The organism is Crenalkalicoccus roseus (assembly GCF_004761865.1).
In the GTDB taxonomy this organism is placed as follows: Bacteria; Pseudomonadota; Alphaproteobacteria; order Acetobacterales; family Acetobacteraceae; genus Crenalkalicoccus; species Crenalkalicoccus roseus.
The window spans coordinates 365,432-419,603 of sequence record NZ_SJDM01000001.1; the positions used below are offsets into that span (position 1 = coordinate 365,432).

The following is a 54,172-nucleotide window of genomic DNA, read 5'->3' on the forward strand; positions in this document are numbered from 1 at the left end:
CGCCGGTCAGCGGCGCCAGCAGCGCCATGTCGGGTCCTTCCAGCAGCAGCGCCACCTCGGCGCCGCGCAGGTTCAGCGGGTCCTGCAGCGTGCCCCGCACCGTGGCCCGCGTCGGACCGTTGGCGAGGTGCAGCTCCACCGGCCAGGGGTTGGCGGGATCGCGCAGGCCGAGCAGCCCGCCGGCGTGCAGCCGGGCGAGGATGGGCTGGCCGGCATAGCTGCCCTCGGCCTCGGCCCGGATCATCGGCTCCTGCCCCGGCTCCTCCACCGTGGCGAGGGCGAGCGCGACATCGGCGTCGAGCGGGGCGAGGGTGACCCGCGCGCCGCCCTCGCGGATGCGCAGCACCCCGATGCGCGGGCCGGGGGCGGGTGCCGCGCCCTCGCCGGCGGGCGTGAGGCGGAAGGCGTAGTTGCTGCGCCCGTCCTCCGTGGCGATGGCGCGCAAAGCCGGGCGGTCAAGCTCCACCAGCGGCAGCACGAGCCCCTCCCCCCGCAGCCAGGCCAGGGCGTCCAGATGCACAATCAGGCGCGGGATGCGGGCGAAGGGCTCCCCGGCCGGGAAATCGGGCGGGTTGGCGATGGTGACGTCACGGGCGGTCAACACCAGGGGAGAGCCGGGCCGCAGGCGCAGCCCGCCAATCGTCACCTCGCGGCCCAGGGCGGCGGCGGCCTGGCGTTCCAGGATCGGGGGCAGCCAGAGCGGCAGGGAGAGCAGCGCGAGCGCCAGCAGGGCCAGCAGCCCGGCCCCGCCCCAGAGACCCCATTGCAGCGCGCGCCGCCCTGCCATCCCTCTCCCCGTCATGCGGGGCCGCGCCCCAGGCCCGGAGCGGATCCCCTCCGGATGGGGCCACCCGGGCGGAAGAAGACGCTCCGGATCAGGGCACCGGCCGCGCGCCGGGGCGAGCGGACGATTCCCCGTGCCCCGCCAGGGGAAGCGCACGGAAGGCGGCCGGGTTCGCGGGGCGGAAGGGAGCTCCCCCGGCTGGCGCGGGCCGGCTCAGCGCCCCTCGCGCACGATGCGGCGGCAATGTTCCAGCGCCGCCTCCATGAGATTGTCGCTCGCCTCGGGCGTGCGGAAGGCGGCGTGCGGGGTGAGGGTGGTGTTGGGCAGGCGCCGCAGCCGGTGGCCCTCCGGCAGCGGCTCCTCGGCGAACACGTCGAGCGCGGCGTGGCCGAGCTGCCCCGCCTCCAGCGCCTCGATCATCGCCGCCTCGTCCACGATGGCGCCGCGCGCGGTGTTCACCAGGATGGCGCCGCGCCTCATCGCGGCGATCCGCTCGCGCGAGAGGAAGCCGCGCGTCTCGTCGTTCAGCAGGAGGTGGATGGAGAGCACGTCGCTCTCGGCCAGCAGCCGCTCCAGCGGCACGAACTCGACGCCGGGATGCGCCTTGGGCGTGCGGTTCCAGGCCAGCACCCTCATGCCGATGCCGGCGCAGAGCCGCGCCATCTCCGCCCCGATGCCGCCGAAGCCGAGCAGCCCGACCGTCTTGCCGGTGAGCTGCATGCCCACCGTCCGCGGCCACTGGCCGCGGCGCACCGCGGCGTCCATCGCCGCGGTCTGGCGCGCCGCGTCCCACATCAGGGCGAAGGCGTGCTCGGCCACCGCCGTGTCGCCATAGCCCTTGATGATGTGCACCAGGACGCCGCACTCGGCCTCCAGCTCCTCCGGGTTCATGTAGCTGTGCGCGCCGGTGCCGAGGAAGACGATGTGCTTCAGGTCCGGGCACTGCTTCACGACCGCGGTCGGGAATTGCGTGTGGTCGTCTATGGCGATGGCATAGCCCTTGAGCAGCGCCGGCAGGTCGGCGGGCCTGATGTCCGGGTCGCGGTGGATGGTGACCGGCGGGTCGTCCTTGCGGTGCAGCTTCTCCGTCACCGCCGCGAGCGACGGGTTGGCGTCCACGAAGATCGCGCGCATGGCGGCTGCTCCCCCGGTTGGATGGCGGCCCATGGTAGCGGCGGGCGGTGCCCCGTCCAGCCCGCCGCGGCCCCGGGGCGGCGCGCGGAGGGCCGGAGGCGGCGCTACACCTCGGCGGCGAAGCGGGCGAGCGCCGCCTCGTCCCATTCCAGGCCGAGGCCGGGGCGCGCCGGCACCTCCGCCATGCCGTCGCGCACGACGAGGGGCTGGCGCAGCAGCGGCCCGGCGATGTCGAGGTGCTCGAGAAGGTGGGCCGTCGGCGTGGCGGGCAGGAGCTGCGCGCTGGCCTCGACGAAGATGTGCGAGGACATCGGAACGCGCCTGGCCGCGGCGAGCGCCGCCGCCTGCATCCAGCCGGTGACGCCGCCGATCTTCATGGCGTCCGGCATGCAGAGATCCACCGCGCCGGCGTCGAGGGCCCGGGCCATCCCGCGCGGTCCCCACCAATTCTCCCCGCCCTGCACCGGCAGGGCGAGCGCGGCGCGTAGCCCGGCGAGGCCCGCATCGTCATCCGCCGGCAGCGGCTCCTCCAGCCAGCGCACGTCGAGTTCCTGCAGGGCGCGGCCGCGCCGCTCCGCTTCCGGCCGCGTCAGGCCCTGGTTGTAGTCCACCAGGATCTCCGTGTCTGCGCCCACCACCTCCCGCACGGCGCGCACCGTGGCGAGGTCGTCCTCCAGCCGCGGGTGGCCGAGCTTGAACTTCACCACCCGCGCCCCGGTGGCGGCGACCGCCCGACCTGCCTCCTCGGCCAGAATCGCGGGGCCCCAGCCGCGCAGGCTGGCATAGGCCGGCAGCGGGCGGGGCTCGGCGCCCAGCAGACGGCAGAGCGGCACCCCGGCGGCGCGCGCCAGCGCGTCCCACATCGCCATATCGAGGGCGGAGAGGGCGATCTGCACCAGCCCTTCCGTGCCGAGGATGCGGAAGGCGTTGTGCAGCTCCGGCCACAGGCTCGCCGGCGCCAGCGCCCGGCCGGCCAGCGTGGCGCCGATGTTGCGCACCAGCGCCGCGGTCGGCCCGAGCGCGGCCGGGGTGTAGGGGAAGACATAGGCGTTGCCGGCGACACCCTCCGCGGTGCGCAGCTCCGCGATCACCAGCGGCGCGCGGGAGATGGTGTTGAGGCTGTTGCGCAGCGGCGGGTCGAGGGGCGCGTCGATGGCCCGCACGGCGACGTCGCGGATCGTCAGGTTCGGCAGCGTCATGGCGCGTCCTCCTCCCTGGGCGGGGTGGCTGCGGCGTGTTCCGCTTCGATGGATCTTCCGTCCCTTGTCGGGCGGCTGCTTCACCGCTCCGGCGTGCCGCCTCCGCGGATCAGGCGCCTTCGCCGGGCGGCCGATTCACCGCTCCGGCGTGCCCGCCTCCGCGGATCGGGCGCCTTCGCCGGGCGGCCGATTCACCGCTCCGGCGTGCCGCCTCCGCGGATCGGGCGCCTTCGCCGGGCGGCCGATTCACCGCTCCGGCGTGCCGCCTCCGCGGATCGGGCGCTAGCCCGGGGGCGGCAGGAAATCCACCTCGCAGGTGGCGCTGATGCGCACCACCTCGGCCGGATCGGAAAGGCCGTGGATGCGCGTGAACAGCTCGAACAGCTTCCGCGCGGGCGAGACCCAGAACAGGGCCCGCACCGGCTTCCCCGACTTGTTGAAGATGCCGTGCGGGACGCCCCTGGGCAGGCGGACCAGGTCGCCCGCCCTGGCATAGGCCACCTGGCCGTCGAGCAGCAGCTCGTACTCGCCCTCCAGCACCCGGATGAACTCGTCCTGGGTGGGGTGGATGTGCGGGGGCACGAAGGTGCCGGGCGGGAACAGCGTGTCGAAGGCGAAGCTGCTCTCGCAGCAGGCGACGGGCTTGTAGGTCTGGCCGAGGATGTTCCAGACGATGCCATCGAGGCCCTGCCCGGCGGGCGTGACGCCGGCGGTGAAGGCGGGCGGTTCCATGCGACGTCCTCTCCCTCTCTCAGATGTGCAGGTAAGTGTCGCGCACCTCGGGCGCGCGGGCCAGCTCCTCGCTGGTGCCGGTCCACACCACGCGCCCCTTCTCGATGACGACGTGGCAGTCGGCCAGCCGCATCACCGCGGCGAGGTTCTTGTCTATCAGCAGGATGGACTGCCCCTCGGCCTTCAGCCTGGCCAGCACCGCCCAGATCTCGGCGCGGATCATCGGCGCCAGGCCCTCGGTCGCCTCGTCCAGGATCAGCAGCTTCGGGTTGGTCATCAGGGCGCGGCCGATCGCGACCATCTGCTGCTCCCCGCCCGAGAGTCTCGCGCCGGGGCTGCGCCGCCTCTCGCGCAGGCGGGGGAACAGCGCATAGACCGCCTCGAGGTCCCAGCGCGGGGCGCGCCCCGCGGCGCCGGCGCGGTTGGCCGCGGTGGCGACCAGGTTCTCCTCGACGGTGAGGGTGGGAAAGACCTGCCGTCCCTCCGGCACGAGGCCGATCCCCTGCCGCGCCACCTTGTGCGGCGGCAGGCCGGACAGCGTCATCCCCTCGAAGCTGACGCGGCCCGCCCAGGGCCGCAGCAGGCCCATCACGGCGCGCACCGTGGTGGTCTTGCCCATGCCGTTGCGGCCGAGCAGCGTCACCACCTGGCCCCTGCCCACGGCGAAATCCACCCCGAAGAGCACCTGGCTCTGCCCGTATCCGGCGGCGAGGCCCTCGACGGCCAGCATCAGGCCGCGACACCCTCTGGCAGCGCCTCATCCTCGCCGAGATAGGCGGCGCGCACCTCCGCATTGCCCCGGATCGCGTCCGGGCTGCCGGTGGCGATGACCCTGCCGTAGACCAGGACGGAGATGCGGTCGGCCAGCGCGAACACCGCCCGCATGTCGTGCTCCACGAGGACGATGGTGTAGTCCCGCCTCAGCCGCCGCAGGATGGCGATCAGCCGCTCCGTCTCCTCCGGCCCGGCGCCGGCCAGGGGCTCGTCCAGCAGCAGCAGCCGCGGCCGCGTCGCCAGGGCGATCGCGAGTTCGAGCTGGCGCTTCTCGCCATGGCTCAGCGAGCCGGCGGGCACCGCGGCGCGGGCGCCCATCCCCACCTCCTCCAGCGCCGCGCGGGCGGCGTCGTTCAGCGGCGCCTCCAGGGCCACGGGACGGAAGAAGCGGAAGGAGGAGCCCTCCCGCGCCTGCACCGCCAGGGCCACGTTCTCGAGCGCCGTGAAGCCCGGCACGATGCAGGTGATCTGGAAGCTGCGCGCAAGGCCCGCGCGCACCCGGCGGTGCAGGGGCAGGCGGGTGATGTCGCGCCCGGCGAAGAGGATCTGGCCCGCATCCGGCGCCAGGGTGCCGCTGACCTGGTGTATCAGCGACGTCTTCCCCGCCCCGTTCGGCCCGATGATGGCGTGGATCTCGCCGGCCGGCACGGAGAGCGAGACGTCGTTCGTCACCACCAGGCCGCCGAACTGCTTGCGCAGCCGGCGCAGCTCCAGGAGGGGCGGCTCAGCCATGGCGCGCCGCCTCCCTCGGCGCCAGCAGGCCGGCGAGGCCGCCGCGCAGGAACAGCACGCAGAGGATCAGCAGCGGGCCGAAGATCATCCGCCAGTGTTCGGTCAGCGCGGCGAGCTGCTCCTCCAGCAGCACGTAGGCGAGGGCGCCCAGGATCGCGCCATGCAGGCTGCCCACGCCCCCGAGGATCACCATGAACAGCAGCTCGCCGGACCGCTGCCAGGAGATGTAGGCGGGCGCCACGAACTCGGTCGCGTTGGCGAGCAGCACGCCGGCGAGGCCGCCCACCGCGCCGGCGATGACATAGGCGACGAGGCGGAAGGGATAGGGGTTGAACCCCACCGCCAGGACGCGCTGCGGGTTCTCCCTCGCCGCGCGCAGGACGCGGCCGAAGCGGCTGGCCAGCAGGACGCGGCACAGCAGCCACGCCAGCACGAGCAGGCCGAGGCAGACATAGTGGAAGGCCATGCGGTCCTGCAGCCAGTCCCGGCCGAACACCGTGTTGCGCGCATAGAGCGTGTAGCCGTCGTCTCCGCCATAGGGGGCGAGCGAGGCGGCCGTGAAGTAGGCCATCTGGCCGAAGGCGAGCGTGATCATGATGAAGTGCACGCCGCTCGTGCGGATGGCGACGGCGCCCGTGACCAGGGAGAACAGGGCCGCGGCGGCGATCGCCACCGGCACCACGATGGCCGCCTCCACGATGTTCGCGGCGTCGAGGATGACGACGGCGTAGCAGCCGAAGCCCATGCTGGCCGCGTGCCCGAGGCTGACCAGCCCCGCCCCGCCGACCAGCAGCGACAGCGAAACCGCCGCGATGCCGAGGATCATCGCCCGGGCCATGAGGGTGAGCTCATGGCTGTGGGAGAAGCCGAGCAGCGGCGCGGCGGCGAGCAGGAGGAAGACCAGGAGGGGCACGGCCTCCCGCCGCAGGAGGGCGCCCGGGGCCGTCATGCCGCGCGGACGGGAAACAGGCCGGCGGGACGGATGGCGAGGATCGCGGCCATGGCGATGTAGATCAGCATGGAGGCGAGCGCCGCCCCCGCCTGCCGCGCCGCGGAGGGATCGAGGAAAAGCCGCATCAGGTCCGGCATGAGCGACTTGCCGACCGTGTCGATCAGCCCGACCAGCAGCGCCGCGACGAAGGCGCCGCGGATTGAGCCGATGCCGCCGATGACGATGACCACGAAGGCCAGGATCAGCACCGTGTCGCCCATGCCCGGCTCGACGGAGAAGATCGGCCCCGCCATCACCCCGGCGAAGCCCGCCAGCATGGCGCCGAAGCCGAACACCACCATGAAGAGGCGGCGGATGTCCACGCCGAGGGCCGCGACCATCGGCGCGTTGGTCGCGCCCGCGCGCACCAGCATGCCCACTCTCGTCCGCTCCACGAGGACCCAGAGCAGCAGGGCGGTGGCGAGGCCGGCGGCGATGATCGCCAGGCGGAAGACGGGGTACTGCAGCCCCGGCATCACCTCGATGCCGCCGGAGAGCAGGGCGGGAATGGGCACCTGCAGCGGCGCCGTGCCCCAGATCGCCTTGACCGCCTGGTTGAGGAAGAGGATGACGCCGAAGGTGGCCAGCACCTGGCTCAGGTGGTCGCGCTCGTAGAAGTGCCGGAAGACCAGGAATTCCAGAACCAGCCCGAGCGCCAGCGCCGCGGGCAGGGCGAGCAGGAGTCCCAGCCAGAAGCTGCCGGTCGCGGCGGCGAAGGTCGCGCCGAGATAGGCGCCCAGCATGTACTGCACGCCATGGGCGAGGTTGATGAAGTCCATCACGCCGAAGACCAGCGTGAGCCCCGCCGCGACCAGGAACAGCAGGACCCCGAATTGCAGGCCGTTCAGGAACTGCACCAGGAGGAGCTGGAGCGACATCGCGCCGGCCGCGCCCTAGGCGCTGCGCATCCGGCATTCGGCCGCGTAGGGATCCACGTCGTTCTCCAGCACCTTGCGCACCGTCTCGGTCTGGAACCGCCCGTCGGGGCGCCGGACCACCTTCAGCAGCCAGTGGTCCTGGACCGGATAGTGGTTCGTCCCGAACCTGAAGCTGCCCCGCACCGAGCGGAAATCGGCGGCGCGGATGGCCTCGCGCAGCGCGTTCTTATCGCCGAGATTGCCGCCCACCCTGCTGACCGCGGAATGCAGGAGCATGGCGGCGTCGTAGGCCTGCGCGGCGTAGCTGGCGGGAACGTAGTTGTAGGTGGCCTCGAAGTCGCGCACGAAGCGGCGGTTGGCCTCGTTGTCCATGTTCGGCGCCCAGGGCGCGGCGGAGAAGAAGCCCTCGGCCGCCTCGCCCTGCGCGGGCAGCGTCGCCTCGTCCACGGTGAAGGTGGACAGGAAGGGAATGCTGGCGAGGCCCGCCTGGCGGTACTGCCGCACCAGGTTCACCCCGAGCCCGCCAGGCATGAAGGTGAACAGCGCGTCCGGCCGCGCCGCGGCGATCCGCGCCAGCTCGGCCGAGAAGTCGAGATGGGTGAGCGGCACGTAGACCTCGTCCACCACCTCGCCCCTGAAGCGGCTCTTGAAGCCGGCCATGGCGTCGCGTCCCGCCTGGTAGTTCGGGGTCATCAGGAAGACGCGGCGATAGCCCTCGTCCTGCGCCGCCTGGCCCATGACGGAGTGGACCTGGTCGTTGTTGTAGCTGGTCGTGAAGAAGAAGGGGTTGCAGCCGCGGCCGGCGAAGGTGGAGGGGCCGGCATTGGTGGAGATCAGGAAGGTGTTCGTCTCCGTCACCGGCCGCATGATGGCCTGGAGGATGTTGGAGAACACCACGCCGACGATGAAGTCGCAGCGGTCCCGCTCCAGGGCGGCGCGCACCTTGGTGACGGCGACGTCGGGCCGCAGCTCGTCGTCGATGACGATCACCTCGGCCGGCCGGTTGCCCAGCCGGTTCTCGAGGTGGCGCATCCCCAGCAGGAACCCGTCGCGCAGATGCGTGCCGAGCGCGGCCTGCGGCCCGGTCAGCACCGCCACCAGCCCGATCCGCACTGGGGCCTGCTGGGCGCGCGCCACCCGGGGGGCGCCAAGGATGCCCGCGCCGGCCGCCGCGGCCGCGCCGCCGATCAGGGTCCGCCTGTCCATCCGCATCGGTGCCTTCCCCGTACCGTCTCCCGCTGCGGTTATTTTAAGCTTCAAGTGTCAGCCGCGCGCAAGCCCGCGCGACATCTCCGCCAGCCGCCGGGAAAGGGGCGACGCCGGATCGGACAGGGGCGCCAGCACGGTGAAGTGATTGGCGCCCGGCAGCGCCTCCCATCCGCCGCCCCAGGCCTCCGCCATGTCCCGCGTCTGGCGCAGGAACTCCGCGCTCTCCGCGCCCCCCACCACCGCGTGCAGCGAGGCCGGGCCCGCATGCGCCGGCCGCGGCAGGAAGCGGGGCGAGAGGCGCCGCGCCTCCGCCACGTCGAGGCGCAGCGCGGCGCCCATCGTGGTGCCGAGGAGCGGCTCCAGCTCGAACACCCCGGAGACCGGCAGCGCCGCGGCCACCAGATCCGGCGGCAGGGCGGGATCGAGCGCCCGCCACTCGGTGGCCAGCAGCATCGCCGCCAGATGCCCCCCGGCGGAGTGCCCGGAGGCCAGCAGCCGGCGGCCGCGCCCGGCCGGATGCCGGCGCAGGAAGGCCGCGGCCGCGCGCATCTGCTCCACGATCCGCGCCAGCGGCACGGCGGGACAGAGATCGTAGGACGGCACCGCGACCGCGATGCCGAGCAGGTTCGGCCCGCGCGCGCAGTGGCTGACCCAGCTCCGGTCCAGCGCCTGCCAGTAGCCGCCATGGATGAACAGGGCGACCGGCGTGTCCGCGGCGGGATCGGCGGCGGGCCAGAACAGGTCGAGCCTTTCCCGCTCGCCGGGGCCGTAGGCCAGGCCGAGCTCCGCGCGCGGGCAGGCCTCCCGCCAGGCGGCGGAGGCGCGGGCCCATTCCTCGAGAAGGCGCGGGTGCTCCGGCACGCGCGCGCGGTTGTCGTACTCTGCCTGCAGGTCCATGGGCGCATTTGAGTGCCGGCGCATCCGGCCCGCAACACCCGGAACGCGCCCAGAGCCGGGGTCAGGTGAGGAAGGCGCCGCCATTCACATGGATGGTCTGGCCGGTGATGTAGCCGCCCTCGGGGCCGGCCAGGAGGCGCACCACCTCCGCGATCTCCTCCACCCTGCCCTTGCGCCCGAGCGGCACCGCGCCCTCGGCGCGCAGCATTCCCGGCACGGCGCCGGCGGACGCGCCGCGCGCCGTGTCTATGAGGCCCGGCGCGACGCAGTTGCAGCGTATGCCGTGCGGCGCCAGCTCCACGGCCAGCGCCCGCATCAGCCCCTCGAGCCCGGCCTTGGAGGCGGAGACATGCGCGCGGCTCGGCGTGCCGATGTGGGTGGAGATGCCCGACAGGCCGATGATGGCGCCGCCGCCGCGACGGATCATGTGCGGCACCACGGCACGCGCCAGCAGGAAGGCGCCGTCCAGCGCCACGGACAGGATCTCGCGCCATTCCTCGAAGGACATCTCGGCGAAGGGCGTCTGCCGCCGCAGCCCGGCATTGGAGACGGCGATGTCCACGCCGCCGAGCGCCGCCGCCGTGTCCTCCACCATTCGCGTCACCGCCGCGGGATCGGAGACGTCGGCGAGATGGGCGATGGCCCTGCCGCCCATGGCGCCGATCTCGGCCGCGACCGCCTCGACGGCGCCCCGGTCGGAGCGGCCGTTCACCACCACCGCCGCGCCGTCCCGCGCCAGGCGCAGCGCGATGGCGCGGCCGATGTTCCTGCCCGCGCCGGTCACCAGCGCCACCTTGCCGTCCAGAATTCCCGCCATGTCCGCCTCCCGTTGTCCGCCGCCGATGCGCCCCGTAGAAGATCGGCCAACGGGACGTTCAGGGAAAGGCCGGGCGATGGCGGATCTGGAAGGCAGGGTGGCGCTGGTGACCGGCGCGAGCCGCGGCCTCGGCGAGGGGGCGGCGCGCGCCCTGGCGGCGCGGGGCGCGGCGGTGATGCTGCTCGCCCGCGACGGCGCGGCGGCGGGCGCGGTGGCGCGCGGCATCGCGGCGGAGGGCGGGCGGGCCGAGGCGCTGGCCTGCGACGTCGCCGACCACGCCGCGGTCGCGCGCGCGGTGGCGGAGACCCGGGCGCGGCTCGGCCGGCTCGACATCCTGGTCAACAACGCCGGCGTCATCGAGCCGATCGCCGCGATCGCCGAGTCCGACCCCGCCGCCTGGGCGCGCAGCATCTCCATCAACCTGGTCGGCGCCTACAACGCCGTGCGCGCGGCGCTGCCGGGAATGCTCGAGGCGGGCGGCGGCAGGATCGTCAACGTCTCCTCCGGCGCCGCCTACCGCCCGCTCGAGGGCTGGAGCGCCTACTGCGCCGGCAAGGCCGGGCTGGCGATGCTGACGCGCGCCATCGCCCTGGAGACGGAGGGGCGGGGCATCCGCGTCTTCGGCTTCTCCCCGGGCACCATCGACACCGACATGCAGGCGAGGATCCGCGCCTCGGGGATGAACCCGATCAGCCGCATCCCGCGGGCCGAGCTCTCGCCCGTCGCGCATGCGGTGCGCGGCCTGCTGCATCTCTGCACCCCGGCCGCCGACGACCTCGCCGGCCAGGACGTGTCCATGCGCGACGAGGCCTTCCGGCGCCGCATCGGGCTCGGCTGACGCGGCCGGCGGCCCCCGGCATCGGCCAGGATGCCGGGCAGCACCACCACGCCCGCCCGCTCCAGGATGTGGTCCGCCTCCGGCGTGACCAGGCCGTTGGCCAGTTCGAGGACGATCCGCGCCCGGACCCGGAACGCGTTCTCCTCGTAGATCATGTTCTGTGGCGTGCCGCCTCGTCGAGGCGCGTGGGCGCCAGTTTGAGAATGTTGCCTCCCTTCATCAGGGTTCTCCTTTCGCCGCCCCGGCCATCGGGGCAGCGTCCAGGCGCCGGGGCGACCGGATGTTGCAGCTCCGCCGCCGCAATCCTCGCCAAGGCGCGGCCGCTGGCGCCTGATCCGCCGGGCGGCGAAGCAGCCGCCCGGCAATGGGCGCAGACGTGATCCGCCGAAGTGGATCATGCCGTGGCGGCACCGCGGGGGGCATCCTCCGCTCGCATCCGCCAGGGTTGGCTCGTCAGGCCGCGCGTCCGGCTTGGGGCGGCAGCCATCGCGGCGTCCGCCGGGGCGGCAACGTCCTCCTTTCGGCGATGCGCGGGGCCGATGCAACCCCGCCCCGGGCATGGCTGGGGGGCGGAGCGGTCACGCCAGGGCCGCCGCCCCTTCTCCGCCGCCCGCCGGCGTGCCGGGCGCCCACACCCGCAGGACGGTCAGCCGCCGGAGCCGGCCGTCCTGGGTGGGCCAGTCGATGGACTGCCCCTCCGAGAGCCCGATCAGCCCGGCGCCGACCAGCGAAAGCACGGAGATCCGCCCCTCGGCGATGTCGGCCTCCCCCGGCAGGACCACCCGCACCCGCCGCGCCTCGCCCGTCGTCGTGTCGAGGAACTCGACCTCCGAGCCGACCGCCACCACGCCCGCGGGCAGCGCCTCCGCCGGCACCACCTCGGCGCGGTCGGCCTCCTGCATCAGCAGGCGGGCGACCAGCGGGTTCCGCCGGGCCACCACCCCCGCCAGCGCGACCAGCCGCTCATGGTCGCGCGCCGACATCACCAGCGGCGGGCGCAGGCCCCCGCCTCCGTTGCCTCGCTCATGGGCTTGCTCCCTTCCGGATCCTGGGTCCCGTGCTGCGGGCCAAAGTGGCGATCGGGCGCTGCGGCGTGACCCCTTCGCCGGATCACGCTTCGGCCCTTCCCTGGGTGGCCGGTTCACCGCTCCGGCGCTCCCGCCTGCGCGGATCAGGCGCCAAGCCTTCGGGGCGGCGGCAGGTCTCGTTTTCCAGGAAGATCGTCCCCAGGCCCGGATGGGTGCGAGAGGCACCCCCGTCGGCCCGGGGCTAGGTGCCTGCGATCAGGCTACCCGCGTGGGCGAGGCGACGCCGGAAGGTCGCGCTGACCCACATAATGCCCAACTCTGCCGCTTCCGCCGGCGCGGTCAAGTCACGTCGGCGCGCCGCGGATCCCGGCCCGGAAGGTCCCGCCCCCGCGCGTTGATCCGCCCGGCATATGGGCATAGCCTCCCTGGGCGGGAACAGCCAGCGAAGCAAGAGGCCGCGGCACAGCGGCGAAGGGGAGGAGCGCCGGCCGATGCCGAACGGCACCCATTACGACGTCATCGTGGTTGGCGCGGGCAACGCCGCCCTCTGCGCCGCCCTCTCCGCCCGCGAGCAGGGCGCCCGCGTGCTCGTGCTCGAGAAGGCGAGCGAGGAGGAGCGCGGCGGCAACTCCACCTTCACCGCCGGCGGCTTCCGCTTCGTCCATGACGGGCTCGAGGATCTGCGCCGGGACGTGCTGGTGGACCTCTCGGAGGCTGAGGCGGCCCGGATCCACATCCCGCCGCTGCCGCCGGACCTCTACATGCGCGACCTGATGCGGGTGACGGAGAACCTAGCCGACGAGAGCCTCGCCGGGATCCTGATAGGCAGGTCGCGCGAGACGATCGTGTGGATGCGCGGCAAGGGCGTGCGGTTCATCCCGATGTTCGGGCGCCAGTCCTACGTGGTGAACGGCCGGCACCACTTCTACGGCGGCGTGAACGTCGAGGCTGTGGGCGGCGGCTGGGGCCTGGTGGACTTCCTGGTCAAAGCCGCGGAGCGCGAGGGCATCGAGATCCGCTACCGCACCGGCCTGCGCCGGCTGCTGCAGGCGAGGAGCGGGGAGGTGACCGGCGTGCTCGCCTTCGGCCCGCGCGGCTACGAGGAGATCACGGCCCGCGCCGTGGTGCTGGCCTGCGGCGGCTTCGAGGCGAACCCGGAAATGCGGGTGCGCTACCTCGGCCAGGGCTGGGAGCTCTGCCGCGTCCGCGGCACGCGCCACAACACCGGGGACGGAATCCGCGCCGCGCTCGACATCGGGGCGCAGGCCTATGGGGGCTGGTCCACCTGCCACGCGGTGCAGTGGGACATCAGCGCGCCTCCCTTCGGGGACCGGGTGGTGCTCGACAACTTCCAGAAGCACTCCTACCCCCTCGGCATCATCGTCAACCTCGAGGGGGAGCGCTTCGTCGACGAGGGCGCGGACTACCGGAACCACACCTACGCGAGATACGGCCGCGAGGTGATGAAGCAGCCGCAGCGCACCGCGGTGCAGATCTTCGACAGCAAGACCATCGGGATGGTCCGCGACGAGTACCGCATCAGGCAGGTGACCAAGGCGGAGAGCGACACCATCGAGGGCCTGGCGCGCGCCCTCGACATCGATGTGGAAGGGCTCAGGCGCACCGTCGCCGGGTTCAACGCCGCCTGCCAGCCGGGGGAGTTCAACCCCGCCATCCTGGACGGCAAGTGCACCAGGGGGATCACGCCGCCCAAATCCAACTGGGCGCTGCCGATCGACCAGCCGCCCTATCACGGCTTCGTCGTCACCTGCGGCATCACCTTCACCTTCGGCGGCCTCAGGATCAACGCGCAAGGCGAGGTGCAGGACACCACCGACGCCTCCATCCCCGGCCTCTATGCCGCGGGGGAGCTGGTCGGCGGCATCTTCTATCAGAACTACCTGGGTGGCGCCGGCCTGATGTCGGGGTCGGTCTTCGGCCGGCTCTCCGGCCGCTCGGCGGGGCTGCACGCCATGAAGGGCGACGGATGAGGCCATGACGGTCGCGGGCAGGACCTACCTCATTACCGGCGGGGCGAGCCTGATCGGCTCGCACCTCGCCGATGCGCTCCTCGAAGCGGGCGCGGGCGAGGTCCGCCTGCTCGACAGCTTCGTCCTCGGCGCCCCGGACACCATCGCGCACCTGCTGGAGGACCGGCGGGTGAGGCTGATCCGCGGCGACATCCTGCGGCTCGGCGAGGTGCTGGAGGCGGCGCAGGGCGCCGACGGCATCTTCGCCCTGGCCGGCTTCCTCACGATCCCGATGCACGCCAATCCCGCGCTCGGGGTTCAGGTGAACACGGTCGGGCTGCTGAACACGCTGGAGGCGGCCCGCTTCGCCGGGGTGCGGCGGGTGGTGTTCTCCTCCTCGGTCGCGGCCTATGGCGATGCGCAGGCGGAGACGCTGGCGGAGGACACGCCGCCCGTCATCGCCTCGCTGTCGCCGATCTCCGCGGTCTATGGCGTCAGCAAGCTGTTCGGCGAGTGCCTGTGCCGCCTCTACGCGCAGAAACACGGGCTGGAGTTCAACGCCCTGCGCTTCTCCTCGGTGTATGGAGAGCGCCAGCACGCACGGGCGGTGAACGCCAACTTCATCGCCGAGACCTATGAGCGCATCCGCCGCGGCGAGCGGCCCGTCATCGTCGGCGATGGCCGCGAGGTGCACGACTACATCCATGTCTCCGACGTCGCCCGTGGCTGCCTCGCCGCCATGTCCGGCGCCGAGCACGGCCATGTGCTGAACCTCGCGACCGGCGTGGACACCTCCCTCGCCGAGGTGGTGCAGGCGGTGCTGCGCGCCTGCGGCGCCACGCTGCAGCCGGAATACCGGCCGGACACCCGCCCCGTACGCTCCGCCGGCGGGAACCGGCTGTGCTTCAGCCGCGCCAGGGCCGAGGCGGTCATCGGCTGGACGCCGAGGGTGAGCCTCGAGGAAGGCATCCGCCGCTACATCGCCTGGCGGGAGGCACGGCCGCGCTGAGCGCGGCCCCTGCCACGAAGGAAAGCGCCATGACCCGTGCGACCCTGCCGTCCGAAGCCGCCGCCGCGGGGCTGGCGCGGCGCATCGCCGACTTCGCCGCGGCGCTCGACCACGGTTCGATTCCGGAGGCGGTGCGCGAGCGGGCGCGGATCCAGATGCTGGACGGAATCGGCGTCGGCCTCGCCGCCAACGCCTACCCCTTCGCGGCGCGGGCCCTGGCCGGCATCCGCGCGCTCGGGGGCGCCGGCGAGTGCGGCGTGCTCGGGCGGGCCGAGCGCCTGCCGCCCCGCGACGCCGCGCTGGCCAACGGCATCCTGATCCACGGGCTCGACTTCGACGACACGCATCTCGCCAGCATCGTGCACGCGACCGCTGCCTGCCTGCCCTGCGCCCTCGCCCTCGGCGAGCATCTGGGCGCGCACGGGCGGGAGGTCCTGGCAGCCTATGCGGGCGGCATGGAAGTGGCGATCCGCATCGGCGCGGCGGCGAAGGGCGGCTTTCACCATGCCGGCTTCCACGCCACCGGCATCGTCTCCCACTTCGCCAGCGCCGTCGTCGCCGGCAGGCTGCTCGGCCTCACGGCGGAGCAGCTCGTCGCCGCGCAGGGCATCGCCGCGAGCACGGCGGCGGGCGTGCAGGTGTTCCTGGAGGAGGGCGCCTGGACCAAGCGCCTGCATCCGGGCTGGGGCGCGGTCGGCGGCGTCACCGCGGCGCATCTCGCCCGGCACGGCTTCGTCGGGCCCAGCCGCCCCTACGAGGGCAGGTTCGGCCTGCTGGAGACGCACCTGCAGGCGCATGCCGCCGCGGCCGATCCCGCGCTGATCGCCGACGCGCTCGGCGAGCGCTGGGACCTCGCGGACACGGCGATCAAGCCCTACCCCGTCTGCCACTTCATCCATGGCGCCGCCGACGCGGCCCTGCTGCTGCGGGAGGAGGCGCCGGACCCGCGCGCGATCCGCCATCTGCGCATCCTGCTGCCCGCCCCGACCCTGCCGATCGTCGCGGAGCCGGCGGCCGAGAAGGCCCGCCCGCGGACCGACTACGCGGCGAAGTTCAGCGCGCCCTTCGTCGTCGCCACCTGCCTGCTGCGCGGCCGCTTCGGCCTCGCGGAGCTGGAGCCGGAGGCGCTGGTCGATCCGGAGGTGCTGGCGCTCTGCGGCCGCAGCACCTGCGAGGCCGATCCCGACACCGCCTTTCCCGCCTACTTCTCCGGCGGGGTGGAGCTGGACATGGCGGATGGGCGGAGGCTGCGCCGGCATGTGCGGGTGAACGGCGGCGCCGGGGAACGCGCGCTCGACGCGCGCGCCGCCTCCGGGAAGTTCCTCGCCGCGGCCGGCATGCACCTTTCGCCCGAGGCGGCGGAGCGCGCCTGCGCCGCGGTGCTGTCCATTGACAGCCGGCCGCTGCGGGAGACCATGCGCGCCCTGACCACCGGCTGAGGCGGCGCCCCGGCCAGGGCAGTCCCGCCGACTTCCCCCGCATCCGGGAGGGGCGCATGACGCAGAGTCCGATCCCCGCCGTCTTCATGCGCGGCGGCACCAGCAAGGGCCTGATGTTCCACGCGCGTGACCTGCCGGCCGATCGCGCCGCCTGGGATGCCCTCTTCGCCGCGGCGATGGGCTCGCCGGACCCCCATGGCCGCCAGCTCGACGGCATGGGCGGCGGCGTCTCCTCGCTGTCCAAGGTCTGCGTGCTGGCGCCCTCCGGGCGCGAGGACGCGGATGTGGACTACACCTTCGCCCAGGTGCTGATCCGGGAAGCCCGCGTGGACTACGGGAGCAATTGCGGCAACATGAGCGCCGCCGTCGGCCCCTTCGCCGTCGATGAGGGGCTGGTGCGCGCGAAGGGCGACACCGCCACGGTGCGCATCCACAACACCAACACGCGGAAGATCATTCACGCCACCTTTCCCGTCGCCGGTGGGCGGGCCCGCTACGACGGCGCGCTGGAGATACCCGGCGTCGGCGGCAGCGGCGCGCCGATCCGGCTCGACTTCCTGCAGCCCGGCGGCGCCACCACGGGGCGGCTGCTGCCGGGCGGCGGGGTCCGCGACCGGCTCGAGGTGCCGGGGCTTGGCGGCATCGAGGCCTCGCTCGTGGACGCCGCCAACGCCGCAGTCTTCGTCCGCGCCCGCGACATCGGCCTGGCCGGGACCGAGCTGCCCGACCGGCTCGAGGCCAGCCCCGGCATCCTGGACCTGCTCGACGCGATCCGGCGCCAGGCCTCGGTGCGCATGGGCATCGCCCCGGATCCGGAGGCGGCGCGCCGGATCAGCTCGGTGCCCTTCGTCTGCCTCGTCGGCCCGGCCGCCGCCTCGCCCACCCTCGCGGGCGGCACCATTCCCGCCGCCGGCATGGACCTGACGGTCCGCGCCCTCTCCAACGGCCAGCCGCACCGGGCCCTGCCACTCACCGTCTCGCTCTGCGCCGCGGTGGCGGCGCGGATCCCGGGCACGGTGGTGGCGGAGGCGTTGCCGCCCGGCGCTCCCGCCGGCGGGCCGCTGCGCCTCGGCATGCCCTCCGGGGTCCTGAGCGTGGCAGCGGAGGTGGCGGAGGAGGGCGGCCGGTGGGTCGCCCGGTCCGGGTCGTTCTACCGCACCGCGCGCCGCCTGTTCGACGGCCGCGTATGGGTGCCCGCCGCCGCCCTCGGGCCGGTCAGCCGCGCCGGATGAAGCCGCCGCCGAGCACGCGGTCGCCGTCGTAGAACACCGCCGCCTGGCCGGGGGCGGCGATGGCGGGCTCCTCCGGCGTGACGCGTGCGCGGGCGCCGTCCCAGGTCACGACCGCCGCGCGGGGCGCCTCGCGGGCGCGCAGCTTCACCTGGCAGCGCAGCGGCGCCGCGGGCGGCGGGACCAGCCAGTTCACCTCGCCGACCGCGATCTCCGCCTGCGGCAGCGCCTCGCGCGGGCCGACCACCACGCGCCGGCGCGGCGCATCGAGGGCGGCAACGTAGAGCGGCGCCTCGCCCTCCCGCCGCGGCAGGCCGAGGCCCTTCCCCTGCCCCACCGTGTAGCGCGCGAGGCCCTGGTGGCGGCCGAGCACGCGCCCCTCCCGGTCCACGATCTCGCCCGGCTCTGCGGCCTCGGGGCGGAGCCGCGCCACCACCTCGTGGTAGCGGCCCTGGGGCACGAAGCAGATGTCCTGGCTGTCGGGCTTCCCGGCCACCGGGAGGCCGAGCCGCGCGGCCTCCGCCCGCACCGCCGCCTTGTCCGGGAAGCCGCCGAGCGGGAAGCGGCAGAGGGCGAGCTGGTCGCGCGTGGTGGCGAAGAGGAAGTAGCTCTGGTCTCGCACCGGGTCGGCGGCGCGGCGCAGCTCCGGTCCCTCCGGCCCCTCGGCGCGGCGGGCGTAGTGGCCGGTGGCCAGGGCCTCGCAGCCGAGGTCGCGGGCGAGCGCCGTCAGATCGGCGAACTTCACGGTCTGGTTGCAGCGCACGCAGGGGATCGGCGTCTCGCCGCGCGCATAGGCATCGGCGAACTCCTCGATGACGGCGCTGCGGAAGCGCGCCTCGCGGTCCAGCACGTAGTGCGGGATGCCGAGCGCGTCGGCGACGCGGCGGGCGTCGTGGATGTCCTGCCCGGCGCAGCAGGTGCCCCTGCGGCCGGTGGCGGCGCCGTGGTCGTAGAGCTGCAGCGTGGCGCCGACCACCTCGTGGCCCTCGGCCTTCAGCAGGCCGGCGACCACCGAGCTGTCCACGCCGCCCGACATGGCGACGAGGATCCTCATGGCGGCGCGCCCGGAGGGTTGCGCCCGCGCATCACCCGTGCGCCTTCTCCTCGCGCGGCGGCGCGCCGAGCCCCTCCAGCCCCTGCTGCCAGAACCGCGCCTCCAGCCGCGCCGCCTCGGCGAAGGTGGCGGCGAGGCTGGCGAAGCGCGCCTCCCCGCCATGGCTCTCGCCGAGCGCGTCGATGCGCGCGGCGGCGGCCTGCGCCAGGGCCTGGTAGCCGGGGTCGGCGTAGGTGTCGATCCAGCTCTGATAGGGGTTGTCACCGGCGCGCCGCCGCGGATCGGCCAGGATGCGCAGCGCCACCTCCCCATAGCCCACCGTGCAGGGGGCGAGGGCCACCTCGAGGTCGAGGATGTCCCCGGCGAGGCCGCGGTCGATCACGTAGCGGGTGTAGCTCACCGTCTCGGCGGATTCCGGCGTGGCGCGCACCTCCGCCTCCGGGATGCCCCATTCGGCGCAGTAGCGCAGGTGCATCAGCGTCTCGGAGAGGATGGCGGAGATCGCCGCGGTCTTCTCCCGCATCGCCTCGACGCTCTCCGCCTTGAACACGGCGAGCGCCTTGGCGCGGGCGAAGTGGATCAGGAACAGGTAGTCCTGGATCAGGTAGCGGCGGAAGGCCTCGAGCGGCAGGGTGCCGTCGGAGAGGCCCCGCACGAAGGGGTGCCAGGTATAGGCCTGCCACTCCGCGGCGCAGGCGGCGCGCAGGCGGCGGAACAGCCCGCCCTCGGTCCCGAACGCCGTCTCCCACGCCGCCATCGGACCCTCACTCCATCGCGTTGCGGCTGCCGGCGGGCAGCCTCACCACCAGCCCGTCCAGCGCCTCGGTCATGATGATCTGGCAGCCGAGGCGGCTCGTCTCCTGCAGGTCGAAGGCGAGGTCGAGCATGTCCTCCTCGTCCTCGGTCGGCGCCGCCAGCCTGCCGAACCAGGCGGGGTCCACGATGACGTGGCAGGTGGAGCAGGCGAGCGAGCCCTCGCAGGCGCCCTCGATGTCCACGCCGTGCTTGTGCGCGATCTCGAGCACCGAGAGGCCGAGCGGCGCGTCCACCTCGCGGCGCGTCCCGTCGCGCTCGATGAAGGTCATCTTCGGCATGTGATGTCCGCTACGCTCCTGCCGCCACCGGGGCCTTCCGCGCTTCCGCGAGCGCGCGCCGCCAAGCGGCGGCAAGGCTCGCCGCCGCCCGGTCCACGTCGGCGGGGGAGGTAAAGCGGCCGATCCCGATCCGCAAGGTGGCCCGCGCCTCGGCCTCCGTCAGCCCGATCGCCCGCAGCACGTAGGAGGGTTCGACCGCCGCCGAGGAGCAGGCGGAGCCGGTGGAGACGCAGACATCGGGTGCCGCCGCCATGATCGCCTGGGCGTCCACCTTCCCCGGGAAGGTCAGGTTCAGGTTGCCCGGCACCCGGCGCTCGGCATGGCCGTTCAGCCGCACCTCCGGCACCTCGGCGCGGAGCGCGGCGAGGAAGCGGTCGCGCTGGCCGGCGATGCGGCCCGCATCCAGCGCCCCCTCGGCGGCGGCGAGCCGCGCCGCCTCGCCGAAGCCGACCGCGAGCGGTGCCGGCAGGGTGCCGGAACGCAGCCCCCGCTCCTGCCCCCCGCCCGAGAACAGCGGCGCGAGGCGCACCCGCGGCCGGCGGCGTAGGTAGAGCGCGCCGATCCCCTTCGGCCCGTAGATCTTGTGCGCCGAGAGGGAGAGCAGGTCGGCCCCGATCGCCTCCACGTCGAGCGGGATCCGCCCCGCCGCCTGGGCGGCGTCGGTGTGGAACAGCGCCCCGGCCGCCCTGGCGATGGCGGCGAGGGCGGGGAGGTCCTGGATCACCCCGATCTCGTTGTTCACCGCCATCACCGAGACCAGCAGGGTGCGGCCGTCCACCGCCCCGCGCAGGCGGTCGGGGTCGAGCAGCCCGTCGGGGCCGACCGGCAGCACCACCGGCTCGAACCCCTCTCCGGCGAGGTCGAGGACGGACTGGATGACGCATTTGTGTTCCGTTGCCGCCGTGACGATCCGGCGGCGGTCGCTTCCCCGGGCCGCGGCGAAGCGGGCGGCGCCCTTGATCGCCAGGTTGTTCGCCTCGGTGGCGCCGGAGGTCAGCACCACCTCCCGCGCCTCGGCGCCGATCAGCGCCGCGATCTCGGCGCGCGCCGCCTCCACCGCCGCCTCCGCCTCCCGGCCCAGGGCGTGCTCCACGCTGTGGGGGTTGGCGAAATTCTCCTCCCACCACGGGCGCATGGCGGCGAGCACCCGCGGGTCCGGCGGCGTGGTGGCGTGGTTGTCGAGATAGACGGGGCGGTTCGCGGGCATGGCAGGTCGCATGTGGTCGGTCAGGCGGCGGCGCGGGAGAGGCGCCGGCGCATCTCCGCCCAGGCGGCGAGGAAGCGCTCCGGCGCCTCCTCGGGCGCGTTCCAGGGGAGCGAGAGGCGGATCCCGCAGGCGGCGTCCGGGCCGAGGCCCATCGCCTCCAGCACGTGGCTGCGCGCGACCTTGCCGGAGGAGCAGGCGGCGCCGGCCGAGACCCGGATGCCGGCGAGGTCGAGGGCGATCACCTGCGTCTCCGCCGCGACGCCGGGCAGCACGACGCAGGTGGTGTTCGGCAGGCGGGGCGCGCCGGCGCCCGCGACCCGAGCGCCCGGCCCCAGCCCGGCCTCGATGCGGTCGCGCAGCCGCGCGAGCCGCCCGGCGGCGGCCGGCTCCGCGGCCTCGGCCGCCGCGGCGAGGCCGGCGATGGCCGGCAGCGGCTCGGTCCCGCCGCGCCGCCCGCGCTCCTGCCCTCCTCCCGGGATCAGCGCCGGCAGGTCGAGCCCCGGGCGCAGCAGCAGCGCCCCGGCCCCGGGCGGGCCGCCGAGCTTGTGGCCGGACAGCGCCAGGGTGTCGGCCCCGCTGGCGGCGAGGCCGAGCGGCACCCGCCCCGCCGCCTGCACCGCATCCACATGCAGCAGCGCGCCGTGGCGGCGGCAGAGCGCGGCGATCTCCGCCAGCGGGTGCAGCACCCCGGTCTCGTTGTTGGCCGCCATCAGACAGACCAAGGCGGGCGGCCCGGCGGCGAGCCGCGCCGCCAGCGCCGCGAGGTCGGCGGTGCCGTCCGCCAGCACCGGCAGGGTCTCGGCCTCCCGGGCGGCGGCGCGGACCGCGGCGTGCTCCGTGGCACCGAGGAGCACCCGCCGGCCGCGGCCGAGGCCGCGCACGGCCAGCGCATTCGCCTCCGTCCCGCCGGCGGTGAAGACCACCTCCTGCGGCCGGGCGCCGAAGCGCGCCGCCAGCCGCTCCCGGCACTCCTCCAGCAGGCGCCGTGCGGCGCGGCCGGCGGCGTGCACGGAGGAGGGGTTGCCGCCGAGGTCGAGCGCCGCCAGCACCGCCACCCGCGCCTCCGGCCGCAGCGGCTCGGTGGCGTTGGCATCGAGGTAGAGGGGCGCCATGGCACTCACTCCGCCGCCTCGGGCAGGGGCGGCTCGCGGGGCGGGGCGGCGCGGCCGAGCACCCGGCCGGCGACCACGTCGGCCAGCGTCACGCCGCCGAGGAAGAGGCGGATCTGCGCGCCGAGCTCCGCCCAGAGGTCGTGGGTGGGGCAGCGCCGGCCGGCGAGGCAGCCCGGCGTGCCCTCCTCGCAGCGGGTGGCGCGGATCGGCTCGTCCACCGCCTCCACGATCTCGGCGATGGAGATCGCGCCGGCGGCCCGGCCGAGGCGGTATCCACCCCCCGGCCCCCGCGCCGAGGCCACCAGCCCGGCCCGACGCAGCGCGCCGAAGAGTTGCTCGAGATAGGCGAGGGAGAGGGCCTGGGCCTGCGCCACCTCGGCCAGGCTGACCGGCCGGGCGGGGGCGGTCTCGTGCTCCTGCCGGGCCGCCAGCTCGACCATCGCCATCACCGCGTAGCGGCCGCGGGTGGAAAGGCGCATGGCTCACCCGCCTCCGGAGGGGCGATGCAATGTCGCAACAATGCGGGCACGAGCCAAAAACATGAGACGGGGGCCATGAATCCGTTATGAAACTTGTGTGTGAGCGCCTATATTCCCGCCACCCCGGGAACCGGGAGCCCGCCCGGGGTGCCCAAGGCGCGAGCGGAGGCATATGCCACGGCCATCCCCTCGTTGGCGGAAGGCTAGATTGCCCGACCCCAGCAGTCAACCATTCGGGGTGGGCAATTTCCCTCGTGGCTTGGGAACGGGAGCCCGGGGACGCCATGGCGCGACGCCGCGGCGGCCCTTTCGGGTGTGCCCGGGAGGACTTCCCCACCAAGCGTCCGTGCGCGCTTGGCTTGCCGGGGCGGGAGGCGCTCCTCCCCTCCGGCACGCCTGGCGCGCGCGGCACACAGGAACTGGACCCGAGGGACGATGCCTGAGGTAACGTTTGCTGGCCCGGACGGCCGGCTCGAAGGCCGCTACCACCATTCGAAGCAGCCGAACGCGCCGGTGGCGCTGCTGCTGCACCCGCACCCGCTGCACGGCGGGACGATGAACAACCGGGTCATCCACGCCCTCTACCAGCGCTTCCAGGGCATGGGCTTTTCCGTGCTGCGCTTCAACTTCCGCGGCGTCGGCAAGAGCCAGGGCCGCTACGACGGCGGCATCGGCGAGATCAGCGACGCCTGCGCGGCGCTCGACTTCCTGCAGGCGGTGAACCCGAACGCACACAGCCTCTGGGTCGCGGGCTACTCCTTCGGCGCCTATGTCGGCATGCAGGTGCTGATGCGCCGGCCGGAGATGGGCGGCTTCGTCTCCATCAGCCCGCCGGCCAGCCACTACGATTTCGGCTTCCTTGCCCCCTGTCCGTGCAACGGCCTGATCCTGCACGGCGAGGCCGACGAGCTGGTGCCCGAGGGCAGCGTGCGAAAGCTGGTGGACAAGCTGAACACCCAGAAGGGCATCAGCATCGACTACCGCACCATGCCGGGCGCCGGCCACGTCTTCACGCCCGAGGAGACCGAGAAGGTCGCCGACGCCGCGGAGGACCACGTGATGGCGCGGCTGAACAGCAGCCGCATGGCGCTGGCGGCGGACTGACCACGGCCCGGCGCGCGCCCCGCCCGTGACGGCGGGGCGCCTCCTCCGGTTGCCGGCGGCGCCGGGGCATGCTGCGATCCCGCTGCGCGGGCCCGATCCGAACAGGCGGCTCGCCGGGAGGAACGCAACCGCCATGCATCGCCGCAGCCTCGTCGCCGGCCTCGCCGCGCTTCCCGTCCTCGCCGCCCCGGCGGCACGGGCGCAGCGCGGCTTTCCCGAGCGCCCGATCACCATGATCGTCGCCTTTGCCCCGGGCGGAGGCACCGATGTCGCGGCCCGCACCCTGGCCCGCTTCATGGAGAAGGACCTCGGCCAGCCCGTGGTGGTGGTGAACCGCCCCGGCGCCGGCGGCGAGATCGGCTGGAGCGAACTCGCCCGCGCCAGGCCCGACGGCTACACCATCGGCTTCATCAACACGCCCAACCTGCTGACCGTCCCGATCGAGCGCCAGGCGCGGTTCCGATTCGAGGATTTCGCGCCCATCGCCAACATCGTGGACGATCCCGGCGGCATCTGGGTGCTGCAGGACAGCCCCATCGCCTCGCTCGCCGACATGCTGGAGGCGGCGAAGCGGCGCCCGGGCGAGATCAGCTACGGCACCACCGGCGTCGGCTCCGACGACCACCTGGCGATGCTGGCGCTGGAGCGGCTGACCGGCACGAAATTCCTGCACGTGCCCTTCAACGGCTCCTCCCAGGTGCGCACCGCGCTGCTGTCGCGCCAGCTCGCCCTGGCCGTGGTGAACATGGGCGAGGGCATGGCGGACTGGCGCCAGGGGCTGATCCGCCCGCTCGGCGCCATGGCCGAGCGACGCTGGGAGGGCGCCCCGGAAGTGCCGACCTTCCGCGAGATGGGGCTCGACCTGGTGCAGGGCTCGCAGCGTGGCGTCGGCGCCCCGGCAGGCGTGCCCCGCGAGGTGCTGGACCGCCTCGCGCTCGCCGTGCGCCGCGCCGTCGAGGACCCCGAGTTCCGCGTCGCCGCCCGGCAGCAGTCGCTGCCGCTGCGCTTTCTCGGCCCCGACGAGTGGCATGCCGAGCTCCTCGCCATGAAGGCCGGGTTCGAGCGGCTCTGGGCGCAGCACCCCTGGCGCGAATAGGCCGGCGGTGCCGGGCCGCGCCGCCCCGCGCCGGCGGCATGGCCCGCCGCCGGAGCCATGCGCCGGCGTGGGTTGCCCCCGGACGGATCCGGATGGGTAATCGCCCCCCTTTCCGGAGCCGCGCATGTCCACCACCAGCCTGCAAGACGCCCGCCCGGGGCTCGCCATCGGCGTGCTGATCGGCTCCGCGGTGCTCTGCGCCGCCCTCGCCATGGGGCTGCGGCAGAGCATGGGCCTGTTCCTCGCCCCGATGACGGCGGCGCATGCCTGGACCGCCTCCGGCTTCGCCTTCGCCATCGCGCTGCAGGTGCTGCTGAACGGCGTCTCGCAGCCGATCCTCGGCCAGGTGGCCGACCGCATCGGCGGGCGGCGCGTCGTCATCGGCGGGGCGCTGCTGCAGGCGCTGGCGGTGCTCGGCATGGCGCTGTCGGACGGGCTGCCGCTCTTCACCTTCTTCGCCGGGCTGCTGATGGGCATCGCCGTCTCGGCGGCGGGGATGCCGATCATCATCGCCTCGCTGACCCGCCTGCTGCCCGAGGAGAGGCGCGGCCGCGCGACGGGGCTCGGCACGGCGGGCTCCTCCTTCGGGCAGTTCCTGGTGGTGCCGCTGGTGCAGCTCGGCATCTCGGGCTTCGGCTGGCAGACGGCGTTGCTGCTGGTGGCCGCGGCCTCGCTGCTGATGATCCCGCTCGCCCTGCCGCTGAACGACCGTCCGGCGCCGCCCACGGCCGGCGCGCCGCGCGAGCAGACGGCGCGGAAGGCGCTCTCCCTCACCTTCCGCGACCCGACCTTCTGGTGCCTGTTCTCGGGCTTCTTCGTCTGCGGCCTGCATGTCAGCTTCCTCACCGTGCACCTGCCGGGCTTCGTGGCGAGCTGCCACCTGCCGGCGGCGGTGGGCGCCGGGGCGCTCAGCCTGATCGGGCTGTTCAACGTCGCCGGCTCGCTGATCTCGGGGGAGCTGTCCGGGCGCTGGCGGCGGCGGGAACTGCTGGTGGCGATCTATGCCGCGCGCGGGGCGGTGATGACGGCCTTCCTGCTGGCCGAGAAGACGACCGCGACGGTGCTGCTGTTCTCGGCGGCGATGGGCCTCCTGTGGCTGTCCACCGTGCCGCCCACGATCGCGCTCTGCGCGCGCAATTTCGGCACGCGCTGGCTGGCGACGATCTTCGGCGTGGTGTTCCTCGGCCACCAGATCGGCGGCTTCACCGGCGCCTGGCTCGGCGGCATCGTGTTCGACCGCACCGGCAGCTACGACATGATGTGGGTGATCGGCATCCTGGCCGCCGCCTTCGCCGCGCTGGTCCACCTGCCGGTGCGCGACGGCCCTCGCGCCGCCGCGGTGCCGGCCTGACCGCGCGCGTTCCGCAGGCACGGCCGGGCGGGAACGGCTCTAGGGTCCGGTGGCGAAGGGCGCTAGAACGGGGCCCGTGCACCATCGGGCGAGGAGAGCGTGGATGCGGCGTTGGGCCCTGCTTCTGGTATTGGGACTGCCCCTGGCCGCGGCGGATGCGGGCGCGCAGCAGCGCCAGGCGCCACCGCACGAATGGGTGCTCGGGGTCTGGACCGGCGGCCAGTTCCCTCCCGGCGAGACCGACAGCCAGGCCTGCTACGGTGCCGCCACGGTGATCTTCCTGCGCGACGTGATCATGCGCTCCACGCCCCTCGACGTCGCCTTCCGCCAGCGCCTGATCGAGACCGCGGCTTCCACGCCGAACGGCCTGGAATTCCGTCTGGTGCCAGTCGGCCCCGGCGCCAGCGCCTTCGGAGGCGTCCCGCCCGACATCGGCTTCGGCTGCGACGGCAACCCCAACCTGCTCAGGGTGGAGCGGCGCGGCCCCAACGAGATCGTCTTCCCCGGCTGCCAGGACTTCCCCTCTCCCCTCCGCCGCTGCGTGCCGCGCTGAGCCGCGGCCGGCGCAGGAGACCGCCCGATGCGCATCGCGCTGATCCACGCCCTCCGCCACTCCCCGCCGCCGATCGAGGCGGCCTTCGCCCGCGCCTGGCCGGAGCCGGTGCTGATGAACCTGCTCGACGACAGCCTCTCCGCCGACCTGGCGCGGGAGGGGGCGCTGACGCCGCGGATGACCGAGCGCTTCCTCGCCCTCGCCCGTTACGCCGCGGGCACGGGGGCGAAGGGCATCCTGTTCACCTGCTCCGCCTTCGGCCCCTGCATCGAGGCCTGCGCGCGCGACCTCGCGCCGCTGCCGGTGCTGAAGCCGAACGAGGCGATGATCGAGGAGGCCTGCGCCGCCGGCGCGCGCATCGGCCTGCTCGCCACCTTCCCGGCGACGCTCGATACCATGCCGGCGGAATTCCCCGCCCATGTCACCGTGGTGCCGAAGCTGGCGGAGGGCGCGCTCGCCGCGCTGGACGCCGGGGATGCCGCGGCGCATGACCGGCTGGCGGCGGAAGCGGCGCGGAGCCTGCGGGACTGCGACGTGATCGCGCTCGCCCAGTTCAGCCTCGCGCGCGCCGCGCCGCTGGTGGCGGAGGCCACCGGTCGCCCGGTCTTCACCACGCCCGACAGCGCGGTGCGCAAGCTGCGGCGCCTGCTGACGGGCCAGGCGGGCTAGAGACGTTTCCGTTCGCCCCGGCTCGCGGCAGATCGCCCGGCAAGGGGCGAAAGCGCGACCCGCCAAGGCGGATCGCGCCGTGGAGCGGATCCGGGAAGGTCGGACCGCCAAGCGCACGACACGGAAGGTGCGTCCCGGCTAGGCGGCCAGTCTCAGGGCCAGCCGCGCTCGCGCTCCAGCCGGATCACGCCATCCGTGGAAAGCGTGCCGAAGGGAAAGCTCCGGTCTCCGATGACGCTGTCGGGCACGCCGGAATACTCGCCCCCTGCCCGAACCAGGGGCGCACCGCCACAGCCGGCGAGGCCGAGCAGAAGGCAAGCGAGCGGGAAAAGGCGCGAAAGGGGCATGGCGGGGTCTCCGCCCATGCAGATGGGACGATCCCGCGCAATGTGATCCACCTCGGTGGATCACGCTTCCGACTTTGTTGAGCGGCCGACTCACCGCTCCGGCGCTCCCGCCTGCGCGACTAGGCGCCGAAGCAGATCCCGTTCGCCCCGGCGCCCGGCAAATGCCTTGGCCCATTGATCGTGCGGGCATCCTCACCCGTTCAGGCGAGGACACCCGAACGGCGTCTGCCCTAGCGCAGATCCACCCTCGTCAGGTCGATGAACCAGCTCTGCGGGCTGACGAAGCCCTGCACCCGGCGCGACATGGCGCGGGGATTGAGGTCGTGCACGATCCACAGCCAGGGCGGATTGTCCACCAGGCGCTCATGCGCCCGGGTCAGCAGCTCGGCGATCTTGGCGGGATCGCGCTCCACCTCGAGGGCGGCGAAGGCGGCGTCGAACTGCTCGTCCTTCCAGTGGCCGCTGTTCGAGCCGCGGGGGGTGAAATTCGCGGAGAGGAACCAGCGCGCCATCTGCGAGGGGTCGGAGGAGACCAGGCTGATGTTCAGCGCGTCCGCGTTCAGCCATTGCGGCTGGGTGGGCTCGGCGCGCAGCCCGGCGAGCAGCGTGTTCCACTCCACCACCTCGAAATTCACCCGCACGCCGCAATGCTGCTGGAGCTGCTGCTGCAGGAACTCGTTCATCGGCAGCGGCAGCATCTGCCCCGATCCGCTGGTGGAGATGCCGACGCGGATGGAGAGCGGGCGCTGCGCCGTGTAGCCCGCCTCCTGCAGCAGCGCCCGCCCCTTCGCGGGATCGAGGCGGTAGCGGTGCTGCGGCTCTCCGAAATGCGGGTCGTTCGCCTTGAAGAACCCGACCGAGGGCTCGGCGGTGCCGTTCAGCAGCTGCACCATGGCGTCGCGGTCGATGCAGTAGTTCAGCCCCTGGCGCACGCGCACGTCCTGCACCGGGCTGCCTTCCTTGCCGACGGCGAAGACCCAGGGCCAGACATGCGGGTAGCTGCCCGTCACCACCTGGAAGCCGGCCTGGCGCAGGGAGGCGAGCGCGTCGGGCGGCGGCACCTCGATCCAGTCCACCTGGCCGGAGCGCAGCGCCGCGAGGCGCGTCGTCGCCTCGGGCATCGGCATCAGCACGATGCGGTCGAGCTTCGCCCTGCCTTCCGCGTCCCAGTAATTGTCGTTGCGGGTGAGCTCGGCGAGCTGGCGCGGCACGAAGCGGCTCAGCCGGAAGGGACCGGTGCCGGCGGGCGGCAGCGTCGCCACCCTGGCCCAGTCCCGCCCGGCCTGCTCGAAGCTGTTGGGCGAGGTGAACAGGATGTAGACGACGAGATAGGGCCAGTAGCTGGCCGGGCGGGTCGTCTCCATCTCGACCGTGTGATCGTCCACCTTCCGGTAGCCGGCAAGGATGGGGATGCGGCCGCGGGTGATGGCACTGCCCGCGGGATCGAATTGCGGGCTGTCATTCCTGAAGAAGCGGTCGAGGTTCCAGATCACGGCGTCGGCGTTGAAGGGCGTGCCGTCGTGGAACTGCACGTTGCGGCGCAGGTGGAAGCGCCACTTCCTGGGGTCCTGCTCGTCCTGCTCGAACCGCTCGGCGAGACCCGGCTTGATGCCGGAGAGGCGCGACGGATCGGAATGGTCCCAGGCGACCAGGGATTCGAACACCGGATAGCCGAGGAAGCGCATCCCCTCATAGCCGTTGTTGGGCATGCCCGTGGTGGTCGGCACATCCGCCGCCGTCATGCCGATGCGCAGCACCTTCTGCTGCTGCGCGGCGGCGGGCGCGGCCAGCGCGCCCGCCAGCGCCGCGGACAGCGCCAGGGCGGCCAGCCGGCCAGGAAAGCGTGTCATTGGATGTCTCCCGTGAAGCTCCGTGCCTTGCAGCCTATCGCGACGGCACAGGGGCGCAACCACCTCGCCACGCCCCGCCCGCCCCTCACTCCGCGGCGGCGGACCGGCCGCGGTAGCGCGCCTTCAGCTCGGCCTTCCACAGCTTGCCGGTGGCGGTGTGCGGCAGGCTCTCCACGAACTCCACCGCGTCCGGGATCCACCACTTCGCCACCTTGCCCTCGTAGAAGGCGAGGATCTCCTCGGCCGTCGGCGCCTCGCCGGACTTCGGCACCACCAGCAGCAGCGGCCGCTCGTCCCATTTCGGGTGGTGCATGGGAATCACCGCCGCCTCCTGCACCTTCGGGTGGCCCATGATCAGGTTCTCCAGCGTGATGGAGGAGATCCACTCGCCGCCCGACTTGATCACGTCCTTGGCGCGGTCCACGATCTCGATGCAGCCGAGCTCGTCCACCGTCACCACGTCTCCGGTGCGGAACCAGCCGTCCGGCGTGAAGGCCGGATCGTCCTTGCGGTTGAAGTAGGCGCTGGCCACCCAGGGGCCGCGGATCTCGAGCTCGCCGAAGGCGACGCCATCGTGCGGGATCTCCTTCCCCTCCGCGTCGCGCACCCGGATCTCGGCGCCGTAGAGCGGGCGGCCCTGCTTGCGCGCATAGTCGAGGAAGCGGTCGTCGTCCCAGTCGGCGTTCTCCACCTTGGGGGCGTTGGCGGTGCCGAGCGGGCTCGTCTCCGTCATGCCCCAGGCGTGCAGGATGCGCACCCCGTACTCCTTCAGGAAGCCGGCGTTGATCGCGGTCGGCAGCGCCGTGCCCCCGACCACGAGGCGCGGCGGCTTCGAGAAGCGGCGCGCCGGGTCGGCGCGCAGCCATTGCAGCAGCGCGGTCCAGATGGTGGGCACGCCGGCGGAGAAGGTGACGCCCTCCTCCTCGAACAGCCGGTGCAGCGAGGCGGGGTCGAGCTTCGGACCGGGCAGCACCAGGCTCGACCCGGCCATGGCGGCGGAATAGGGGATGCCCCAGGCGTTGACGTGGAACATGGGCACCACCGGCATCACCACGTCGAGCGCGCCGAAGCCGAAGGCGTCGCGCTGCAGGGCGGAGAGGCCGTGGATCACCGTGGAGCGGTGGCTGTAGAGCACTCCCTTGGGCTCACCCGTGGTGCCGGAGGTGTAGCAGAGCGAGGAGGCGGTGCGCTCGTCGAGGTCCGGCCAGTCGAAGCGCACCGGCTCGCCCGCGATCAGCGCCTCATGGGCCAGGATCTCCACCCTGCCGCGCAGCCTCGTCTCGGCGGGAAGCTGCGCCGCCTCCCCCATCACGATGATGGCGCGCAGCGAGGCGGGCAGCTTGTCCGCCAGCCCCTCCACCACCGGCCAGAGGGTGGGGTCCACCATCAGGTGGGTGTCCTGCGCGTCCTCCAGGATGAAGGCGATCTGGCCGGGGAACAGGCGCGGGTTCACGGTGTGCAGCACCGCGCCCATGGAGGAGATGCCGTAATAGGCCTCGAGGTGGCGGTGGTCGTTCCAGGCGAGGGTGGCGATGCGCTCGCCCCGCTGCACCCCCCGCTTCGCCAGCGCATGGGCAAGCTGCGCGGCGCGGGCGGCGATCTCCGGCCAGCCGTGCCGGGCCAGGCTGCCGTCCGGGCGGGCGGAGACGATCTTCGATCGCGGATGGTTGCGCGCCGCGTGTTCCAGGATGGAGGAGATCAGCAGCGGTCGGTCCTGCATGAGGCCCAGCATGGCGGTCGCTCCCTGTCGGCCCGCGCGGTGGCGGGGTCGTGCGCCGAGTATCGGGGGCGCGGCCATGGGGCGGCAAGCGCGGCCCGCGCCCACGGCCTCAGGACGGTTCCGCTTCGCCCGCGCGGCACGGCCCCTCCCCCAGGGCGAGGCGCAGATGCTGCAGCAGCAGCACCGTCTTGGCATCCATGATCCCGCCCGAGGCCACCAGGGACCAGGCGTGCTCAAGGGGCAGTTCGAGAACCTCGATGTCCTCGCCCTCCTGCGGCAGACCGCCCCCGCCGCGGCGCCCCGCGGGATCGTACCGGGCGAGGAAGAGGTGCAGCTTCTCGGCGCAGGCCCCGGGGCTGGTGTAGAGCGTGAAGGCCCTCCGCAGGTCCCGCAGCCCGCAGCCGAGTTCCTGTTCCGCCTCCCTGCGGATGGCCTCCTCCGGATCCTCGCCGGGCTCGACATAGCCGGCGCAGGCCTCGATCAGGCGGGGCGGATCCCCGTTCAGCTGCGCCGGCAGCCGGTATTGCCGGATGAGCAGCACCGTGCGGCGCCCTGGATCATGGGGCAGGACGGCGGCGCCGGGACCGTTGCAGTAGACCTCGCGCTCCAGCGTCTGGAGGCGGCCGTCGCGCCGACGATAGGCGAGGCGGTACTTCCGCAGTGGCCGCCAGTTCTGCGAGAGTGTCTCCACCGCCAGGATCTCGGCGCCGTGCTGCCCGTCCATGCCCCCTCTCCTCCGGCCTGCCGGAACGGGAACGGGAAGGCGGGCGCCCCGTTGCCGGAGGGATGCCGAGGCCGCCGTGGCAGGCGGCCGGCGGCGCGGCCCGTCCCTGGGCCGCCTTCCAGGACCGTCTTTCGGAGAGGTGCGCAGCATGGAGCCGCAGCGGGACGCGGAGGATGATCCGGCCCCCCCGATCACGGTGTCGGGCCATCAGGTGGATGTCGGGGAGAGGCTGCGGGACCACGCGATACGGGAGATCCGCGATGTCGCCGCCAAGTATTTCGGCGGGGCCGAGGGTGTCGCGGTGACCTTCTCCCGCTCCGGCAAGGGCGGCTTCGGCTGCAGCATCCGCATCCATGCCGGCCGAGGCCTGCATTTCGAGGGGGAGGCGGAGAACGGCGACGCCTATCTGGCCTTCAACCAGGCGCTGGAGCGGGTGGCGAAGCAGCTTCGCCGCCGCAAGCGGGCGCTGAAGGAGGACAAGCCCGTCAACCCGGCAAAGGAGGGTCCGGCCTAGCGTCTGATGCGCGAAGGCGGGATCGCCGGAGCGGGGAATCAGCCGCTCGAGCAGGGCAGAAGCGTGATCCGTCAGAACGGATCACGCTGTGGGGCGGACCGGGAGGGCCGGAACCGGCGCCCGGAAAGCGACAACGGAACCCGCCGTGGTGGATCGGCGGTAGGAGGCCGGGCATCTGGAGCGGGTGATGGGAATCGAACCCACGACATTCAGCTTGGGAAGCTGACGTTCTACCTCTGAACTACACCCGCATTCGGTTCCAAGATAGCCGCGCGCCTTCCCGCCCTCAAGGCCCCGCGGGGGGCGGAAGCCCCCCGGACGGCCTCAGCGCGAGTAGAACTCGATGACGAGGTTCGGCTCCATCTGCACCGGGTAGGGCACGTCCCCGAGCTTGGGCGCGCGCAGGAAGCGGCCGCGCATCGCGCGGTGGTCCACCTCCATGTACTCCGGCACGTCGCGCTCCCCGCTCTGCGCCGCGTCCAGCACCTGGGCAAGCTGCTTGGACTTCTCCTTCACCTCGATCTGGTCGCCGTCCTTCACGAGGTAGGAGGGGATGTTCACCCGCCGGCCATTCACCAGCACATGGCCGTGGTTCACGAACTGGCGCGCCGCGAAGGGGGTGATGGCGAACTTCATGCGATAGACCACGCTGTCCAGCCGCCGCTCCAGCAGCTCGATCAGGTTCTCCGAGGTGTCGCCCTTGCGCCGGACCGCCTCCTGGTAGTAGCGGCGGAACTGCTTCTCCCCGATGTTGCCGTAGTAGCCCTTCAGCTTCTGCTTGGCCATGAGCTGCACGCCGAAATCGGTCGGCTTGCCCTTGCGGCGCGCGCCGTGCTGGCCGGGGATGGTGTCGCGCTTGTTGATCGGGCTCTTGGCGCGGCCCCAGAGGTTCACGCCAAGGCGACGGTTGATCTTGTACTTGCTTTCGAGGCGCTTGGTCATGCGCGGCATGCCGCCCCGCGGGGCGGTCCTCTTTCGCTCTGGTGTTGTCCCGGTAGTCCCGGGCCCGGGGGGCCCGGGCGGGCGCGGGCCAACGGCCCGTCCACGTTCCCGGAAGGAAGGCGGCCCTATAGGAGGGCGGGCGGCACGGTGTCAAACCGCAGCGGGCGCTTGCCAGGGCGGCAGGCCACCGCCTATGCCCGCCCCGTCATGGTGACCCGCGAAGAAATCCTGGTCCTCGGCCTCACCGCCGGTGTGCTGGGCAGCCTGGTGGGCGGGCTGATGCTCGGCGTGGGGCTCGGCCTCGCCGTGCAGGGGGCGCATATCGGCTGGCTGCTGGTGCTGCCGGCCGCCCCGGTCTCGGGCGGCATCGGCTATCTGCTGGCGCGCCGGCTGGCTCGCCGCCTCTAGGGCGCCCCCCGACAGCCAGGGGCAGCCGCCCGCGATCCGCTCTAGCGCCGGCGGCGCTCCACCAGCAGCGCCCCGGGCGGCAGCCCCCGCATCCGCGCCGTGGCGATCACCACGCTCCGTCGCGGCGCATCCCGCCGGTCGGTCATGCGCAGCAGCCGCGCCTGGCGGAGCGGCACCTCCTCTCCCGCCTCGCCGGGCCCGGCGGCGGCACGCGCGGCGCAGCCCTCGAACAGGACGGGCGGGAAGAGCGGCAGCGGGTGGAGCTGCCGGTCGGGGTCGCGCGCCCGCGGATCGGCCGGCCGCTCGACGATCCACGCCGCCGTGGCGGCGGCGACGCGAAGGCCGTCGCCGCGGCACAGGCCGAGCGCGCCGCCGAGATCGGGCGCCTCCGCCTCCACCCCGGTGATCCTCCCGGTGTCGAGGTTGCGCAGGATGCCGCGCACCCTCGTCGGCGAGAGGACGAGGAGGCTGCCCATCACCCTCTGCCCCGGCGCCACGGCGAGGCCGGCGAGGCGGACTGGCGGCGACCAGCGGTCGCGCACCCACCACTGGAACCAGGCCGAGGCGGCCGGCGCCCCTCCGTTCCGCGCCGGCGCGAAGGTGATGCCGATCTGCGGCAGCGAGCGGCTGGCGAGGCTCGCGCCGTCGAAGCCGATCCATGCCGAGCCCTGCGGCGGCGGCCCCTCCCCGTCCCCGGCGGGCGGCGGCGCGGCGCAGCGCGGCACCCGCCAGCGCCCCGCCACCTCGGTGAAGCGCAGCCCGCGCCGGGCCCGCAGCACCGCCCCGCACCAATTGTCGCCCTCATGCCGCGGCGGAGGCAGCAGCGGCGTGGCATGGGGGATGGCGCAGAAGGCGTGCACCAGCGTCCGCCGGAACAGCGGCGGCTCGTCCGGGACGAGATCGGGCGGCACGTATTCGGCGCCGTCCAGCATCTCCCGCCAGTGGCGGGAGAGCAGCGGTGCGTCGTCCCCGCAAGGCGGCGGCCCGGGGCGCGCCGGCCGCACGCTCTCGCGTACCCAGGCCATCCAGGCCGCGTGCGCGTCGCGGAGCGGCGGCAGGCTCCGCGGCCATTCCTCGAAGGCCAGCGCGTCACAGCGTGCCATCGGAGCGACTCCACTCCCTGCGGGCCTCCTCCAGCATCGCCTCGAAGCCGGGCATCTCCCGCAGCGCGCCGAAGATCCTGCCCGCGGCCTCGCGGCCGGCCTCCGAGTCGCTCGCATAGTGCAGGCCGGCGATCTCGCGGTTGCGGGCGATGCGGTAGGCGAGGGTCAGCAGCAGCGGCCGCCACGCCTCCCGCTCCGCCGCCGGCAGCGCCTCTGCGGCGATCAGCGCCATCAGCGTCGCCTGCGTCGCATGGCCGCTCGGGTAGGAGGCGTGGCCGGGCACCTCCACGGGCGGCTTCAGCGCCGGCATCCGATGCGAGGGGCGCGGCCGCGGCGGCACGCCCTCCGCCGGCCGCTCCTTGAGGCGCATGACGACGAGCACGCCGAGCAGCGCCGCGAGGTGCAGCAGCGTCACCATCCGCGGATGGGAGCCCGGCGAGATGCCGAGGAGGATCACGAACTCGGCCATGAAGTTGGCGTACTGCCGGTCCTGGGCCACGATCTCGTCCAGCGCGTCGGCGCGCTCGTCCTCGGCGAGGATGGCGAGGTCGGCGAGCTCGGCCGCCTCGTCGCGCGCCCGCCAGTCCGCCACGGTGATCGCCTGCAGCGCGGCAAGGGTCGCGGGCGGGATCTTCGAGAGGGCGATCCAGGCGCGCCATTCGGGGGACCAGTGCTGATCCCGCCACCTATCGCGCGGGATCAGCAGGCCGCGCACGTCGCGCCGGTCGCGGTCGGGCGTGCGCTCGGCGATGAAGGGCAGCTCCACCCGGTCCGGGGAGGCGATGCCGCCGCCCGGCCCGAGCAGGCCGGCGGTTCCCGTGTTCCCTGCATTGCCGCTGTTGCCGCTGTTGCCGGACATGGACGCTTCTCCTTCTTGCTTGTTCGGCCGCGCCCCCCGCCGATCAATCGGGCAGGCCGGCGGCGCGCAGATGGGCGAGGAAGGCGTCGAGAGCGGCTCCGCCGAGCGGCGTCCGCGCCGCGTAGCGGGCAAGGGTGAAGGCCGGGTCCACCGCCAGCAGGCGCGCCCCCATCTCCCGCGCCTCTTCCGCCATCCCCTCGGCGGCGAGGGCGGCGGCGAGGCTGCGCAGCGTCGGCGCGTGGGTCGGCCGGCGCACCAGGGAGCGGCGCCCCCACAGGATCGCCTGCCGCATGTCCCCCCGCAGGTAATGCGCCTGGGAGAGCACCTGCTCGGCGAAGAACAGCAGGTGCCCGGCCGGCGAAAGCTGCAGCGCCCGCTCCGCGTGCCGCAGCGCCGCCTCGGTGTCGCCGAGGTAGCCGCGGGTCAGGCTGCTGAGCATCCAGGCGGTGTCGAGGCTCGGGGCGAGCGCCACGGCGCGGTCGAGCGCCTCGCGCGCCTCCTCGTGCCGGCGCTGCGCGAAGGAGAGGACGTGGCCGAGGATGGCGAGCGCCCGGGCGTCCTGCGCGTCGCACTCCGTGGCCCGGGCGGCGAGCTGGGCCGCCTCGGCGAAGTCGCGCCGCAGCTCCGGCGACCAGCCCTGCGCGGCGCGGATGAGGTGCCAGTGGGCCGCGTAGGAATGGGGCACCGACCAGCCCGGGCTGGCCGCGACCGCCTGCTGCAGCAGGCCGCGCGCCTGGTCGAAGCTCTCCCGCTCGGTGCGGTAGAGCAGGTCGAGGGCGCGCAGCAGCCAGTCATAGGCGGTCATGCTGTCCGGGTGCTTGCGCATCGCCCGCGCCAGCTCGCGCCCGCGCACGGCGGGCGCGATCGAGGCCACCACCTGCGCCGCCATGCGGTCCTGGATGTCGAACAGCTCGCTCGCCAGCCCGTCGTGGCGGTCGGCGCGGATCACGCCGCCGGTGGCGGCGTCGCTGAGCTCGGTCGCGATGCGCAGGCGCAGCCCGGCGCGGTGCACGCTGCCCGAGAGCACGTAGCGCACGCCGAGCGCGCGTCCGACGGCGCGCGGATCGGGCGAGGTGCCGGCGTAGGAGAGGGTGGAGGCGCGGGAGAGCACGAACAGCGCCTCGATGCCGGAGAGGATGTGGATGATCCCCTCGATCATCCCTTCGGCGAAGTAGTCGCCCTCGCTGTCCGGCGGATGGGTGCGGAAGGGCAGCACGGCGATCGAGGGCCGGTCGTCCGGCAGGGGCGGCAGCGCCGGTGCGGGCGGGGCGGGGCGGCTGCCGCGCGGGCGGAGCGCGAAGGCGCGCGCCGGGCGGCGCATGTGCTTCAGCGTCAGCTCGCCGAGATCGGCGAGTTCAATGCCCTCGTGCCCCTCCAGCGCCCGCGCCGCCGCCTCGGACACCACCAGCCCGCCGGGCTCGGCGTTTCCCTGCAGCCGCGCCGCCAGGTTCACGCCGTCGCCGAAGATGTCGTGCGCCTCGATGATCGCCTCGGCGATGTTGAGGCCCATGCGGAACAGCAGCGACGGCGCCTCCGGCTCGGCCGCGGCGGCCTCGGCGAAGCCCCGCTGGATCGCCAGTGCGCAGTCGGCGGCGTCGGCCGCGTCGTCGAAGGCGGCGAGGAAGCCGTCGCCGGTGCTCTTGACGAGGCGGCCCCGGTGGTCGGCGATGGCGGGCTCCACCACGCCGCGCATCAGCCGCATCAGGCGGCCGTGCGTCTCCTCCTCCCGCTCCTCCATCAGCCGCGCGTAGCCCGCCACATCCGCGGCGAGCACGGCGACCAGCCGGCGCTGCAGGGCGATCATGGCGCGGCGGAGAACACGCGGTGCATGGTTCCCCCTCCCGCGGCGCAGAGGATCGCGCAAACCCGGCCGGCGCGCAGGACGTGCGGGGCGGGGACGGATCACAAATGAGGGAGCACTGGCCTCCGGCGCGCCGCGCGCCCACGACGGGGCGGCGGCAGGGGGATCACGCCTCGGGATCATCGCGCAGCCCCGCCTCGACCAGCGCCCGCAGGGCCGCCGGGCGGGGGATCAGGATGGCGCCGGCGGTCCGGGCCAGCAGCCCCTGCCGCTCGAGCTCCGCCATCTCGCGCGAGACGGCCTCGCGCCGCGCGCCGATGCGCGCCGCGATCTCGTGCTGCGGCGGCGGCGGGCTGACCACCCGCTCGCCCTCGCCCTGGCCGGCGGCGCGCCCGCGGGAGAGGCGCAGCAGCTCGGCGCAGAGGCGCAGGCGCACGCTCAGCGTCTCCCGCTCCAGGGCGCGCGCGGTCTGCAGCCGCAGCTTCGCCGCCAGGCGCCGCAGCAGGCGCAGGCAGACCGGCGGGGAGGCGCAGAGGATCTCGAGGAAGGCCGCCGCCGGCAGGGCGCAGAGGCGGGAGCGGACGAGGGCGGTGACGTTGGCGCTGCGCGGCGCGCCGTCGATCGCGGCGAGTTCCCCGATCAGGTCGCCGGCGACGAGGTCGTTCAGGATCAGCTCGCGCCCCGCGGGGCTGCGCACCAGCACGCGCACCGCGCCGCTGGCGATCAGGTGCACCTCGGTCGAGGGATCGTCGAAATCCACCACCACGTCGCCCGGCCCGTAGCTGCGCCAGGCGGCCTGCCGCTCGAAGCGCGCGAGCAGCCCCGGCTCGGCGCCCTCGAAGAAGGGCAGCGCCGCGAGCCGGTCGGGGGCGATGGTTGACATGGCCTCGGTTCCGGAAGGGGCCGCGCCGGGGCGGAGCACGGGCGGCGGGGATCGGCCAGGAGCGTGCCTCCCTTCCGCGGGGAAGGCGAGGGCCGGGCCGTCGCCGCCGGCGGGCGGAAACGGCCATCGGGCGGGAGAGGGAAGCCCGCCCCGGCGGGGCAGGGCGCGCCGCGGCGCCCCTGCCCGCCCGCGGCGCCGCGCCGGGCGGCGCTCACCGCCGCGCCGGGCCGCGCCGGGCCGCGAGGGCGGCCAGCGTGCGGGACCGTTCCTCGGGGAGGGTGTAGGTGATGGTCCGGTCCTCCTCGGAGCCGGTGTACTCGGCGAAGATGGGAGGCTGGGTCTGCAGCGGCCCGGCGTAGGTGAGCTGGTGGTCGACACCGCTGCCCGTGATGGTGGCGACGCCGCCGCCCCCGACCACGTTCCTGTTTCCGCCGTTCGCGAACACGCTGTTCACGTCCTCGGGCATGTAGGGCTGCCAGTCGTGCCCGTGCGCGAGGGGAGCGTAGGCCGTTCCGAGCAGGGCCGAAAGGGCGAGCAGGGCCCCAAGGGTGCGAGACATGGGATTGTGTCCTTTGTGCGATGGAGGAGCTTGCCTGCCCCTCGCGCACAGTCTCGCGCGGCCGGCCTCGCGGCGCTGTGCGCGGCGGCACAGGGTGGCCCGCCGGCGCCGCGCGCGGCACCGGGATCAGCCGGCGACGATCTCCTCCGCCCGGAACCCCTGGGCGAAGAGCAGCGCGCGCAGGTCGGCGTGGTCCACCCGCGCCCGCGCCGCGGCGGCGACCACCGGCTTGGCGCGGAAGGCGACGCCGAGGCCGGCCGCCCGGATCATGTCGAGGTCGTTGGCGCCGTCCCCCACCGCCAGCGCGGCGGAGAGCGGCAGGCCATGCTCCGCCGCCAGGCGCTTCAGCGTGGCGAGCTTGGCGTCGCGGTCGAGGATCGGCTGGCCGACGCGGCCGGTGAGCTTGCCCTCCTCCACGACCAGGGTGTTGGAGTAGTGCGCATGGAAGCCCGCGCGCTCCGCCACCCGCTCGGTGAAGAAGCTGAACCCGCCCGAGATCAGGGCGCAATGCGCCCCCGCCCGGCGCATGGTGCGCACCAGCTCGACCGCGCCGGGGGTGAGCGCCGTCGCCTCCCAGGTCCGCTCCAGCGCCGAGACCGGCAGGCCCGCCAGCATGCTGACGCGCTCGACCAGCGCCGCCCTGAAGTCCAGCTCCCCGTTCATGGCGCGGCGGGTGATCTCGGCGATGCGCTCCTTCAGCCCGGCATAGGCGGCGAGCTCGTCCAGCGTCTCGCCGGTGACGATGGTGCTGTCCATGTCGGCGAGCAGCAGGCGCTTGCGCCGCCCCTCCGCCTCCTGGGCGATGGCGTCCACCGGCGCGCCGGCCAGCGCGGCGCGCGCGGCGGCGTCGGCCTGGTCCGGGGAGAGGCCGGCGAAGGGCAGGTCGGCCGCCTCCCCGGGCGCCAGCCAGTCGGGGGTGCCGGCGCTGGCGCCGAGATCCTGCAGCGCGGCACGGACCTCGCCGAGCTGCGCCGGGGTGAGGCCGCCCGGAGGCGCGACCAGGGTGAGCACGTGCGACATGGGGGGCGGACCATGCCCGCGGTGGCGCGATGACGCAATCGGCGCCCCCGCGGGCGCTGCTCCTCGCCGGTCCGACCGCGAGCGGGAAGTCCGCATTGGCCCTCGCCCTCGCCCGACGCCTCGGGGGCACCATCATCAACGCGGATTCCATGCAGATCTACCGCGAGCTGCGGGTGCTGACCGCGCGGCCGACGCCGGAGGAGGAGGCGGCGGTGCCGCACCGCCTCTACGGCGTGCGCCCGGCGGCCGAGGCGGGGAGCGTCGCCTGGTGGCGGGAGGCGGCGCTGGCCGAGATGGCGGCGGCGCGGGCGGCGGGGCGGCTGCCGATCCTGGCCGGCGGGACGGGCCTCTACTTCCTCTCCCTCACCGAGGGGCTCTCCGCCATTCCCCCGGTGCCGCCGGCGGCGAGGGCGGAGGCGCGGGCGCTGCTGGCGGCGCTCGGCGCGCCGGCGCTGCACGCCCGGCTGGCGGCGGCGGACCCAGAGACGGCGGCGATGCTGCGCCCGACCGACGGCCAGCGCCTCGCCCGCGCCTTCGAGGTCTGGCGCGGCACCGGGCGCGGCCTCGCCGCCTGGCAGCGGGAGGGGGCGCGCACCGGCCCCGCCCCCTGGCGCTTCGCCGCCATCCTGCTCGACCCGCCGCGGGAGGCGCTGCGCGCCGCCATCGCCGCCCGCTTCGACGCCATGCTGGCCGCCGGCGCGGTCGAGGAGGTGCGGGCGCTGCTGGCGCTCGGGCTCGACCCCGCCCTGCCGGCGATGCGCGCCCATGGCGTGCCGGAACTCGCCGCCCACCTCGCCGGCCGGATGACGCTCGGGGAGGCGCGGCGGCGGGCGATCCTGAACACCGGCCGCTACACCAAGCGGCAGGCGACCTGGTTCCGCCACCACGTCCTGGCCGAGCCGGGCCTGACGCATATCATCCATGCGCGGATCGCGGGGGAGACGCAATTTAATGATGCGAGATGGGCGGAAATCTTTGCATTTCTTCAGGGCGGCGTTGACGCGGTGCAGCAGGGGGGGTAACGCTGCGCCCTCGCCGCCGCGGGAGGAAAAGCCCCGCGCGGCGGCGCATCGCCCGAGGAACCTGCCATGTCCGCACCGCCACAGACCGCCGGCACCCGCACCATGACGGGGGCGGAGATCGTCCTGCAGGCGCTGAAGGACAACGGCGTCGAGGTCATCTTCGGCTATCCCGGCGGGGCGGTATTGCCGCTCTACGACGCGCTGTTCCAGCAGAACGCCATCCGCCACATCCTGGTGCGGCACGAGCAGGCCGCGGTGCACGCCGCCGAGGGCTACGCCCGCAGCACGGGAAGGGTGGGGGTGGTGCTGGTCACCTCCGGCCCCGGCGCCACCAACGCCGTGACCGGCCTCGTGGACGCGCTGATGGATTCCATCCCGGTGATCTGTCTCACCGGCCAGGTGCCGACCCACCTGATCGGCAACGACGCCTTCCAGGAGGCCGACACCACCGGCATCACCCGCCCCGCGACCAAGCACAACTACCTGGTCAAGGACATCAACCGCCTCGCCGAGACGGTGCACGAGGCCTTCTACGTGGCGAAGTCCGGCCGCCCCGGCCCGGTGGTGATCGACCTGCCGAAGGACATCCTGATCGGCAAGGGGCCCTATGCCGAGGCGCCGAGCGCGCCGCACCGCTCCTACCGCCCGCAGACCGAGCCCGATCCGCAGGCGATCCGCGAGGCGGTGCGGCTGCTGAAGCGGGCGAAGCGGCCGGTGATCTACACCGGCGGCGGGGTGATCAACTCGGGGCCGGAAGCCTCGCGCCTGCTGACCGAGTTCGTGCGCCTGACCGGGATGCCCTGCACCAACACGCTGATGGGCCTCGGCGCCTTCCCGGCCTCCGACCCGCACTTCCTCGGCATGCTCGGCATGCACGGCACCTACGAGGCGAACCTCGCGATGCATGGCTGCGACGTCATGCTGGCCGTCGGCGCCCGCTTCGACGACCGGGTGACCGGGCGGCTCAACGCCTTCTCGCCGGGATCGCGCAAGATCCACGCCGACATAGACCCCTCCTCGATCAACAAGAACGTCAAGGTGGACGTCGCCATCGTCGGCGACGCCGGCCGCGTGCTCGCCGCGCTGCTGGAGTGCTGGCGCCAGGACGAGGCGCCGCAGGACAGGGCGGCGCTCGCCGCCTGGTGGCGCCAGATAGACGAGTGGCGCGCCCGCCAGTGCCTGCGCTACGAGCAGGTGGGGAAGATCATCAAGCCGCAGCACGCGGTCAGGCGGCTGTTCGAGATCACCCGCGAGACCGGGCGCGACACCTTCATCACCACCGAGGTCGGCCAGCACCAGATGTGGGCGGCGCAGTATTTCGGCTTCGAGAGGCCGAACCGCTGGATGACCTCGGGCGGGCTCGGCACCATGGGCTACGGACTGCCGGCGGCGATGGGCGTGCAGATCGCCCATCCGGAGGCGCTGGTGATCGACATCGCCGGCGAGGCCTCGATCCTGATGAACATCCAGGAGATGAGCACGCTGGCGCAGTACCGCCTGCCGGTGAAGGTGTTCATCCTCAACAACGAGTACATGGGCATGGTGCGGCAGTGGCAGGAGCTGCTGCACGGCGGCCGCTATTCCGAGAGCTACTCCGCCGCCCTGCCCGACTTCGTGAAGCTGGCCGAGAGCTTCCATGGCGTCGGCCTGCGCGCCGAGACGGCGGACGACCTCGACCGCGTGATCCGCGAGATGATCGCGGTGGACCGCCCCGTGATCGCCGACATCGTGGTGGACCAGAAGGAGAATTGCTTCCCGATGATCCCCTCCGGCGCCGCGCACAACGAGATGATCCTCGGCGTGGGGCAGGAGGGGTCGGTCGCCGGCGTCACCGACGAGGGCAAGGTCCTCGTCTAGCGCGCCCCGGCGCGCCGCCACCCGCGCGCCGGGCCGCACCCGCCCGGCGCCGCCCCTTCCCCCTGCCCGGCGATTCCCCATGCCCGACCCGACCGACACCACCCAGCGCGCCGCGACCATCGCCGTCCTCGTCGAGAACGAGGCGGGGATCCTCGCGCGCGTCGTCGGCCTGTTCTCCGGCCGCGGCTACAACATCGAGAGCCTGACCGTGGCGCCGGTGGACGAGGCGCGGCGCCTCTCGCGCATCACCATCGTCACCTCCGGGACCGACATGGTGATCGAGCAGATCAAGGCGCAGCTCGACCGGCTGGTGCCGGTACACCAGGTGAGCGACCTGACGCTGGAGGGCCCGCACCTCTCGCGCGAGCTGATGCTGATAAAGGTGGTCGGCCGCGGCGAGCAGCGGCTGGAGGCGCTGCGCCTCGCCGACGCGTTCCGCGCGCGGGTGGTGGACGCGACGACGGAGAGCTTCGTGTTCGAGATCACCGGCGCGGGGGACAAGCTCGACGCCTTCGCGGCGCTGATGCGGCCGCTCGGGCTCAGGGAAGTGGTGCGCACCGGCGTCGCCGCCATCGCCCGCGGGCCGCACGGGCTGCGGACCTGAACCGGACCATACATCCCCTTCCTGCTGAGAGGAGAGGCGCTGCCATGCGCGTGTACTACGACCGCGACGCGGACGTGAACCTGATCAAGGCGAAGAAGGTCGCCGTCATCGGCTTCGGCAGCCAGGGGCACGCGCACGCGATGAACCTGCGCGATTCCGGCGTCGCCGAGGTCGCCATCGGCCTCCGCCCGGGCGGCTCCGCGAAGAAGGCCGAGGCCGCGGGCTTCAAGGTGCTCTCGCCCGCCGAGGCGGCGAAGTGGGCCGATGTGGTCATGGTGCTGACCCCGGACGAGGGCCAGGGCGACCTCTACCGCGACCATCTCGGCCCGAACATGAAGGAGGGGGCGGCGCTTGCCTTCGCGCACGGCCTCAACGTCCACTTCAACCTGATCGAGCCGCGCCCTGACCTCGACGTGTTCATGATCGCGCCGAAGGGGCCCGGCCACACCGTCCGCTCCGAGTACCAGCGCGGCGGCGGCGTTCCCTGCCTGGTGGCGGTGGCGCAGAACCCCTCCGGCAACGCGCTGGAGATCGCGCTGTCCTACGCCTCCGCCATCGGCGGCGGTCGCGCCGGCATCATCGAGACCACCTTCAAGGAAGAGTGCGAGACCGACCTGTTCGGCGAGCAGACCGTGCTCTGCGGCGGCCTGGTCGAGCTGATCAAGGCCGGCTACGACACGCTGGTGGAGGCCGGCTACGCCCCCGAGATGGCGTATTTCGAGTGCCTGCACGAGGTGAAGCTGATCGTGGACCTGATCTACGAGGGCGGCATCGCCAACATGAACTACTCGATCAGCAACACCGCCGAGTATGGCGAGTACGTCACCGGCCCGAAGATCATCACCGCCGAGACCAGGAAGGCGATGAAGGAGGCGCTGGAGAACATCCAGTCCGGCCGCTTCGCCCGCGACTGGATGCTGGAGAACAGGGTCAACCAGGCCAATTTCAAGGCCATGCGCCGGCGCATGGCGGAGCACCCGATCGAGCAGGTGGGCGAGAAGCTGCGCGCCATGATGCCCTGGATCAAGCAGAACGCCCTGGTGGACAAGGCGAAGAACTGATGCCGGGCGGCGGCCGGGGCCTGCCGCCCGGCCGCCGCACGAGACCGTTGACCGGCGCCCGCCGCCGTCCTGCAATGCGGCGCGCCCCTTGCCTCGGGCGGGACGGAACGGGAGCGGACCCATGGCCGCAGGCGGCAGCTACCCCGTGGAGAAGCGCGAACTGGTCGCGGAGGCGCCGGGCCTGCGCATGCAGATCCTCACCCTCGCCGCCGGCCAGGAAGTGCCCTGGCACTGGCACAGCGAGGTGACCGACACCTTCTGGTGCATGGAAGGCCCGATGGTGATCGAGATGCGCGCGCCGCAGGAGGCGGTGGAACTGCAGCCCGGCCAGATGCACGCCGTGCCGCCGCGGCGCGCCCACCGCGTCAGCGGCAAGGGGGGCGGGCGCTGCCGCTTCGCCCTGCTGCAGGGGGTTGGACCCTACGATTTCCGGCCGGTCGGCGGTTAGCGCCTGATCCCTGGAAGGCGGCGCGCCGGAGCGGCGACTCAGCCGCCCAACAAGGGGCGGAAGCGCGATCCGTCACGGCGGATCACGCCGCAGGGCGGATCGCGGAGGGCCTTTCCGGCCCTCCGCGATGCGGCGCGCAAGCTCCCTTCGCGCGCCCGTCAGCCCGGGCTGCCGCGCTCGCCCCCGCGCAGGCGCAGCGGCACGAAGCGCTGGCCCTGCTGGCTCTCCACCAGGAGCAGCGCGCTCGGGCGGTTCTGGCGGCGGAGCTGCTCGAGCCGCGTCTGGAGCTGCTGCGGGGTGGTCACGCGCTCCTGCTGCACCTCCACGATCACGTCCCCGGGCCGCAGGTCGCGCTCGGCGGCGGGCGAATCGGGCAGCACCTCGGTGATGACGACGCCGCGCTGCTCGGCGCGCAGGCCGAAGCGCTCGCGCAGCTCCGGCGTGATGCCGGAGACGCGGAGGCCGAGGCCGGCGAGCTCGGTCGGCCGCTGCGCCGGGCCGGGGGTGGCGGCGGCCTGCTGCTGCTCCGCCGGCAGCTCGCCGATCGTGACGGTGAGGCGCTCCTCCCGCCCGTCGCGCCAGACCACGACGGGGACCTGGCTGCCGACCGGCGTCTCCGCGACGATGCGCGGCAGCATGCGCATCTCGCGCACCTCCTGCTCGCCGAAGCGCAGGATCACGTCGCCGCTGCGGATGCCGGCCTGCTCGGCCGGGCCGCCCTCCTGCGCGCGGGCGACGAGGGCGCCGCGCCCGTTCTGCAGGCCTAGGGATTCGGCGATCTCGTCCGTCACCTGCTGGATGTTCACGCCGAGCCAGCCGCGGCGCACCCGCCCCTCGGCGACGAGCTGCGTCACCACGTTGCGCGCGAGGTTGGCCGGGATGGCGAAGCCGATGCCGATCGAGCCGCCGGTCGGCGAGTAGATCGCGGTGTTGATGCCGATCACCCGCCCCTGCATGTCGAGCAGCGGCCCGCCGGAATTGCCGCGGTTGATGGCGGCGTCGGTCTGGATGAAGTCGTCGTAGAGACCCTGGCGGATGTCGCGGCCGCGGGCGGAGATGATGCCGGCCGTCACCGACCCGCCGAGGCCGAAGGGGTTGCCGATCGCCAGCACCCAGTCGCCCACCTCCACCTCGTCGGAGTTGCCCCAGCGCACCTCGGTCAGCGGCCGCTCGGAACGGATCCGGAGCACCGCGAGGTCGGTGCGCGGATCGGTGCCGAGCAGCTCGGCGCGGAGCGAGGTGTTGTCGTGCAGCACCACGTTGATCTCGTCCGCGCCGTCTATGACGTGGTTGTTGGTGACGACGATGCCCTGGCTCGCGTCCACGATGAAGCCCGAGCCGAGCGACTGGGCGCGGCGCGGGCGCGGCAGCCCCTCCGGCAGGCCGGGCGTGCCGGGGCGGCCGCGGAAGAACTCGCGGAAGAACTCCTCGAAGGGGCTGCCCGGCGGGGCCTGGGGGATGTCCGGCGCGTCCGGCCGGTCGCGCCGGGCGACCAGCGTCTGGGTGGTGGAGATGTTCACCACCGCCGGCAGCAGGGTGCGCACCAGCGGCGCGAAGGAGGCCGGCGCGTCGCGCATCGGCGCGGGCTGGGTGGCCTGGGGCTGCGGGTTGACGCCGCCGCTCTGCGGCGCGGTCTGGGCCAGTGCCGCGCCGAGCGGGGCTGCGGCGAGCAGCGTGGCCAGGGCCAGGGTTGGTGAGCGCATCAGGGGCACCTCGAAACGTCGTGCGGCGCGGGCCGGGGCAGCCAGGGTTAGGGCAATCCGCCGGCCCGGGAAACGGCGGAGGCGGGCCGCCGATCCCGCCCGGCAGGCGGCTTGCCGCAAGGCGATGGCGCGGCTGCGCCGCCTGCAGGTTGGCCCGCGCGGCCACGGGCGCAAGGTGGGCGCGGCGGCGCCATCCTCCCCTTACCGCCCGATCATGTCCCAGCAGGCGCGGGCGAGCCGCCCCACCGTGGCGTAGGCGGCGGCGAAGCCGGGCAGCCCGTCCGGCATGGTGTCCGGCACCCGGTCGGCATAGGCGGCGAGGATGAAGAGCGGCCTGCCGTCGCGGTAGACGATGCCGGCGTCGCTGCGCCCGCGCGCGTCCCGCCCCGTCTTGTGCGCCACCCTGGTGTCGGCGGGCAGCAGGCTCGGGATCAGGGTGCGCAGCCGCTGCCAGGAGAGGATGTCGAGGGCGAGCCGGCACAGCTCCGGCGAGCAGCCGAGGGCGGCCGCCGCCTCCGCGTCCTCGGCGCCGCGCAGCAGGCGGTCGAGCAGCAGGCCCTGGTCGGCCGCGGTGGTGGTCGCCGTGCGGTCCATCTTGTGGTCCCAGGGCAGGCCGGCGGGCGGGATGCTGGCGCGGTGCGTGGTGTTCGCCATGCCGATGCGGCGGCACCAGGCGTTCAGCGCCTCGCGGTCCAGACGCTCGAGCACGAGCTGGGTGCAGACGTTGTCGCTGGTGATGATCATGTTCACCAGCGCGTCGCGCAGCGGCAGCACCACCCCGGGCGTCATGTACTGGTAGGTGCCGGAGGTCACGTCCTTCTGCAGCCGCGCCTCCACCGTGCAGGGCTCGGCGAGGTCGAGCTTCCCGGCATGCGCCTGCGAGAGCGCGTAAACCAGGATCGAGGTCTTGCGCGTGCTGGCCGAGGGCACGATCAGATGCCCGTCGCGGTGCGCCTCCTCGCCGGTGGTGAGGTCCTTCACGTACCAGGTCGTGGTGAAGGGCTGCGCCTCACAGATTGCGTTCAACCGCCGCGCCAGCTCCTGCATAGGCGTCCTCCCGATTTGTGAAACTAGCCTAAAGCGGATCGCGAAGTGCTGGAACTGGCGCGACGGCGCCTCAGCCGAGCGCCGCGTGCACGGCCCGCGCCGCGCGCTCCCCGCTCTGCCAGGCGCCGCCGACCGTCCCGGCGTAGCGGGGATGGCAGGCCTCCCCGGCGAAGCGCAGCCGCCCGCCGAGCAAGGCCGCCTCCGCCAGCACGGCGCGCGCCCCGGCGCAGCCCGGCAGGGCGTGGCTGTAGGCGCCGCGAAACAGCGGGTCCTCGCCCCAGCGCGTCACCACCGCGCCCGGGGCGAAGATGCGTGCGACGGCGGCGGCGCCGAAGTAGCGGGCAAGCTCGGCGCGGGCCTCAGCCTCCGCCGCCGCCGGTCCCTCGCGGGAAAGCGCCCAGGCCCGCGCGCCGCCGAGGAAGCCCACCGCATAGGGCCGGCCGAAGGGCCAGAGCAGCCAGGACATCGGGCTGTCCCCCGGCGCCTCCACCTGCCGGCCGAGGCGGGCGAAGGGGCCGAGCCCCAGCCTCTCCTCCCCCGCCGCGCGCAGCACCACCTTGCTCAGCAGGCCGAGCGGCAGACCGGTAACCGCGTCCTGCAGCCCGTCCGGCAGGGGCGGGTCGAAGGCGATGGCGCCGGCGGCCAGCACGCCGGTGGAGACGGTGATGATCGCCGCCCGCGTCCGCAGGCTGCCGAAGCTCCCCTCGGCCAGGATCCCGCCCCGCCGCCAGCGCAGCCGCCCGACCGCGGCGCCGAGGACCACGGGCAGCCCCTCCGCCAGGCGCAGGAGCAGCGTGCCCACCCCCTCGGCGACCTGCGGGTTCCAGCCGTCGAGCAGGGTGGCGACGTAGTCCTGCAGGCTGATCCGCTCCGCCTCCGCGGCGCTGATCATGGCGGAGAGCCAGTGCGCGGCGGTGTCGTCCCAGGGGCCGCCCCTCGGCACCGCCTCGGAGAGCGGGATGTCCGGCCCGCCCCGGCGGGCGCGGGCGAGCGCCGCTGCGTCGAAGGCCTCCACCGCCGCCTCCCAGGCGGCGCGTTCCTCCGCCGTGGCCGGGCGCCCGCCCGCCGCCAGCAGCAGGTCGCGCCGGCGCCGCCCGGTATCGTGCAGGGTGAAGCCGAGCGCCTGGGCCAGCGGCGTCAGCGGGTTCGCCCCGGCGTCGTGCAGCCAGGAGGCGCCGAGATCGCAGGGCGCGCCGAGGCTGTGGTCGGTGAAGGCGCGGCCGCCGGCGCGCATTCCCGCCTCCAGCACCAGGCAGTCGCGGCCGAGGGCGCGCAGCCGGCGCGCGGCGGCGATGCCGGCGGCGCCGGCGCCGAGCACCAGCACCTCGGCCTCGCGCGTCATCGGGCGCGGAACAGCACCGCCTCGCCGGTTCCGGGGATCGCCTCCACCCGCCCCTGCCGCTCCAGGCGGCGCAGATGCGCCAGCGTCTCGCCGACGGCGAAGCCGATCTGGCCCGGCTCCTGCGCCGCGCGGGGGAACAGGAGCTGCGCCGCCTCGAAGGCGGTCGCCGGCTCGCGGCAGGCATCGGCCAGCGCGTCGAGGCGCATGGCGTGGTGGGAGGCGAGCGTCTCCAGCCGCGGATGCAGGGTGCGGAAGGGCTCGCCGTGCGAGGGCAGCACCAGCGTGTCCTCGGGCAGCGCCGCGAAGCGCTCGAGCGAGGCGAGGAAGTCGCCCAGCGGGTCGGCGTTCGGCTCGCCGGGGTGCAGCCCGACATAGGGAGAGATGCGCGGCAGGATCTGGTCGGCCGAGATCAGCACGCCGCGCGCGGCGCTGTGCAGGCAGGCCATGTCCGGGGCGTGGCCGCTGCCGGTCATGACGCGCCACTCCTCGCCGCCGATGGTCAGCGTGCCGCCGTCGCGGATGCAGTGGAAGGCGCGCGGCAGCTCGCCCACGGCACGCTGGTAGAGCGGCCCGCGCGCCTCGACATGGGCCAGGTAGTCGGCGGGGCAGCCGGCGCGGGCGTAGTGCGCGATCTGCTGCGCCATCATGTCCGGCCCGGAATCGTACCAGAGGGCCCGGGCCATCAGCCACTCGATCCGTGTCATCGCCGGGATGAGGCCGAAGCGTCCGCACAGCCAGCCGGTGAGGCCGATGTGGTCGGGATGGAAATGCGTGACCAGCAGCCCCGTCAGCGGCCGCCCGCCGAGCGCGGGCTGCGCCAGCACGCGGTCCCACAGCTCGCGCGTCGTGCGGCTGGCGATGGCGGTGTCCACCGCCAGCCAGCCGCCCTCGTGCTCCAGCAGCCAGATGTTCACATGGCCGGGCGGGAAGGGCAGCGGCATGCGCGCGCGGAGGAGGCCCGGCATCAGCCGGCGCACCTCGCCGGGCTCGGGAATGTCGGCGGCGGGATCGGGCGAGGCGTCGGGCATCGGAGCGGCTCTCCGCGCGCAAGCGGGCCCGTGCCACGGGCCGAAGAAAGCGGGGGCGGCAGGATAGGCCGCGAAGCCCCGGCACGCCACCGCGGGCCATGGCGCCTCACGCCGCTCCCGGATAGGATGGAGCGACGCCAACTTCCGGTTGAACATTTCCCATGGTCCCATCGTGTCATACCTCCCGTCGGGGCGGGAGCGGGCCCGGCCTGTCGGGACGGGGCGGCCCCTGATGGACCTGCCGCCGCCCGAACTCCGCGGGGTGGAGGCCGCCCGCGCGACGCCCGCGGACGTCCTCGCCGCCTACCGGCTGTTCCTCGGGCGGGACCCCGAGGGCGAGGCGGCGATCGCGCCCTGGCTGGCGCGGGCGCCGCGGGATCTCGCCGCCACCCTGGCCCGCTCCGGCGAGTTCCGCGCCGTGCTCGAACGCCTCGCCACCGACCGCCTGCCCCCCCATGCCGCGCTGGCGCCGGAGGCGGTGGCGGAGGCGGCGCGCTGGGGCGCCGCCCTCGGCCTGCTGCCCGAACCGCCGGAGCCGGGCGCGGCCGGCCTGCTGCGCGGCCTGCTCGGCGCCGAGCCGGTGCAGCCGGCGCTCGCCGCCCTGCCGGAGCGGCTGCGCGCGCGCCTCGCCGCGCTGCGGCGCGACCCGAGGCGCGGCCTGCTGCATCGCCTCGGCCTGCCGGCCACGGCGGAGGATGCGCACCGGCTCGGCCTGCTGCTGCACGGCGCCCCGCCCGCCGAGGCGCCGCGCGCGGAGGGAAGCCTGCTCCGCCTGCTCCGCGCCGCGCTCGGCGCGCCCCGCTTCCGCGATCAGGTGCTGACGCCCCTCCGCGAGGGCCGCCCGCCCCCCTTCCTCGCCCTTCCGCCCGGGGAGGCGGCGGCGTGCGCCGGATGGCTCGCGGCACGGCTCGGACTCGCCGTCCCGGACGGCGCGGCGCCGGGGGCGCCGCTCGCCGCCTTCCTCGGCCTGCCCGCCATTCGCGACCTGCTGGCCCGCCTCTGGCCGGCGGAACAGGAGGGGGCGGTGGCGGCGCTGCCCGCTCTCGCCTCCGGCGAGATCCGGCTGGGCGGGCTGCGCGCCACCGACGCCGATGTCGGCCTCGCCTATCTCGCCCTTCTCGGTCGCATGCCGGAGAGCGCGGCGACGCGGCGGGCGCAGGAGGGGACGCCGCTGCGGTCGCTGCTGGCGGGGCTGGCCACCTCGGCGGAGTTCCGCGCCCAGGTGCTCGCCCGCCTGGCCGAGGGCGACCGGCCGCCCCAGGCGGCACTGCCGGCGGCGCAGCGGCGGGCGGTGGCGGGCTGGCTGGCCGGCCGGCTCGGCCTGCCGGTGGCGGGAGGGGAAGCGGCTCCGCCCGCGGCGGCGCTGCTGCGGCGCCTGCTCTCCCTGCCGGGGCTGGCGGCGGAGGCGGCGGGGCTGCACGGCGTGCTGTGGCACGACGCGATGGCGGCGCTCGACGCCTGGCACGAGGCGGAGACGCGCGGCGCCACCGGCGGCATAGACTACGTCACCGGCGAGCTGATCGTGGGCTGGGCGCTGGACCGCGGCCGGCCCGGCGAGGCGCTGGAGGTGGAGATCCTCTGCAACGGCCTGCCCGTCGGCGCCGGCCGCGCCGACCGGCCGCGGCCGCAGGCGGCGGAGGAGGGAACGGGAGAGTGCGGCTTCCGCATCCCCTGGCAGGGCCGGGCGCGGATGGAGGCGGAGGCGGAGGCGGAGGCGTTCCGCTTCGAGATCCGCGACCGCGCCACCGGCCGGCCGCTCGGCGCGCCCTTCCGGCTCGACAGCGTCTTCGTGCGGCCGCGCACCACGCTGCAGCTCGTCGCCGCCGAGATGGCGGAGATGCGCCGGCACCTCCGCCGGCTGGAGGCGCTGCTGCCCCAGCTCGAAAGCTTCGCCGCCTTCCCGCCGGAGGGCTACGCCGCCTTCCGCCGCCAGCACCGCGTGGCACCGCCGCCCGCCCCGCCGCCCGGCCTCGGGCCGGCGCTGCGCGTGGTGGTGGAGGCGGAGGGCGTCTCGGCGCGCGGCCTGCGCCGCACCCTGGACAGCCTGTCCCGCCAGTCCTGGCCGCGCTGGACCGCCGCCTGCCTAGTGCGCGGGGCGGAGCGGCGGGCGCTGGTGGAGGCCGCGGCGGCGCGCGACCCCCGCTTCCTCTGCATCCCGCTCGACGCGGCGGAGGCGATGGGCGCGGCGGAGCGGCGCGCGGCGGCGGAGGGCGCGGAGCCGCTGGTGCTGCTGCTGCCCCCCGGCGCGCTGCTGGAGGAGGCGGCGCTCGCCTGGTTCGCCCACGCCGCCCTCGCCTGCCCCGCGGCGCGCGGCTTCTTCTGCGACGAGGATGCGGTGGCGGAGGCGTTCCGCGACCAGGACCGCCACGAGGCGCCGGTGTTCCGCACCGCGCTCGACGAGTGGGAGCTGCCGCGGCGCAACCCCTGCGGCGAGCTGCTCTGCGCGCGGCGGGAGGCGTTGGCGGCGGCGCTGGACGCCGTGGACCCGGCGGCGCCGCGCGCGGCGCGGCGCTGGCTCGCCTGGGCGGCGCTGGCGCGGCAGGGGCCGGTCGCGCACCTGCCGCGCCTGCTGCTCTCCGTGCAGCGGGAGACGGTGGAGGAGGAGGCGCCGCCCCCCTCGCCGCCCGCGGCGGCGCTGCGCCCGCTGCTGCGCCGGCCCTGGCTGCTGGACGCGGCGGAGGATGGCAGCGCCCTGGCGGAGGCGCGCATCAGCGTCATCGTGCCGACGCGCAACGGCGCGGCGCTGCTGCGCGAGGCGCTCGCCTCGCTGCTGGGGAAGGCGGCCGCGCCGCAGGCGATCGAGCCGCTGGTGGTGGACAATGGCAGCGACGCGCCGGAGACCCTCGCCTTCCTGGAGACGCTGCGCGGGCGCGAGGGGCACGCCGTGCTGCGCCTGGACGAGCCCTTCAACTGGTCGCGGCTGAACAACCTGGCGGCGCGGCAGGCGCGGGGCGAGCTGCTGCTGTTCCTCAACGACGACACGCGGATGCTGACCGCGGGCTGGGACCGCCGCCTGCGCCGCCTGCTGGCCGAGCCGGATGTCGGCGCCGTCGGCGCGCGGCTGGTCTACGAGGATTTCACGCTGCAGCACGCCGGCGTGGTGTTCGGCACCGAGGGCCTGGCCGCGCACGAGGGCGTCGGCGCGCCGATGGAGGCCGAAGGCCCGGGTGGGCGCTGGCAGCGCCTGCGGCGCGTCGGCGCCGTGACCGGCGCCTTCCTCGCCTGCCGGCGCGAGGTGTTCGAACGCCTCGGCCCCTTCGACGAGCAGGCGCTCGGCGTCACCTTCAACGACGTGGATTTCTGCCTGCGCCTGCGCGCCGCCGGCCTCGCCGTGCTCTACGCACCCGAGATCGCGCTGGTGCACTGCGAGTCGAAGAGCCGCGGCCTGGACGATCTCGACCCCGCCAAGCAGGAGCGCGCGGCCTTCGAGCGGCGGATGCTGGCGGAGCGCTGGGGCGGGGCGGTGCTGCTCGATCCCGGCTTCAATCCGCACTGGAGCCGCTGGACGCGGCCCTTCGTGGCGATCCGCGAGCCCTCGGCGGCGGAGATCGCGGCGCATCTCGCCGCCAGCGCCTCGCCCGATCCGTGGAACCCGCTGCCGCGGATGGGCGAGGGGTAGGCCCCTGCCCGCCCTCAGGCAAGCGCCGGCGCCTGGCCGGCGACATAGACGTATTCCGTGTTCTTCAGGTGGCCGATCCGGCCGACCTTCTCGCCCTTCGGGTTGTAGATGCCGATCCGGGCGCCGACGTAGCGGTCGTGGGTCAGCTCGATCACCTGCACCCGGCCGCGGCGGGAGAGCAGCCGCTCCATCTGCTCCCGGGTCAGATAGCCCTCGTTGTTGAAGGAGACGATCAGCGTCCGGCAGCGCAGCGACTCCACGATGCGCGTGAGCGCGGGGAGGATGCGGGGGCGGCTGTTGAAGGCGCTCTTGCGGGTGCGGCAGTCCACGCG

General features: G+C 74.2%; 52 protein-coding genes, 1 tRNA gene and 1 pseudogene (2 of these 54 cut by a window edge). 18 read left to right on the forward strand and 36 right to left on the reverse strand.

Going from position 1 to position 54,172, the window contains the following annotated elements:
- The 11 genes from ET526_RS01750 to ET526_RS01800 all read right to left on the reverse strand — a co-directional run.
- Positions 1 to 787 carry the start of an AsmA family protein gene (locus ET526_RS01750; RefSeq protein ID WP_135465923.1) on the reverse strand. The gene continues 1,157 nt to the left of window position 1, outside the view, so the window shows 787 of its 1,944 coding nt (coding positions 1-787); the start codon lies at positions 785 to 787; its stop codon lies off the left edge, out of view.
- A 210-nt stretch (positions 788 to 997) separates the two neighbouring features.
- The gene (locus tag ET526_RS01755; RefSeq protein WP_135465924.1) at positions 998 to 1,918 is read right to left on the reverse strand and encodes an NAD(P)-dependent oxidoreductase; all 921 of its coding nucleotides are present in this window, start codon (positions 1,916 to 1,918) and stop codon (positions 998 to 1,000) included.
- A gap of 104 nt (positions 1,919 to 2,022) precedes the next feature.
- Entirely contained in the window at positions 2,023 to 3,117 is a 1,095-nt protein-coding gene (locus ET526_RS01760; RefSeq protein WP_135465925.1) for an enolase C-terminal domain-like protein, read from the reverse strand.
- A 282-nt stretch (positions 3,118 to 3,399) separates the two neighbouring features.
- On the reverse strand, positions 3,400 to 3,849 hold the full coding sequence (locus ET526_RS01765; RefSeq protein ID WP_135465926.1) for a cupin domain-containing protein: 450 nt from the start codon (positions 3,847 to 3,849) through the stop codon (positions 3,400 to 3,402).
- 19 nt (positions 3,850 to 3,868) lie between these two features.
- Positions 3,869 to 4,579, reverse strand: a complete 711-nt coding sequence (locus tag ET526_RS01770; protein ID WP_135465927.1) for an ABC transporter ATP-binding protein — start codon at positions 4,577 to 4,579, stop codon at positions 3,869 to 3,871.
- Entirely contained in the window at positions 4,579 to 5,355 is a 777-nt protein-coding gene (locus ET526_RS01775) for an ABC transporter ATP-binding protein (RefSeq protein WP_135465928.1), read from the reverse strand. The genes ET526_RS01770 and ET526_RS01775 overlap by 1 nt, the downstream gene beginning before the upstream one ends.
- Positions 5,348 to 6,268 (reverse strand): branched-chain amino acid ABC transporter permease, encoded by a 921-nt coding sequence (locus ET526_RS01780; protein ID WP_240048205.1) that lies wholly within the window; start codon positions 6,266 to 6,268, stop codon positions 5,348 to 5,350. The genes ET526_RS01775 and ET526_RS01780 overlap by 8 nt, the downstream gene beginning before the upstream one ends.
- A 32-nt stretch (positions 6,269 to 6,300) precedes the next feature.
- Positions 6,301 to 7,224: a branched-chain amino acid ABC transporter permease gene (locus ET526_RS01785; protein WP_135465930.1), complete on the reverse strand. Its 924-nt coding sequence runs from the start codon at positions 7,222 to 7,224 to the stop codon at positions 6,301 to 6,303.
- Positions 7,225 to 7,239: 15 nt separating this feature from the next.
- Positions 7,240 to 8,430 (reverse strand): ABC transporter substrate-binding protein, encoded by a 1,191-nt coding sequence (locus ET526_RS01790; protein ID WP_135465931.1) that lies wholly within the window; start codon positions 8,428 to 8,430, stop codon positions 7,240 to 7,242.
- Positions 8,431 to 8,487: 57 nt separating this feature from the next.
- A complete protein-coding gene (locus ET526_RS01795) occupies positions 8,488 to 9,330 on the reverse strand; it encodes an alpha/beta hydrolase (RefSeq protein ID WP_204623444.1) in 843 nt (280 codons plus the stop codon).
- A gap of 61 nt (positions 9,331 to 9,391) precedes the next feature.
- Positions 9,392 to 10,147: an SDR family NAD(P)-dependent oxidoreductase gene (locus tag ET526_RS01800; RefSeq protein WP_135465933.1), complete on the reverse strand. Its 756-nt coding sequence runs from the start codon at positions 10,145 to 10,147 to the stop codon at positions 9,392 to 9,394.
- Positions 10,148 to 10,223: 76 nt separating this feature from the next.
- Between ET526_RS01800 and ET526_RS01805 the strand changes: the two genes are divergently transcribed.
- Positions 10,224 to 10,985 carry an SDR family NAD(P)-dependent oxidoreductase gene (locus ET526_RS01805; protein WP_135465934.1) on the forward strand — a complete coding sequence of 254 codons (762 nt, stop codon included), beginning with the start codon at positions 10,224 to 10,226 and terminating at the stop codon, positions 10,983 to 10,985.
- Between the two features lie 23 nt (positions 10,986 to 11,008).
- On the opposite strand, the pseudogene ET526_RS22510 reads toward ET526_RS01805, so the two are convergent.
- Together ET526_RS22510 and rnk are read right to left on the reverse strand one after the other, a co-directional pair.
- Positions 11,009 to 11,545 (reverse strand): annotated as a pseudogene (locus tag ET526_RS22510) (hypothetical protein); the annotation flags it as partial.
- 18 nt (positions 11,546 to 11,563) lie between these two features.
- Positions 11,564 to 12,238 carry a nucleoside diphosphate kinase regulator gene (gene rnk, locus ET526_RS22690; protein ID WP_338025309.1) on the reverse strand — a complete coding sequence of 225 codons (675 nt, stop codon included), beginning with the start codon at positions 12,236 to 12,238 and terminating at the stop codon, positions 11,564 to 11,566.
- 266 nt (positions 12,239 to 12,504) lie between these two features.
- On the opposite strand from rnk, the gene tcuA reads away from it, so the two are divergent.
- From tcuA to ET526_RS01835, 4 genes are read left to right on the forward strand one after another with little or no spacing between them, the layout of a single operon-like run.
- A complete protein-coding gene (gene tcuA, locus ET526_RS01820; protein ID WP_135465936.1) occupies positions 12,505 to 14,004 on the forward strand; it encodes an FAD-dependent tricarballylate dehydrogenase TcuA in 1,500 nt (499 codons plus the stop codon).
- Positions 14,005 to 14,008: 4 nt separating this feature from the next.
- Entirely contained in the window at positions 14,009 to 14,992 is a 984-nt protein-coding gene (locus tag ET526_RS01825; protein WP_135465937.1) for an NAD-dependent epimerase/dehydratase family protein, read from the forward strand.
- Positions 14,993 to 15,021: 29 nt separating this feature from the next.
- Complete coding sequence (locus tag ET526_RS01830; RefSeq protein WP_135465938.1) at positions 15,022 to 16,431, forward strand: MmgE/PrpD family protein; 1,410 nt, start codon at positions 15,022 to 15,024, stop codon at positions 16,429 to 16,431.
- Positions 16,432 to 16,487: 56 nt separating this feature from the next.
- Complete coding sequence (locus ET526_RS01835; RefSeq protein ID WP_135465939.1) at positions 16,488 to 17,663, forward strand: 2-methylaconitate cis-trans isomerase PrpF family protein; 1,176 nt, start codon at positions 16,488 to 16,490, stop codon at positions 17,661 to 17,663.
- Here the strand turns inward: ET526_RS01835 and mnmA are convergent.
- Genes mnmA through ET526_RS01865 form a run of 6 tightly spaced genes read right to left on the reverse strand, consistent with a single transcriptional unit; the run spans position 17,647 to position 22,606 of the window.
- Positions 17,647 to 18,714 carry a tRNA 2-thiouridine(34) synthase MnmA gene (gene mnmA / locus ET526_RS01840; RefSeq protein ID WP_135465940.1) on the reverse strand — a complete coding sequence of 356 codons (1,068 nt, stop codon included), beginning with the start codon at positions 18,712 to 18,714 and terminating at the stop codon, positions 17,647 to 17,649. The genes ET526_RS01835 and mnmA overlap by 17 nt on opposite strands.
- A 31-nt stretch (positions 18,715 to 18,745) precedes the next feature.
- A complete protein-coding gene (locus ET526_RS01845; protein WP_135465941.1) occupies positions 18,746 to 19,471 on the reverse strand; it encodes a TenA family protein in 726 nt (241 codons plus the stop codon).
- A 7-nt stretch (positions 19,472 to 19,478) separates the two neighbouring features.
- A complete protein-coding gene (locus ET526_RS01850) occupies positions 19,479 to 19,808 on the reverse strand; it encodes a ferredoxin family 2Fe-2S iron-sulfur cluster binding protein (protein WP_135465942.1) in 330 nt (109 codons plus the stop codon).
- 10 nt (positions 19,809 to 19,818) lie between these two features.
- Complete coding sequence (locus ET526_RS01855) at positions 19,819 to 21,015, reverse strand: cysteine desulfurase family protein (RefSeq protein ID WP_135465943.1); 1,197 nt, start codon at positions 21,013 to 21,015, stop codon at positions 19,819 to 19,821.
- A gap of 20 nt (positions 21,016 to 21,035) precedes the next feature.
- Positions 21,036 to 22,127, reverse strand: coding sequence for a cysteine desulfurase family protein (locus tag ET526_RS01860; RefSeq protein ID WP_135465944.1), 1,092 nt, complete (start codon positions 22,125 to 22,127; stop codon positions 21,036 to 21,038).
- A 5-nt stretch (positions 22,128 to 22,132) separates the two neighbouring features.
- Positions 22,133 to 22,606 (reverse strand): Rrf2 family transcriptional regulator, encoded by a 474-nt coding sequence (locus tag ET526_RS01865; protein WP_135465945.1) that lies wholly within the window; start codon positions 22,604 to 22,606, stop codon positions 22,133 to 22,135.
- Positions 22,607 to 23,041: 435 nt separating this feature from the next.
- On the opposite strand from ET526_RS01865, the gene ET526_RS01870 reads away from it, so the two are divergent.
- The 5 genes from ET526_RS01870 to ET526_RS01890 all read left to right on the forward strand — a co-directional run bounded on the left by ET526_RS01870 (position 23,042) and on the right by ET526_RS01890 (position 27,379).
- Positions 23,042 to 23,710 (forward strand): alpha/beta hydrolase, encoded by a 669-nt coding sequence (locus tag ET526_RS01870; protein WP_135465946.1) that lies wholly within the window; start codon positions 23,042 to 23,044, stop codon positions 23,708 to 23,710.
- 133 nt (positions 23,711 to 23,843) lie between these two features.
- Complete coding sequence (locus ET526_RS01875; RefSeq protein ID WP_135465947.1) at positions 23,844 to 24,806, forward strand: tripartite tricarboxylate transporter substrate binding protein; 963 nt, start codon at positions 23,844 to 23,846, stop codon at positions 24,804 to 24,806.
- 124 nt (positions 24,807 to 24,930) lie between these two features.
- Positions 24,931 to 26,157 (forward strand): MFS transporter, encoded by a 1,227-nt coding sequence (locus tag ET526_RS01880; protein ID WP_135465948.1) that lies wholly within the window; start codon positions 24,931 to 24,933, stop codon positions 26,155 to 26,157.
- A 103-nt stretch (positions 26,158 to 26,260) separates the two neighbouring features.
- The gene (locus ET526_RS01885; RefSeq protein ID WP_135465949.1) at positions 26,261 to 26,710 is read left to right on the forward strand and encodes a hypothetical protein; all 450 of its coding nucleotides are present in this window, start codon (positions 26,261 to 26,263) and stop codon (positions 26,708 to 26,710) included.
- 27 nt (positions 26,711 to 26,737) lie between these two features.
- On the forward strand, positions 26,738 to 27,379 hold the full coding sequence (locus ET526_RS01890) for an aspartate/glutamate racemase family protein (protein ID WP_135465950.1): 642 nt from the start codon (positions 26,738 to 26,740) through the stop codon (positions 27,377 to 27,379).
- A gap of 152 nt (positions 27,380 to 27,531) precedes the next feature.
- Here ET526_RS01890 and ET526_RS01895 read toward each other — a convergent pair whose 3' ends face one another.
- From ET526_RS01895 to ET526_RS01910, 4 genes are all read right to left on the reverse strand, one after another.
- Positions 27,532 to 27,726: a hypothetical protein gene (locus ET526_RS01895; protein ID WP_135465951.1), complete on the reverse strand. Its 195-nt coding sequence runs from the start codon at positions 27,724 to 27,726 to the stop codon at positions 27,532 to 27,534.
- A gap of 230 nt (positions 27,727 to 27,956) precedes the next feature.
- Positions 27,957 to 29,576 (reverse strand): ABC transporter substrate-binding protein, encoded by a 1,620-nt coding sequence (locus tag ET526_RS01900; protein ID WP_135465952.1) that lies wholly within the window; start codon positions 29,574 to 29,576, stop codon positions 27,957 to 27,959.
- 85 nt (positions 29,577 to 29,661) lie between these two features.
- On the reverse strand, positions 29,662 to 31,308 hold the full coding sequence (locus ET526_RS01905) for a long-chain-fatty-acid--CoA ligase (protein ID WP_135465953.1): 1,647 nt from the start codon (positions 31,306 to 31,308) through the stop codon (positions 29,662 to 29,664).
- Positions 31,309 to 31,405: 97 nt separating this feature from the next.
- Positions 31,406 to 32,020: an NUDIX domain-containing protein gene (locus tag ET526_RS01910; RefSeq protein WP_135465954.1), complete on the reverse strand. Its 615-nt coding sequence runs from the start codon at positions 32,018 to 32,020 to the stop codon at positions 31,406 to 31,408.
- Between the two features lie 148 nt (positions 32,021 to 32,168).
- Here ET526_RS01910 and ET526_RS01915 point away from each other — a divergent pair, with 148 nt between their 5' ends.
- Complete coding sequence (locus ET526_RS01915) at positions 32,169 to 32,534, forward strand: HPF/RaiA family ribosome-associated protein (protein WP_158295459.1); 366 nt, start codon at positions 32,169 to 32,171, stop codon at positions 32,532 to 32,534.
- Between the two features lie 176 nt (positions 32,535 to 32,710).
- Here the strand turns inward: ET526_RS01915 and ET526_RS01920 are convergent.
- Together ET526_RS01920 and rpsD are read right to left on the reverse strand one after the other, a co-directional pair.
- A tRNA-Gly gene (locus ET526_RS01920) sits at positions 32,711 to 32,785 on the reverse strand.
- Between the two features lie 73 nt (positions 32,786 to 32,858).
- Positions 32,859 to 33,476, reverse strand: coding sequence for a 30S ribosomal protein S4 (rpsD, locus tag ET526_RS01925; protein ID WP_135465956.1), 618 nt, complete (start codon positions 33,474 to 33,476; stop codon positions 32,859 to 32,861).
- A gap of 147 nt (positions 33,477 to 33,623) precedes the next feature.
- On the opposite strand from rpsD, the gene ET526_RS01930 reads away from it, so the two are divergent.
- Positions 33,624 to 33,884: a hypothetical protein gene (locus ET526_RS01930; RefSeq protein ID WP_240048206.1), complete on the forward strand. Its 261-nt coding sequence runs from the start codon at positions 33,624 to 33,626 to the stop codon at positions 33,882 to 33,884.
- Positions 33,885 to 33,925: 41 nt separating this feature from the next.
- Here ET526_RS01930 and ET526_RS01935 read toward each other — a convergent pair whose 3' ends face one another.
- The 6 genes from ET526_RS01935 to serB form a co-directional block, all read right to left on the reverse strand.
- Positions 33,926 to 34,987, reverse strand: a complete 1,062-nt coding sequence (locus tag ET526_RS01935) for a G1 family glutamic endopeptidase (protein ID WP_158295460.1) — start codon at positions 34,985 to 34,987, stop codon at positions 33,926 to 33,928.
- Positions 34,974 to 35,846 carry a phosphatase PAP2 family protein gene (locus ET526_RS01940; RefSeq protein WP_135465958.1) on the reverse strand — a complete coding sequence of 291 codons (873 nt, stop codon included), beginning with the start codon at positions 35,844 to 35,846 and terminating at the stop codon, positions 34,974 to 34,976. The genes ET526_RS01935 and ET526_RS01940 overlap by 14 nt, the downstream gene beginning before the upstream one ends.
- Before the next feature lie 43 nt (positions 35,847 to 35,889).
- Entirely contained in the window at positions 35,890 to 37,650 is a 1,761-nt protein-coding gene (locus tag ET526_RS01945; protein ID WP_158295461.1) for an adenylate/guanylate cyclase domain-containing protein, read from the reverse strand.
- 163 nt (positions 37,651 to 37,813) lie between these two features.
- The gene (locus tag ET526_RS01950) at positions 37,814 to 38,530 is read right to left on the reverse strand and encodes a Crp/Fnr family transcriptional regulator (protein WP_135465960.1); all 717 of its coding nucleotides are present in this window, start codon (positions 38,528 to 38,530) and stop codon (positions 37,814 to 37,816) included.
- Between the two features lie 211 nt (positions 38,531 to 38,741).
- Complete coding sequence (locus ET526_RS01955) at positions 38,742 to 39,089, reverse strand: hypothetical protein (RefSeq protein ID WP_135465961.1); 348 nt, start codon at positions 39,087 to 39,089, stop codon at positions 38,742 to 38,744.
- 126 nt (positions 39,090 to 39,215) lie between these two features.
- Positions 39,216 to 40,109 carry a phosphoserine phosphatase SerB gene (gene serB / locus ET526_RS01960; protein WP_135465962.1) on the reverse strand — a complete coding sequence of 298 codons (894 nt, stop codon included), beginning with the start codon at positions 40,107 to 40,109 and terminating at the stop codon, positions 39,216 to 39,218.
- A gap of 29 nt (positions 40,110 to 40,138) precedes the next feature.
- Between serB and miaA the strand changes: the two genes are divergently transcribed.
- From miaA to ET526_RS01985, 5 genes are all read left to right on the forward strand, one after another.
- Complete coding sequence (gene miaA, locus ET526_RS01965) at positions 40,139 to 41,131, forward strand: tRNA (adenosine(37)-N6)-dimethylallyltransferase MiaA (protein WP_135465963.1); 993 nt, start codon at positions 40,139 to 40,141, stop codon at positions 41,129 to 41,131.
- A gap of 66 nt (positions 41,132 to 41,197) precedes the next feature.
- The gene (locus ET526_RS01970; RefSeq protein WP_192898640.1) at positions 41,198 to 42,988 is read left to right on the forward strand and encodes an acetolactate synthase 3 large subunit; all 1,791 of its coding nucleotides are present in this window, start codon (positions 41,198 to 41,200) and stop codon (positions 42,986 to 42,988) included.
- A 79-nt stretch (positions 42,989 to 43,067) separates the two neighbouring features.
- Entirely contained in the window at positions 43,068 to 43,592 is a 525-nt protein-coding gene (gene ilvN, locus ET526_RS01975) for an acetolactate synthase small subunit (protein ID WP_135465964.1), read from the forward strand.
- A 44-nt stretch (positions 43,593 to 43,636) separates the two neighbouring features.
- Positions 43,637 to 44,653 carry a ketol-acid reductoisomerase gene (gene ilvC / locus ET526_RS01980; protein ID WP_135465965.1) on the forward strand — a complete coding sequence of 339 codons (1,017 nt, stop codon included), beginning with the start codon at positions 43,637 to 43,639 and terminating at the stop codon, positions 44,651 to 44,653.
- A 121-nt stretch (positions 44,654 to 44,774) separates the two neighbouring features.
- The gene (locus ET526_RS01985; RefSeq protein WP_135465966.1) at positions 44,775 to 45,101 is read left to right on the forward strand and encodes a cupin domain-containing protein; all 327 of its coding nucleotides are present in this window, start codon (positions 44,775 to 44,777) and stop codon (positions 45,099 to 45,101) included.
- Positions 45,102 to 45,259: 158 nt separating this feature from the next.
- On the opposite strand, the gene ET526_RS01990 is transcribed toward ET526_RS01985, so the two are convergent.
- The 4 genes from ET526_RS01990 to ET526_RS02005 form a co-directional block, all read right to left on the reverse strand.
- Positions 45,260 to 46,804 (reverse strand): DegQ family serine endoprotease, encoded by a 1,545-nt coding sequence (locus ET526_RS01990; protein WP_135465967.1) that lies wholly within the window; start codon positions 46,802 to 46,804, stop codon positions 45,260 to 45,262.
- 201 nt (positions 46,805 to 47,005) lie between these two features.
- Positions 47,006 to 47,830 (reverse strand): serine hydrolase, encoded by an 825-nt coding sequence (locus ET526_RS01995; protein ID WP_204623445.1) that lies wholly within the window; start codon positions 47,828 to 47,830, stop codon positions 47,006 to 47,008.
- Positions 47,831 to 47,921: 91 nt separating this feature from the next.
- The gene (locus tag ET526_RS02000; protein WP_135465969.1) at positions 47,922 to 49,193 is read right to left on the reverse strand and encodes a flavin monoamine oxidase family protein; all 1,272 of its coding nucleotides are present in this window, start codon (positions 49,191 to 49,193) and stop codon (positions 47,922 to 47,924) included.
- On the reverse strand, positions 49,190 to 50,221 hold the full coding sequence (locus ET526_RS02005; protein ID WP_135465970.1) for an MBL fold metallo-hydrolase: 1,032 nt from the start codon (positions 50,219 to 50,221) through the stop codon (positions 49,190 to 49,192). The genes ET526_RS02000 and ET526_RS02005 overlap by 4 nt, the downstream gene beginning before the upstream one ends.
- A 232-nt stretch (positions 50,222 to 50,453) precedes the next feature.
- Here ET526_RS02005 and ET526_RS22305 point away from each other — a divergent pair, with 232 nt between their 5' ends.
- The gene (locus tag ET526_RS22305) at positions 50,454 to 53,840 is read left to right on the forward strand and encodes a glycosyltransferase family 2 protein (RefSeq protein WP_135465971.1); all 3,387 of its coding nucleotides are present in this window, start codon (positions 50,454 to 50,456) and stop codon (positions 53,838 to 53,840) included.
- Positions 53,841 to 53,854: 14 nt separating this feature from the next.
- Here ET526_RS22305 and ET526_RS02015 read toward each other — a convergent pair whose 3' ends face one another.
- A protein-coding gene (locus ET526_RS02015; RefSeq protein ID WP_135465972.1) for a DNA adenine methylase crosses the window boundary here: on the reverse strand, positions 53,855 to 54,172 show its end. It continues 708 nt past the right edge of the window; the window shows 318 of its 1,026 coding nt (coding positions 709-1,026); its start codon lies off the right edge, out of view — the gene reads right to left on this strand; the stop codon is at positions 53,855 to 53,857.

Coding starts and splice junctions, on each gene's coding strand:
- ET526_RS01755 (WP_135465924.1), bottom strand. CDS start 1,918: ATGCGCGCGATCTTCGTGGACGCCAACCCGTCGCTCGCGGCGGTGACG.
- ET526_RS01760 (WP_135465925.1), bottom strand. CDS start 3,117: ATGACGCTGCCGAACCTGACGATCCGCGACGTCGCCGTGCGGGCCATC.
- ET526_RS01765 (WP_135465926.1), bottom strand. CDS start 3,849: ATGGAACCGCCCGCCTTCACCGCCGGCGTCACGCCCGCCGGGCAGGGC.
- ET526_RS01770 (WP_135465927.1), bottom strand. CDS start 4,579: ATGCTGGCCGTCGAGGGCCTCGCCGCCGGATACGGGCAGAGCCAGGTG.
- ET526_RS01775 (WP_135465928.1), bottom strand. CDS start 5,355: ATGGCTGAGCCGCCCCTCCTGGAGCTGCGCCGGCTGCGCAAGCAGTTC.
- ET526_RS01785 (WP_135465930.1), bottom strand. CDS start 7,224: ATGTCGCTCCAGCTCCTCCTGGTGCAGTTCCTGAACGGCCTGCAATTC.
- ET526_RS01790 (WP_135465931.1), bottom strand. CDS start 8,430: ATGGACAGGCGGACCCTGATCGGCGGCGCGGCCGCGGCGGCCGGCGCG.
- ET526_RS01795 (WP_204623444.1), bottom strand. CDS start 9,330: ATGGACCTGCAGGCAGAGTACGACAACCGCGCGCGCGTGCCGGAGCAC.
- ET526_RS01800 (WP_135465933.1), bottom strand. CDS start 10,147: ATGGCGGGAATTCTGGACGGCAAGGTGGCGCTGGTGACCGGCGCGGGC.
- ET526_RS01805 (WP_135465934.1), top strand. CDS start 10,224: ATGGCGGATCTGGAAGGCAGGGTGGCGCTGGTGACCGGCGCGAGCCGC.
- tcuA (WP_135465936.1), top strand. CDS start 12,505: ATGCCGAACGGCACCCATTACGACGTCATCGTGGTTGGCGCGGGCAAC.
- ET526_RS01825 (WP_135465937.1), top strand. CDS start 14,009: ATGACGGTCGCGGGCAGGACCTACCTCATTACCGGCGGGGCGAGCCTG.
- ET526_RS01830 (WP_135465938.1), top strand. CDS start 15,022: ATGACCCGTGCGACCCTGCCGTCCGAAGCCGCCGCCGCGGGGCTGGCG.
- ET526_RS01835 (WP_135465939.1), top strand. CDS start 16,488: ATGACGCAGAGTCCGATCCCCGCCGTCTTCATGCGCGGCGGCACCAGC.
- mnmA (WP_135465940.1), bottom strand. CDS start 18,714: ATGAGGATCCTCGTCGCCATGTCGGGCGGCGTGGACAGCTCGGTGGTC.
- ET526_RS01845 (WP_135465941.1), bottom strand. CDS start 19,471: ATGGCGGCGTGGGAGACGGCGTTCGGGACCGAGGGCGGGCTGTTCCGC.
- ET526_RS01850 (WP_135465942.1), bottom strand. CDS start 19,808: ATGCCGAAGATGACCTTCATCGAGCGCGACGGGACGCGCCGCGAGGTG.
- ET526_RS01855 (WP_135465943.1), bottom strand. CDS start 21,015: ATGCCCGCGAACCGCCCCGTCTATCTCGACAACCACGCCACCACGCCG.
- ET526_RS01860 (WP_135465944.1), bottom strand. CDS start 22,127: ATGGCGCCCCTCTACCTCGATGCCAACGCCACCGAGCCGCTGCGGCCG.
- ET526_RS01865 (WP_135465945.1), bottom strand. CDS start 22,606: ATGCGCCTTTCCACCCGCGGCCGCTACGCGGTGATGGCGATGGTCGAG.
- ET526_RS01870 (WP_135465946.1), top strand. CDS start 23,042: ATGCCTGAGGTAACGTTTGCTGGCCCGGACGGCCGGCTCGAAGGCCGC.
- ET526_RS01875 (WP_135465947.1), top strand. CDS start 23,844: ATGCATCGCCGCAGCCTCGTCGCCGGCCTCGCCGCGCTTCCCGTCCTC.
- ET526_RS01880 (WP_135465948.1), top strand. CDS start 24,931: ATGTCCACCACCAGCCTGCAAGACGCCCGCCCGGGGCTCGCCATCGGC.
- ET526_RS01885 (WP_135465949.1), top strand. CDS start 26,261: ATGCGGCGTTGGGCCCTGCTTCTGGTATTGGGACTGCCCCTGGCCGCG.
- ET526_RS01890 (WP_135465950.1), top strand. CDS start 26,738: ATGCGCATCGCGCTGATCCACGCCCTCCGCCACTCCCCGCCGCCGATC.
- ET526_RS01895 (WP_135465951.1), bottom strand. CDS start 27,726: ATGCCCCTTTCGCGCCTTTTCCCGCTCGCTTGCCTTCTGCTCGGCCTC.
- ET526_RS01900 (WP_135465952.1), bottom strand. CDS start 29,576: ATGACACGCTTTCCTGGCCGGCTGGCCGCCCTGGCGCTGTCCGCGGCG.
- ET526_RS01905 (WP_135465953.1), bottom strand. CDS start 31,308: ATGCTGGGCCTCATGCAGGACCGACCGCTGCTGATCTCCTCCATCCTG.
- ET526_RS01910 (WP_135465954.1), bottom strand. CDS start 32,020: ATGGACGGGCAGCACGGCGCCGAGATCCTGGCGGTGGAGACACTCTCG.
- ET526_RS01915 (WP_158295459.1), top strand. CDS start 32,169: ATGGAGCCGCAGCGGGACGCGGAGGATGATCCGGCCCCCCCGATCACG.
- rpsD (WP_135465956.1), bottom strand. CDS start 33,476: ATGACCAAGCGCCTCGAAAGCAAGTACAAGATCAACCGTCGCCTTGGC.
- ET526_RS01935 (WP_158295460.1), bottom strand. CDS start 34,987: ATGGCACGCTGTGACGCGCTGGCCTTCGAGGAATGGCCGCGGAGCCTG.
- ET526_RS01940 (WP_135465958.1), bottom strand. CDS start 35,846: ATGTCCGGCAACAGCGGCAACAGCGGCAATGCAGGGAACACGGGAACC.
- ET526_RS01945 (WP_158295461.1), bottom strand. CDS start 37,650: ATGATCGCCCTGCAGCGCCGGCTGGTCGCCGTGCTCGCCGCGGATGTG.
- ET526_RS01950 (WP_135465960.1), bottom strand. CDS start 38,530: ATGTCAACCATCGCCCCCGACCGGCTCGCGGCGCTGCCCTTCTTCGAG.
- ET526_RS01955 (WP_135465961.1), bottom strand. CDS start 39,089: ATGTCTCGCACCCTTGGGGCCCTGCTCGCCCTTTCGGCCCTGCTCGGA.
- serB (WP_135465962.1), bottom strand. CDS start 40,109: ATGTCGCACGTGCTCACCCTGGTCGCGCCTCCGGGCGGCCTCACCCCG.
- miaA (WP_135465963.1), top strand. CDS start 40,139: ATGACGCAATCGGCGCCCCCGCGGGCGCTGCTCCTCGCCGGTCCGACC.
- ET526_RS01970 (WP_192898640.1), top strand. CDS start 41,198: ATGTCCGCACCGCCACAGACCGCCGGCACCCGCACCATGACGGGGGCG.
- ilvN (WP_135465964.1), top strand. CDS start 43,068: ATGCCCGACCCGACCGACACCACCCAGCGCGCCGCGACCATCGCCGTC.
- ilvC (WP_135465965.1), top strand. CDS start 43,637: ATGCGCGTGTACTACGACCGCGACGCGGACGTGAACCTGATCAAGGCG.
- ET526_RS01985 (WP_135465966.1), top strand. CDS start 44,775: ATGGCCGCAGGCGGCAGCTACCCCGTGGAGAAGCGCGAACTGGTCGCG.
- ET526_RS01990 (WP_135465967.1), bottom strand. CDS start 46,804: ATGCGCTCACCAACCCTGGCCCTGGCCACGCTGCTCGCCGCAGCCCCG.
- ET526_RS02000 (WP_135465969.1), bottom strand. CDS start 49,193: ATGACGCGCGAGGCCGAGGTGCTGGTGCTCGGCGCCGGCGCCGCCGGC.
- ET526_RS02005 (WP_135465970.1), bottom strand. CDS start 50,221: ATGCCCGACGCCTCGCCCGATCCCGCCGCCGACATTCCCGAGCCCGGC.
- ET526_RS22305 (WP_135465971.1), top strand. CDS start 50,454: ATGGACCTGCCGCCGCCCGAACTCCGCGGGGTGGAGGCCGCCCGCGCG.